The sequence below is a fragment of the Bacillus sp. MMSF_3328 genome (assembly GCF_030733525.1).
Taxonomy (GTDB): Bacteria; Bacillota; Bacilli; order Bacillales; family Cytobacillaceae; genus Bacillus_AB; species Bacillus_AB infantis.
In genome coordinates, this window is the sequence record NZ_JASHIV010000015.1 from 1 (window position 1) to 57,671 (window position 57,671).

The following is a 57,671-nucleotide window of genomic DNA, read 5'->3' on the forward strand; positions in this document are numbered from 1 at the left end:
AAACGATGGTGGAGTGGGAATCTTGACAGTTTCGTTCATATCAGGAGGCTCAACTCCGCCCCGCGGAAAGCGAAGTGCCTGCAGTGCAGATCAGGAGCCTACATTTTAAAGCTAAACTAATTTTAGCAAATTTATACAAATCCATAAAAAAACAAAAGCCTGAACCAAACCGGTCCAGGCTCCCATCACTTCATCAGCTTCCTAATCAGCTTCAGCCCATTCTCAGCAGAAGGATAACGGAACGAAAAATCAAACAGCGTAGTCTGCTTCAGCACACTTTTATCATGCGAAAACGTCCCAAAACTGCTCTTCCCATGATAACTCCCTATCCCGCTCTCCCCGACACCTCCGAAAGGAAGATACGGCGTCGCGATATGCATTAAAGTATCATTAATGCACCCGCCTCCAAAAGAAATCGTACCATTCACCTTATTTTCTATATCCTTGCTTCCCGTAAACAAATACAAAGCAAGCGGCTTCGGGCGTGACTGGATAAAGGAGACGGCTTCATCCAAGGCTGCATACCCGTATACCGGCAGGATCGGGCCAAATATTTCATCCTGCATAACAGGCGAATTAAAAGAAGGGGCATCCATCAGTGTCGGCTCCATTTTTCTAAGCTCACCATTCACCCTTCCCCCGAAAAGAATTGGTCCGTCGCTCAAATACGCTTCAAGCCTGCTGAAATGCCGGTTATTGACGATCTTGGAATAATCCTCATTACCAAGAGGGTTATCACTGTAAAATTCCTTGATGCACTTCTTCATCTCTTCCAGCAGAGTCTGTTTCACTTTTTCATGGACAAACAGATAATCCGGGGCAATGCACGTCTGTCCGGCATTTGTAAATTTGCCGAAAACAATCCTCTTCGCCGCCAGGCCGATATTTGCATCCTCATGGACAATGACCGGGCTTTTTCCGCCAAGCTCCAGGGTGACAGGAATCAGTCTTTTGCTGGCTGCCTCCATCACAATCTTGCCGACAGGGACGCTTCCTGTAAAAAATATATAATCAAAAGGCTGCTCAAGCAGCTGCTGGCTGGTCTCCACACCGCCTTCAACAGTTGAAATATACTCTACCGGATAGACTTCCTTGATCAGCGCTGAGAGCACATGTGATACATTCGGGGTCAGCTCCGATGGCTTGATGACAGCCGTATTCCCGGCAGCAATTGCCCCAATGAGCGGGGACAGGGCGAGCTGGACCGGGTAATTCCATGGGGCAATGATGAGGGCCGCTCCGTATGGCTCAGGGATAATATAGCCCTTGGAGCCGATATGGGTCATGGCCGTCTTCACTTTCTTTGCTTTCATCCACTTTTTCAGATGCTTCAATGTATAGCCGATTTCTTCATATAAAATCCCAATTTCCGTTGAATATGCTTCAAGTTCAGACTTTCCAAGATCTTCTTTTAACGCAGAGATCAGCTGCTGTTCATTATTTTTGATACTATCCTTAAGCTCCTGCAGCCGGGCAAGCCTGAATGCTGCGGGCTTTGTTCCCTGGGTCGCAAAAAAGTTCTTCTGGGCGGCAAGCAGCCTTTTTATTTCTTCTGCTGGCGTCTCAGTTAAGATGTTTTGCTGCAATCCGATCACCTGCTTTCAGCTTGATTCAATGATTAAATTGAGCATACCTTTTCCCTCAGGAATAGGCAATCAGCAGGAACTAAAAAATAATTATTTTCGAATACCGAATTATTTGTTATTCTAATAAAAAGGAATAAAAATTCACCACTAAGGATGGTTATACAATGAAACAGATAATTCAGAACGAAATAGATAAGCTTAAGCAGGAATTTGTCAATATCAGCACGTACATAGGAGAAAATCCTGAGCTCGGGCATGAGGAGTTCAAATCTTCGGCGATTTTGATTGAAACATTGGAAAAGCACGGATTTAATGTAGAGAAGGGAACCTGCGGACTTCCGACTGCTTTTCGTGCTGTTTATGACAGCGGCATTGCGGGAGCAGCCATTGGGCTGATGGCTGAATATGATGCACTTCCTGAGGTAGGTCATGCATGCGGGCACAACCTCATAGGCACAATGGCAATTGCTGCAGGGATCGGCCTGAGCAAGGCTGTTGGAGAAACTGGCGGAAAAGTGATTGTGTACGGAACTCCCGCTGAAGAAACAAAAGGCGGGAAAGTGACAATGGCGGAGAACGGGATCTTCGATGAACTGGATGTTGCGATGATGGTCCATCCTTTGTCCAAGTATTTGAAAAGCGGCAGATCACTTGCCATGGATGCGATCCAGTTTGAATTCTTCGGCAAGAGTGCCCATGCGGCTGCGAGTCCGGAAAAAGGGATCAACGCTCTTGATGCTGTGCTTCAGACTTTTAACAGCATCAATGCCCTCAGACAGCATATCACTTCTGATGCAAGAATCCATGGCATCATCCCTGAAGGAGGAAAAGCGGCCAATGTAGTTCCTGACTATGCGTCTGCCCAGTTCTATGTAAGAGCATCAAGCCGATCTTATGTGAATGAACTGGTTGAAAAAGTGAAAGCATGCGCCCAGGGTGCTGCGCTTCAGACTGGTGCAGAAATGAAAGCTTCTTTTTATGAATTTTCGTATGATGACATGCAAACAAACCAGCAATTATCGGATGCATTCACTAACGAGCTGATCGGGCTGGGAATAGATCCAGGTGAAATCCACGAGGACCGCGATGGATCAGGATCGCTCGATATGGGAAATGTCAGCCAGGCTGTGCCTTCCATTCACCCATATATCAAGATTTGCGACGAAGATTTCGCCTGCCATACCCATGAGTTCCGCGAAGCGGCCATGAGCAGCCAGGCACAGGAGGCAATGATCTTAGGGGCAAAGGCAATGGCCCTGACGGGTTATGAAATCCTCTCAAGCGAAGAACTGCTTCAATCCATCAGGGAAGAATTCAAAAAGAATAAACTCGTTAATGCATAATGATGTACTCAAAAAGCTTATCCAAAACGGATAGGCTTTTTTAGATTCAGCCTCAGCAGGACACAATTAGGAAAAACCCGTTTTTTTGCCTTTTATAAAGGGTACTCTAGATAGTAATCAGCCTAACCAGCTTGGAATCACTCTCTCAAGAGCTCGCCATAGAAGTGGCCAGGGCTGGTGATAGGGGCAACAGACTAACAGAGTTAAAGGGGATTTTGCACATGAAACTGACACCAGAGCAACGGATCGAGCTGCACGGCTTTAATAATCTGACTAAAACGTTAAGCTTTAATATGTATGATATCTGCTATACAAAAACAAAAGAAGAACGGGAAGCTTATATTGATTATATTGATGAACAGTATAGTGCTGAGAGGCTCACCAACATTCTGACTAATGTGTCCGATATCATCGGGGCACACGTGCTGAATGTCGCCCAGCAGGACTATGTACCGCAGGGAGCCAGTGTGACCATGCTCGTATCAGAAGGCCCTGTTGTCGAAGTGCCTGAAGAATCACTGGAGGAATCTCCTGGACCGCTCCCTGACAATGTGGTCCTGCAGCTTGATAAAAGCCATATTACAGTCCACACCTATCCTGAATTCCATCCGACAGAAGGGATCAGCACCTTCAGGGCAGATATTGATGTTTCCACATGCGGGGAAATTTCACCGCTAAAAGCCCTGAATTATTTGATCCACTCCTTTGAGACGGATGTAATGACGATTGATTACCGCGTCAGAGGGTTTACACGGGACATCAACGGTGAAAAGCTATATATCGACCATGATATTAACTCTATACAGAACTATATACCAGATGAAGCAAAAGGCCTGTATGATATGATCGATGTGAATATCTATCAGGAAAAAATTTTCCACACAAAATGCAAACTGAAGGAATTCGACCTGAATAATTATCTGTTTGGCTTTACTAAGGAGAAGCTGGATTCAGAAGAAGCGGAAGAAATCACCGACCGACTTAAAACAGAGATGGACGAAATCTTTTATGGCACCAATATTTCCTCGCAAAATTAATTTCTATACTTTTTATTAAGGTAGCATGAGACTGCAAAGATCCTCTCATTATGGGGCCATTTGCAGTCTTTTTTGTATGCAGATATCCTTCACACTGTGTTTTTGCTAGAGGATTAGCATTATTTGGGTTTCTTCCAGCCTTTTTCTTTCTACTCTCTTTAAATTAAGTTTTACAACTTGCCCTTTCTGCGTATGTTAGATTAACGGAACATTCTGAACCATGCTGCTGGATTGCCCTGGTACGAAACAGCCCGGTTCTGCAAAGGATGATTCTTTTTATTTTAGAGGGGGAGTAAAGATGGCAGACAATGTGAAGATCGGCTTGATACAAGCATCTCATGATGTGGACGGCAGCGAGCCAGTTGCAGTTCATAAGGAGAAGGCAATCGAAAAGCATATAAAGCTTGTTAGGGAAGCGGCAGAAAAGGGCGCCCAGATTGTATGCCTGCAGGAGATCTTTTATGGTCCTTATTTCTGTTCCGAGCAGAATACGAAATGGTATGACGCTGCAGAAGAAATCCCGGACGGCCCGACAACAAAGCTTTTCCAGGAGCTGGCAAGGGAGCTTGGGATTGTTATTGTCCTTCCGATTTATGAACGGGAAGGGATAGCTACCTATTATAATACAGCTGCTGTCCTGGATGCAGACGGAACTTATCTGGGAAAGTACCGGAAGCAGCATATTCCGCATGTTGCGGCAGGAGGAAACGGCTGCGGGTTCTGGGAAAAATATTATTTTAAACCAGGGAACCTGGGCTATCCGGTATTTGATACTGCATATGCCAAAATCGGCGTGTATATCTGCTATGACAGGCATTTCCCGGAAGGGGCAAGGCTGCTGGGGCTTAATGGCGCAGAAATCGTCTTCAATCCATCGGCCACGGTCGCCGGCCTGTCCGAATATTTATGGAAACTCGAACAGCCTGCCCATGCAGTCGCCAACGGATATTATGTTGGCGCCATCAACCGCGTCGGCTATGAGGGTCCATGGAATATGGGAGAATTTTATGGGCAGTCATACCTGGTGGATCCTAAAGGAAGCTTCGTTGCCTCTGCCAGCCGGGATAAGGATGAAGTCATCATAGGTGAAATGAACAAGAAGCTGATCCGGGAGGTCAGGGACACCTGGCAGTTTTACCGCGACCGCAGGCCGGAAACATACAGTGAAATGACATCCCTTCTTCCGTAAGGGGCTTTTATGTGAAAATAAGCTTTTCAATTGCCTGCCTGGCACAGGCAGGATAGGAGGGAACGCTGTGATCGATGCAAAACCAAAGCGAATCTCACACACCGACCTGGAACAGAACTTCAGGGAAGCGGAGCCTGCGCTGTCCAGCAGGGATGCTGCCCATGAAGCCAGCCGCTGCCTGTATTGCTATGATGCCCCTTGTATTAAAGCATGTCCAACTGTAATAGATATCCCTTCATTCATAAAAAAAATCAGCAGCGGAAATATGCTGGGATCCGCCAAAACCATCATGGATGCCAATCCTGTCGGCGCAAGCTGCTCAAGGGTCTGCCCGACAGAAGAGCTCTGTGAAGGGGCGTGTGTATTGAATTCAACAAAAAGCCCTATTCTGATCGGCAAACTGCAGAGGCATGCGACTGACTGGGCCATAAAAAGCGGGAAGGACTTATTTTTCCCAGGCGCGGCCAACGGCAAAAAAGCAGCGGTCATCGGAAGCGGACCTGCGGGATTATCGGCTGCCAGGGAGCTGGCCCGTCTCGGCTATGAGACTGTCATCTATGAAGCCGAGGAGGAAGCCGGAGGGCTGAACACTTACGGTATCGTTTCATTCCGTCTGCCGAAGGAGATTGCCCATTGGGAAGCAGAACAGGTCAGGCGGATGAATGTAGACATCAGGACAAAAACGAAGATCGGCCGGGATGTTACAGCCGGAGAACTGCTGGACGGATATGACTTTGTGATTCTTGCTGCAGGCATGTCAAAAGTGCCGGACCTTGGAATTGAAGGTGAAAATCTGGAAGGTGTCTTTGATGCGATTGAATTTGTGAAGCAGACAAAAACCGGTGAACTGAGGAGAGATGTGGCAGGCAAGAAAGCAATTGTAATCGGCGCCGGCAACACAGCAATTGACGGGGCAACCTGTGCAGCAAGGCTCGGGGCGGGGAATGTGAAAATCCTTTACAGGAGGACACAGGAAGAAATGACTGCCTATGATTTTGAATATGAGTTTGCGAAGCAGGATGGAGTCGAGTTCCGATGGCTGACGGCACCCAAAAGGATTATCAGCAATGACCGCGGGGAAGCAGCAGGACTGGAGTGCATCCAAATGATGCTTGGCGAGCCGGATACGGATGGTCGGAGAAGGCCCGTACCCATTGAAGGATCTGAGCATCTGCTCCCGGCTGACATCATTATTAAAGCCATCGGGCAGCAAAGGCACGAAAGCCTCATCGATCAATTCGGCCTTGCTCACGATGGGGGAGTTGTAGAAATCAATCCTGAGACATGCCAGACCTCAAATCCGAAAGTGTTTGCCTGCGGGGATATTGTCTTCGGCAAAGGAAAAGGGGAAGCCATGGTCGTCACTGCTGCCCAGCAGGGTAAACAAGCAGCCCATGCGATCCACAAGCTGATGATGAAGGAAGAAAGGAGAGAAGCAAATGGCTGATTTAAGCATAGAATTGGCAGGCATAAAGTCCCCCAATCCTTTCTGGCTTGCCTCTGCACCACCTACCAATTCAGGCTATCAGGTTCAGCGTGCTTTCGAGGCCGGATGGGGCGGAGCTGTTTGGAAAACGCTGGGTGAGCCTATTTTAAACGTTTCTTCCCGATTTGCTGCTGTCAGCTTTAATGGACAGCGGGTCGCAGGCTTTAACAATATTGAGCTGATTACAGACAGGCCGCTTGAAGTCAATCTGAAGGAAATCTATGAAACGAAAAAGAAGTTTCCCAACAACACGATCATTGCCTCACTGATGGTTGAGCCGAAACAGGAGAAATGGCATGAAATTGTCAAACGGGTCGAAGAGATTGGGGTAGATGGACTTGAGCTTAACTTCGGCTGCCCGCACGGGATGGCAGAGAGGGGAATGGGATCTGCATCCGGACAGGTGCCAGAGCTGGTGGAAAAACAGACTTATTGGGCGAAGGAAGCGGCCCGGACACCAGTCATCGTGAAGCTTACCCCCAATATAACGGATATTACAGCAACAGCAGAAGCAGCGGTAAAAGGCGGTGCAGATGCTGTCAGTATGATCAATACGATCAACAGCCTTGCCGGGGTGGACCTTGATACGTGGAATACGATTCCGCATGTCGGAGGGAAGGGAGCACATGGAGGCTATTGCGGCCCGGCAGTCAAACCGATTGCACTGAACATGGTCGCTGAGTGCGCCAGGAATCCAGCAATATCTGTACCGATTTCAGGCATGGGCGGGATATCGAACTGGCAGAATGCGGTTGAATTCATGCTGATGGGCGCTTCCGGCGTACAGATTTGTACAGCTGCTATGCACCACGGGTTCCGCATCATTGAAGATTTAATGGATGGTTTGAATAATTATCTGGACGAGAGAGGCATCCGGTCAGTCAGGGACATTATCGGAAAATCTGTACCAAGGTATTCGGACTGGGGCAATCTGGACCTTAACTATAATATTGCCGCGAGGATCGACCCTGATATCTGCATCAACTGCAATAAATGCCATATCGCCTGTGAGGACACCTCGCATCAATGCATTGATATGCTGGTTGATGAAAACGGAAAAGAATATTTGAAAGTCCGCGAAGAAGACTGTGTCGGCTGCAACCTCTGTTCTATTGTCTGCCCGGAGGAAGGGGCCATTTCAATGGTAGAGCTTCCGCACACACAGCCGCCTATGACCTGGAATGAACGGCAGGCCGCGATAGCCGGGGCACAGGCATGCGAATTGGATCTATCTAAACGGTAAAGGGGTGCTGAATATGAAGAAAATAGTAAAGAACGGCACTATAGTGACAGCATCAGATACTTTTCAGGCTGATATTTTAATAGAAGAAGGAAAAATCGCCCTGATTGGCAGGAATCTGCAAGATACCGGGGCGGAAATCATCAATGCTGCAGGGCTTTACGTTTTTCCGGGCGGCATAGACCCGCACACCCACCTGGATATGCCATTCGGCGGGACTGTGACAAAGGACGATTTTGAGTCAGGCACGATTGCCGCAGCCTTTGGGGGCACGACGACCATCATAGACTTTTGCCTGACATCTAAAGGAAGGCCTCTCCAGGAAAGCATTGATGAATGGCACCAAAAATCTAAAGACAAGGCTGCCATCGATTACAGCTTCCACCTCATGATCGGGGAAATCAATGATAAAGTACTGGCGGAGCTGCCGAAAGTGATAGATTCTGAGGGCATTACTTCTTTCAAAGTCTTCATGGCCTATAAAAATGTCTTCCAGGCTGATGATGAAACGCTTTTCAAGACGCTGGTTGCCGCAAGGGACCTCGGGGCTCTTGTCATGGTGCATGCAGAAAACGGGGATGTCATCGATTATCTTACGAAAAAGGCATTGGAAGAAGGACATACAGAACCCATCTACCATGCGCTTACAAGACCTCCTGAGCTGGAAGGGGAAGCAACGGGGCGTGCGGCTGAGCTTACCGGCCTGGCAGGCTCCCAGCTGTATGTGGTACATGTATCCTGCGCTGAAGCAGCAGAAAAAATTGCCGCAGCCCGCTCCAGGGGCATCGATGTCTGGGGGGAAACCTGTCCGCAGTATCTCGTTCTTGACCAGACCAGCCTCGAAAAGCCTGAGTTTGAAGGCGCAAAATATGTGTGGTCCCCGCCGCTCCGCGAAAAATGGAATCAGGACACTTTATGGAATGCCCTCAAAAGCGGACAGCTCCAGACGATCGGCTCTGACCAATGCTCTTTTGATTTTAAGGGGCAAAAGGATCTCGGCAGGGAGGATTTTACCAAAATACCGAACGGAGGCCCGACTATTGAAGACCGGTTCTCGATCCTCTTTTCAGAAGGGGCGGCAAAGGGAAGGATCACCCTCAACCAATTTGTCGACATCACTTCGACCCGTGCTGCGAAGCTATTTGGCCTCTACCCTCAGAAAGGGACGATTGCTGTAGGCTCTGATGCCGATATTGTCCTATTTGACCCTGAAAAGGAACGAACCATTTCTGCAGGCACCCACCATTTAGCTGTTGATTACAGCGCATTTGAAGGATTATCAGTCAAAGGAGAGCCTGTCACTGTGCTCGTAAGGGGAGAGTATGTGATTAAAGACCGCCAGTTCACTGGAAAAGCGGGCAGCGGGCAATATTTAAAAAGAGCAAAATATTTTAAACACAAAACCCATAATAACGTGATTCCTGCTTATTAGATTAAGAGGGTTGACTTGTGGACGGAGATGAATTACCCCGGCTTTGTTTCAGTGAACAGGATGATGGCATGCACTAACCCGGCTTTTCGGTTTCAATCAGCTTCTCGGCCTGACAAAAATTAACCGGACAGGATGTGTACGTATGAAAAGAAGCCATCTGAAATCCCCTGACCTTTATCCGATCAAGCAAAAGGACAGGAATATCACCTCGCTCGGCTATTCATTTATGTGGGTGGGCATGGTGGTGGTACTCGCCACCTTTGCCATCGGAGGCTCCGGGGTTATGAGCCTCCCATTGCCGCTTGTCATTATTGCAACGGTGATCGGCTGCCTCGGAATCGGCTTATTCATCAGTTTGATTGCAGACATCGGGATAGAGCATGGCCTTTCCTTCCCGGTCTATATGCGCGCCCCTTTCGGCACAATCGGGACTCATATCCCCTCAATCACGAGGGGCGTCACCGCCTCTATGTGGTTTGGAATCAATACCTACTTCGGTGCCACTGCCATGAATGGCATCATTGATATTTTATTCGGTTTCAATAACTGGTTTATCTGTTTTCTTATTTTCGCAGCTGCACAGCTCATTAATACCAGCCTTGGGATAAAAGCGATAGAGCGTTTTGCTGACATGGCAGCTCCGGTCATTATCCTGATTTCCGTCTGGATGTACCTATCTTTATCTGATACGGCTGAAGAGGCAGGAAGGAATATTTGGACATGGGCAGAAAATCCGGCAGCGGGAACCGATGCATTTACTGCTTTCCTTGTTGTGATCTTCAGCAATATGGGCTTTTGGGCGACCTTGAGTGCTGATATTCCTTCCATTTCCCGGTTCATCAAGGCGCCCGTGAATGAAAAAAACTGGTTCAAGCGCAATAAAGGGGCGCTGATCGGCAACCTGATCGCCATGCCGCTGACACAGACCTTTATGATTATCATAGGAGGGATCGCTTATATTGCCGTCCTGAATTACGATCCTGTCATCGCCCTTCAGGAAGCGGCAGGAGGACTCGTCCTATGCGTCCTGCTTCTGATGATCATCCTGGCGCAATGGTCCACCAACACGGCGGCCAATGTCGTTCCGGCGGCAACGATATTTTCTAATGTTGGCGGGCCGAAATTTCCTTTCTGGGCTGGCGTTATTACAGCAGGAATTGTCGGGACAGTCGTCCAGCCATGGAATCTCTTTGGCATCATCATCCCTGTCCTCCTGTTTGTAGGCGGCATCCTGTCTGCGATTGTCGGCATCCTTTTTGCTGATTATTATCTGCTGAGAAAAAGGCGCGTCAATGTACCTGAATTATACGAGGACCATGGGCAGTTCAGGTATTGGGGAGGAATCAACCTTGCAGGATTCATCAGCTGGGTCATTGGTGCCGCAGTTGCATACTGGCTTCCCAACTATTCATTCCTTGCCGGATTCCTGGCAGGAGCAGGCTCTTATTACCTTCTTGCCCGGTACTGGTGGTTCCGCAAATATCAGCAGGCCGAAATCAATGATCCGGATGACAGCAAATATCTCGGAATCAGTGTGGGGCGCGACTGGATTTTGGACGATGATCAGGAAAAAGCCGCTGATTCCATGAAATCTTGACTATTTTCAGGAGGTCAGAGTATGTCAGACTACCAGTTCTTTTTGCATGAAAGAGACAAAATCGATTTTTATATCGAAAAAGGATTCAGAATCCTTCAGGTGAAAGAAAGCTTGGATGGAGCGGCCATCTTGTTTGCCAATCCGGCCAGCGGGATCCAGGAAACAATCCATGTTGGGACAGCAGAAGCACGGAAATATTTCAGCGGGCTTCTGCTCAAGCAGAAAGAGCATTCTGCAGAACAAAAATAGCTGTGATAGAGCGAAGGATTGCGCATTTCATTATTTGCCGCTGATCCTTCGCCTTCATGTGCAGCTTTCTATCGAAGTCTTATAAAAATCTGAAGTGGATATTTCATATGAAGGAGATGGAGCATATGGCGATCAGGCATGAAACAGAAGTTTTGAGAAATTTTATTGATGGCAATTGGGTAGAAGCTTCCTCTGCAGATACATTTGAAGTCATCAACCCTGCCAATGATGAAGTGCTCGCGAGGGTGCCTGCCTCCAGTGCAGAAGATGTCAGCCTTGCTGTCCAGGCAGCAGGAAGGGCGTTTATTTCGTGGAGGAAGGTGCCTGTCCCAAAGAGGGCAAGGCTCCTTTTCAAATATCATAATCTGCTGTCACAGTATCATGAACAGCTTGCTGAGCTGATTGTAAAAGAGAACGGAAAATCCTTCAAAGAAGCATTCGGCGAGGTCCAAAGAGGCATCGAGTGTGTGGAATTTGCCGCAGGTGCACCGACCTTAATGATGGGTGAGTCGCTTTCAGGGATCGCTGAGGATATTGATTCTGAGATGTTCCGTTACCCGCTTGGCGTGGTTGGGGGGATCACTCCTTTTAACTTCCCGATGATGGTCCCTTTGTGGATGTTCCCTCTTGCTGTTGCCTGCGGGAATACTTTTGTGCTGAAGCCGTCTGAAAGGACGCCGATCCTGGCAGCGCGCCTTGCTGAACTGTTTGCCGAAGCGGGCGCCCCTCCTGGAGTCCTGAACATTGTACACGGCGCACATGATGTTGTGAATGCACTGCTTGAACATAAAGAGGTTGCCGCCATCTCATTTGTCGGTTCTCAGCGGGTTGCAAAATATGTGTATGAACGGGCCGCTTCTGAAGGAAAGCGGGTACAGGCACTCTCGGGTGCTAAAAATCACCATATCGTCATGCCTGATGCCGATGCTGAGAAGGCGGCCCAGCATATCATCAGTTCCTCATTCGGCAGTGCCGGCCAGAGGTGCATGGCATGCAGTGCCGTTGTCGTGGTGGGAGAAAACGACAGCTTCATTAATGAGCTTAAGAAAAAAGCCGATGAGCTCAAGGTCGGCAGCGGGATGGAAGAAGATACCCTCCTGACGCCCGTCATCCGCAAGGAGCATCTTGAAAAAGTCCTCGGACTCATTGAAAAAGGAGAAGAAGAAGGGGCTGAGCTGATACGGGACGGCCGCACGGAGATGGAGCGGCACCCAGCCGGTAACTTTCTTGGTGCAACGATCTTTGATAGGGTGACATGCGATATGACGATCGCAAAGGAAGAGCTATTTGCACCTGTACTGAGCCTGCTCAGGGCAGGCAGCCTTGATGAAGCGCTGGACTTCATCCGAAGGTCAAGATACGGGAATGGAGCAACCATCTATACAAACGATGCCAGGAGCATCAGGCAATTCCGTGAAGAGGCGGATGCCGGAATGCTCGGCATCAATGTAGGCGTTCCGGCTACAATGGCATTCTTCCCTTTTTCAGGCTGGAAGGATTCCTTCTATGGGGACCTTCATGTCAATGGCAAAGATGGCTTGAATTTTTATACGAAAAAGAAAATGGTCACATCTCGTTTTGAACTTTGAAATCACTTAGCAGCAACGAGGAGGAGATAGGATGGCACCGTCAGTGAACGGAAATAAATCATTGCTTGAACAGGATGATCAATATGTATGGCATTCAATGAAGCCCTACAGCCCGCAGTCGACCATCGTCGCGGTAAAGGCTGAGGGTTCGTGGATAACTGCAAGTGACGGGAAACGCTATTTAGATGCGATGGCTGGCCTGTGGTGCGTGAATGCGGGATATGGCAGGAAGGAGCTTGCCGAGGCTGCATATGTACAGCTGAAGGAGATGCCTTATTTTCCGCTGACCCAAAGCCATGCTCCAGCCATCAGGCTTGCTGAGAAGCTGAATGAACTGCTTGGCGGAGAATATGTTATTTTCTTTTCCAACAGCGGATCGGAAGCAAATGAAACCGCCTTTAAAATCGCCAGGCAATATCATCAGCAGCGCGGGGAAGCAGGGCGCTATAAAATTGTGTCCCGCTACCGGTCCTATCATGGCAATACTATGGGATCGCTCGCCGCGACAGGGCAGGCGCAAAGAAAATACAAATATGAGCCGCTCTCCCCGGGATTCATACATGTACAGCCGCCAGACTCTTACAGAGATGAAGTCCACAGCGGCAGCCCTTCTGATCTGCCCGCAGTCAAAGCGCTTGACCAGGCAATGACTTGGGAACTGAGCGAAACGATTGCTGCCATGATTATGGAACCGATCATCACTGGAGGGGGAATCATCACTCCCCAGGAAGGCTATATGAAGGCTGCCAAAGAGGTGTGCGAAAAGCACGGAGCCCTGCTGATCTCTGACGAGGTGATCTGCGGCTTTGGCCGGACAGGGAAGCCTTTTGGCTTTATGCATGACGGTATAAGGCCCGATATCATCACAATGGCAAAAGGCATCACGAGCGCCTATCTCCCGCTGTCAGCCACTGCTGTGAAGAAAGAGATCTATGAAGCGTTCAAGGGAAGCGGGGAATACGACTATTTCAGGCATATCAATACATTCGGCGGCAATCCGGCTGCCTGCGCACTGGCGCTTAAAAACCTCGAAATTCTTGAAAAGGAAAACCTCTATAAACGTTCGGCCGATCTTGGCGCAAAGTTGAAAGAAAATCTTGCCTCCCGCCTGGCGGATCATCCTTTTGTTGGCGATGTCAGAGGGAAAGGGCTATTAATCGGAATTGAGCTAGTCAGCAGCAAAGAAACGAAAGAGCCTCTCGAGGCAGCCCTTGTCAATAAAGTCATAGCCGCCTGCCGTGAAAAAGGAGTGCTGATCGGGAAAAATGGAGCTACTGTGGCAGGCTACAATAACGTCCTTGCACTGTCGCCGCCCCTCAACATAAAAGAAGAAGATGCCGAACTTGTTATCGGGACCCTTAAGGATGCGCTGGAAAGTATTTTGTGAACGGCTTCATCCCGGTTTTTTCTGGCATAAGGAAAAATGGTTCAGAATAAGATGTGGAATAGAACCTATTTAGAAAAGGGAGTTTGATATATGGCCAGCTGCAGCCACCAGGCAGAAGTAAAAATACCGATAGAATCTTTGTGGGAATTCGTCAGCAATATTGACCGCTGGGCCCCGCTTGTGCCGGGATATATTGACCATACGATCATCAATGATCGGGAATCGACATGGAGCTTTTATACAGATGTGGGCATCATGAAGAAGAAGATACAGCTGAAGGTGGAGATCGTAACCTGGCAGGAGCCTGAAAAAGTCACTTTCAATCTTGAGGGAATCAACGAAAAAATTTCAGGTGAAGGCTATTTTTGGGCAAAAAAAGAGAACCGGACCAATATCATGACCGGCTGCCTGACCATTAGGGCCGAGGGCCTTATGGCAAAGATGGCCAACAGCATATTGAGTTCATCCCTGCCTTCCATCACGGTGGAGCTTACAGAGGCGGTTGCCCGGAAAGCTGAAGAAAATTATAACAGAAAAATCAAGACTCCATTATAAATTGCCTATTTAGTAAAACGGTTTGCATAGCTGGATGCCACAAAGGCCTCCGGCTTTATTTTTGGCTCAAGACCCATAGACTCCAGCCTTGCAACCATTTCATTTACGTACTCCCTTGTTTTGTTCCGCGGGCCGGCGCCAATATCGATATGCCCTTCTATCGCAAAAGTAGCTCCTTTGTAGACATGTGGCAGAACGATATCAATCATCCTGTTCTTTTTCTCATCATCAAAGAGGGCCACAACTTCCTCGGTCAGGGAGGTTTCGAACGAAATCCTTTCATGGAGCTGCTGCATCTTCCTGGGAACAGTCGTTTTCCTGATGCAGGCCCAGGCCCCTTTTCCTTCATTCTGAATAACAATCCCCGTTATAAAACGGGTCGACTCGGGATGAACCTGTGAATCTGTACCGACCATCAGCCTGTAATTGCCTGCAGGCTGCCGGGACATAAAGCGCAGGATGCGTTCAAAAACCTGTTCAAAGGTAAGATCATGCTCCTGCAGGTTCTGAAAGCTGAAAGTAGGAAGCGAATCGGTTTTCACTCTTTATCACCGCTTTTCAGTTGGTTTATGGAAAGAACCCGTGCATCCGGGGCATACTGGGTTCTTTTTAACCGTACACCCAAGTGTCTAAAGGTGCTGCTGTAATACATTATATTAATGTAATCGAAGGATGTTGTTCTTTTTTTAAAAGGCCTATTCTGCACATCTCCATGTTTGCCGGATTGCTGTGAGGATATATAACAGGAGAGAACGTAAGGAGGCTACCGTTATGAAAATCAAGAGTTTATTCCTGAATTGCAGTTTAAAAGCAGGGGCAGAGCCCTCAAATACCCAGCGGCTGATGGATGAGGTAATCGGTCACTTTGATACCCTTGGAGTAGAATCAGAAACCATCAGGCTTGCAGATTTCAACATTTCCTATGGGATTTCCGCCGATGAAGGAGAAGGGGATGAATGGCCGGAAATCTTTGAGAAAGTCAAAGAAGCGGATATCCTGGTCATTGGCACGCCGATCTGGCTCGGGGAAAAGAGCAGCATTGCCACACTGGCAATCGAGAGGCTATACGGCGCAAGCAGCATGACAAATGATAAGGGGCAATATCTTTATTATAATAAAGTAGGCGGAGCTGTTGTCACAGGCAATGAAGACGGAGCAAAGGACGCTTCCAAATCCATCATTTACGGTTTATCACATATCGGCTTTACCATCCCGCCGAATGTGGATGCCTATTGGGTAGGGGAAGCAGGCCCGGGCCCTTCATTCATCGAGGCGGAAGGCTATAAAAACAGCTTTACTAAACAGCACGCTAAAATTCTGGCCTATAACTTATTCCACTTTGCCAGTCTGCTGAAAAACCATCCCATCCCAGCAGAAGGCAATGTGATTGAAGGATAGCTGTACAGAAGAAACAGAGCAGACCTCCCCTCAGGCTGCTCTGTTTCTTTTTGTTTTCTATGCAGGATTTACACTTAATCTCATCAGTAATAAGGATTCAAGAACAGACATTGAGGGAATGCTATATTTTGCAATTTCAAGTTGGCAGCAGGAGTGACATTATGGACAGGTTTGAAATGAAACAGCATGCTATTGCCATCATCGGTGCCGGACTCGCAGGTCTTACCTGTGCTTTCCGGCTGAAGCAGGCAGGAATCGAAGCTGTGGTATTTGAATCACAGGCAGACGCAGGCGGCAGATGCCGGACAGACCGGGCTATTTTTGCGGAAGGGCAGTTTGCTGAATGCGGAGGAGAGTTCATTGATTCCAACCATAAAGAAATACTGGGCTTGATCTCTGAACTCGGTTTGCAGACAGATGACCTTACCAGCTTCGAAAAAAAAGGGGGAAAGCCGCTTTATCTTATTAATGGAAAAAGCATCCCCGGAGAAAAGATCGAGGATCTCTACAGCCGGATAGCTGACACTGTCAGAGAAGAATATAGGCTTTGCGAATTCCCTCCGTTGTATAACAGGCATTCTAAGCGTGCGAAAGAGCTGGACAGCATGTCGATTGTGGACTGGATCAATCAAAATATAGAGGGAGGAACTGGCTCTGAGTTCGGCCAGCTTTTATGCGATGCATACACAATCGAATATGGGGCAGATTGTGCTGAACAGAGCGCCCTTAATCTCATCAGCCTTGTAGGAGGGCTGAATGGATCGCATTTCAATGTATTCGGCACCTCTGATGAAAGATACAGGGTGCGGGGCGGGAACGACCTGATCATTGAGAAATTAAAGCAAAAACTGGACGGGTCTATCCTTTATGACCACCAGCTTACAAGCATCAGATCCCTCGGGCAGGGCGGATATCACCTTGGATTTCAATCGGCTGGGAAAAGGAAGGAAGTCTATGCAGGCAAAGTCGTGATGGCCATTCCCTTTACTGTTTTAAAACAAACCGATTACACAAAGAGCGGCTTCAGCCCTCTAAAAGCAAAAGCAATAGAAGAGCTTGGCATGGGTCATAATTTAAAAGCACATTTTCAATTCAGCAGCAGATTTTGGGAGAAGTTTGACAGCACCGGAACAATCTATACCAATGATATGTTCCAATCTGCCTTTGAAGCTACCCGGGCACAAAAGGGGGATGCCGGAATCCTTGTGCATTATGCAGGCGGAAAGGAAGCCGTTCGGTTAATGAAAGAAGGCAAGGAAAAGCATAAGCGGAGATTCCTGCAGGAGTTGTCACGGCTGTTCACAGGTGCAGCAGACCAATTTAATGGCAGGGATTTGATATCCTACTGGATTGCCGGCAGCTGGACTGGAGGTTCCTATTCCTTCAGGAAGGTCGGCCAGCACACCGGTTTTGCAGGAGTTGAGATGGAGAAGGAAGGAAGCTGCTATTTTGCCGGGGAGCATACATCCATCCTTTATCAGGGCTATATGAATGGAGCAGTAGAGAGCGGGGGCAGGGCTGCACTTGAAGTGCAGATGGACCTTTTGGACGAACATCATAAAGGCACTCTATAAAGCTATATTCCCCGGGGTCTCTGCCCTGCCCCGGATTATAGTGTTATGTGAAGCCAGTAAGGAATGGTATACTGCTTATAAGCCGGTTATAATTCCGGGATGAAATCCGCAAACCGCTAAAAAAGGAGAATACTTATGCTAAAAGAAAATCTTGCTTCATACATAGAAAAAGAACAAAAAGAGAAAGGGACTGCCCTGATTTTTGAAAAAGAAAAAGAATATCTCGGAATGACAGACTCTGATTCAGCTGATGGATTCACAATCGGCAATGAGGGAGACCGCTTCCGGGAGGCTTATTTGGAAAGAGGCGATAAGGAAACAGAAGAAATCCTTGCTGAAGAATCGCCAGATTTTCTGGAAAAGCCCATTTCCTATTTCCGTGAGCATAAACGCGAGTTTGTATACATGGAGTCCAAATGGTTTGATGTCATTGGTGCAGATGCTGTCTCTCTTGAAGTGGATGATGTGTTCGGCAACTACGATATTATGCTTGGATTAAAACTGCAGAAGAAGTATCAGAAATACCTCAAAGACAGCCTGGATAAAGGGCTTGAAGGCAGCGGGGACGCTTATGAACTGATGTTTGATTCAGGTGAAGGCATCTGGAATTTAAATTTTTCCCTCGATGCTCTTCCTGGTTTTCATGGCGGATTGTCAGTCGGGGAAGCATACAGTCTTGTATATGGATTCCTATTTAATCTTGCTGAGGGTGCACAAAGTCAGCAAGGATAAAGTTCTTGACATTTAATTAAAGGATTGCCATAATATTAAGAATATTATTAATGGTTATTTATTGGAAAAGTAAGCAAGGGAGGGTGCAAATGATATGGTGCGATACCGCATTTACATCATTTGCTTCTTTTTCACCCATTCCCTTCAGCACTTCAAAGCATAATAGCAGAAAAGGAGTTTTCAAAAATGACAGATTGCCAGATCAGCGTAACTTTAAGGAACGAAAAAAAGGTCAAGCCGGAAGCAGCGGCACTGGAATTCGGCAGAAATTTCACTGACCATATGTTCGTGATGGACTATAAGGAAGGGTTCGGCTGGCATGATCCCCGCATCATTCCCTACCAGCCGCTCACATTGGATCCGGCAGCCATGATTTTTCATTATGGCCAGAGCGTCTTTGAAGGGCTTAAAGCATACCGGACAAAAGATCAGGAAATCCTTTTATTCAGGCCGGAAAAAAATCTGGAGAGACTGAACAGATCCAACAGCAGGCTTTGCATACCGCACATTGACGAGGACCTGGCGCTTGAAGCCCTCAAAAAACTGCTGATGATCGAAGAAGAGTGGGTTCCTTCTGCTGAAGGCACTTCCCTCTATATAAGGCCTTTTGTCATTTCCACAGAACCATATTTGGGAGTGGCTCCTTCTGCAAGCTATCAGTTCATCATCATCCTTTCCCCTGTCGGTGCCTATTACAAGGAAGGGATCAATCCCGTCAGAATCGCGGTAGAACGGGAATTCGTCAGGGCCGTCCCAGGCGGCACCGGCAATGCCAAGACAGGAGGCAACTATGCCGGAAGCCTGAAAGCCCAGCAGGGTGCCGGCAAAGGCGGATATGCCCAGGTATTATGGCTGGATGGAAAAGAAAAAAAGTATATTGAAGAAGTTGGGAGCATGAATGTCTTTTTCAAAGTGAATGGAGAAATCATCACGCCGGCTTTGAATGGAAGCATTCTTGAAGGGGTTACCAGGAATTCAATCATTGCCCTGCTTGAAGAATGGGGGCACCAAGTTACGGAAAAAAGGATTTCCATCGAGGAGCTGGCACAGGCTTACCGGAATCGGGAGCTCGAAGAAGCTTTTGGCACAGGGACTGCAGCAGTCATTTCCCCGATCGGCGAATTTCTATGGCAGGATGAAAAGCTTGTCATCAATAATGGAGAAACCGGGGAGCTGAGCCGGAAGCTGTATGATACACTGACTGGCATCCAATATGGCAGAGTTGCGGATCCTTTCGGGTGGACGGTGAAGGTGGAGAAGCCGGCAGCAGCGAAAGTGTAAGACTGAATACTGGAAGATGCTTAAATAAGCCCGGCAAATGCCGGGCTATTTATATTGCTGGCATTTCCTGATTACGTCAATCCGCTTCCGCTTTTCTTTATGTCCAGCTCCAGCGGCTAGAGCCTCGAGTCATAAGCCGCCTCCGCTTTTCTTTTACCCAGCTTTTTCTCTCTTAGTTCAGTATAATGGATAGAGACGCTATTCTAGTTTCGGAGTGATTTCTTATGAATATTGTATGGTTCAGGAAAGACTTAAGGATTCATGACCATCGGCCGCTTGCAGAGGCATGTGCTTCAGCGGAGGAGGTTATCCCTTTATATATAGCAGAACCGCTTTCAGGCCGGAAGGAAGTCTCAAGACGCCATATCCAATTTGCCGCAGAGGGGCTTGAGCAGCTGGATGAGGGCCTAAGGGGTCTTGGAGGAAGATTATTTGCCGCTCAAGGCACCATCATCGATATACTCGAAGAGCTACTGAAAAGATACGGTGATTTCTCCCTTTTTTTCCACCTGGAATACGATACGGATACTGACAGACAGGCTGCGGAGTGGATGGTGTCTAAAGGACTGCCTTTCTATCCTTTCCATCCTCCAGGCCAGCTGGAAAAACCAAAGAGCAAGAGCAGGTTCAGAAAGCTTTGGCAGGAGTCAATGCTTGAGGAGCTGACAGATCCTCCGGCTGCGGTCAGAGTTCCGGAAAAGGTGCCGGATTTTCTTAATCTTTCTGTTCAGAAGGCATTAGGCATGAAAGTTAAAGGAGAGGCCATCAGGTTTGGACAAAATGGCGGGGAAAAAAGGGGAATAGAAACACTGGAATTTTTCATAGGGGAACAGCTCGCCAACTATGAAAAAAACTATCAAAAACCGCTCGCTTCTTCTTTCTCTTCCAGCAGGCTTTCCCCGTACCTGGCATACGGTAATATTTCACCAAGGCTCGCCTACCATGAAGCCGCAAAGAAGGCGGAAAACTGTACAGAAACTGAGAAGCAGCAGCTAAGCCTTTTTCAATCAAAGCTGCTTGAGCGGAGTGAGGCATTGCAGTGGCAGGAAAAAGAAACACAAGCAAATGCAGCCGATAGTAATTCCGCCAGAGCGCATGATGCAGAGCTTCTTGAAAAATGGCGGACAGGAAATACCGGAATTCCTTCGGTTGATGCGAGTATGCGCTGCCTGCGCAAAACCGGCTGGCTCAATTACAGCAGCAGAAGGATGCTGGCAGGCTTTGCCTGTAATATACTTCTATTAGATTGGGAGAAGGCTGCACTGGAGCTCGCCCTTTTGTTCCTTGACCACGAGCCTGCTGTTCACATGAAAGAGATGGGCATTCTTGCCGGTAAAAGCGGCTCAAAAACCGTCAAAATCATCGATCCGGTCAAATGGGGAAAAGAGCTTGATACTGATGGAAGCTTTATCCGCCGGTATGTTCCGGAGCTGAAGGATGTGGATGCGGCATATATACACGAACCCTGGCTGTACCCTGGTTTTTTTCAGCTTGGATACCCAGCTCCCATTTGTGATGTACGGAAAGCAATTAAGCAAGCAAAAAGGCAAATAGAGGACCAGAAGAAAGATCAGAAACCTAAAGACATACTTAAAAGTAAAAAAGCAGCTCTTGAAAGTGAAGAACAGCTTACCTGGGATTTCGATTAAAGCTGAAAACCGGAAAAGGCTCAGGGGGAAAATCTGAAAATATGCTTTTAGCCGCGAAATGTTTTATAATAGGTAAAGGGCAGGATGTTCATCCGCTGAAGTCCCTCGGTTGAAGAAGATGTTTTTCCAGCTGATCCTCCCCGTGAGTGATCAGCTTTTCTATATGATAGCAGTAAAGATAAGCTTAGAATGCAACAGCAGGAAAGGCGGAATAAAAATTGTTCCAGGATGTAGGAATTGAGAAACTTTTAGAACTGAAGGATAAACGAAAGCTTGTACTGGTAGATGTAAGGTCTCCTTCTGAGTATAAGGACAGCACGATACCGGGAAGCATCAATATACCTTTGTTCAATGATGAAGAGCGGGCTGAAATCGGCACAATTTACAAACAGGTGAGTGTTGAAGCTGCCAAAGAACGCGGTCTGGAAATCGTTTCGGCCAAGCTTCCGGATTTTATCAGGGAATTTAATGCCGTTGAAGGCGACAAAGCCGTATTCTGCTGGAGAGGCGGGATGAGGAGCAGAACCTCTGCCACCCTCCTTGATCTGATGGGCATACGCACATACCGGCTAGAAGGCGGTGTCAGAGCGCATCGCAGATGGGTTGTCGAAACGCTTGAAGGACTCAAGCTTAAGCCCAAAGCATTCGTCTTGAACGGCTATACAGGTTCAGGGAAAACGGCCATTCTAGAGAAGCTGGCAGAAAAGGACTATAGTGTGATCGATCTCGAGGGACTTGCCAGGCACCGCGGTTCCATCTTTGGCCATATCGGCCTTGAACCGAGCAATCAGAAAATGTTCGATAGCAGGCTGCTGAGAAAGGTGCTCGAGGTGCAGGATTCTCCTTTTGTCTTTTTTGAAGCTGAGAGCAAAAGGGTTGGGAAGGTGGTGCTCCCTGAATCTATCATTGAAAAGAAGGAACAGGGGATCCAGCTGTTCATTGAGATGCCGATGGAAGAAAGAGTCCGCCATATCCTGGAGGATTACAAGCCATGGGATCATCCTGAAGCATGCTTTAATGCGTTCAGCCATATTAAAAACAGGATCCACACACCGATTGCTGCCGAAATAGAACAGAATCTCATTGATGAAGAGTATGGGTCAGCGGTTGCGCTGCTCCTTAAATATTATTATGATCCCCGTTATACGCATACAGCTAAAATGTATCCGGAAGACAGGATCGTGACTATTCAAGCCGCAAATATCGAGGATGCTGCCCAAAAGATAGAAGAGTACGTACTATCACAATCGCCGGTTGCGCAATAATTCTTGTATAAATAGGGCTGCATGCTGTCATGCAGCCCTATTTATTTTTGCTTTTAATGGTAAAATTAACCTAATGAGATGATAAGGTGGGGGTATGATTGGCTTTTTACAAACTTTTGGGCTTATCTGATACAAACATAGACAGGCAAATTAAAATACGGGAAGCGGTCAGGGCAATCATTATACAAGATGATCTGATCCTTCTTCTGCAGACAATTACAGGAGGCTATAAATTTCCCGGAGGAGGGGTAGAGGAAGGAGAAGCCTGCACGGAAGCACTGATCAGGGAAGTTGCAGAGGAAACAGGCTACACAAGCTGCAGGGTTAAAGAAAAGGCTGGGGAAGTCGTTGAAAGGCGTATCGACGAATATGATGACCGCTTCATTTTTCAAATGAATTCACATTTTTATATCTGTGAATTAAATGATTTCGCTTTGGCAGCGCAGCAGCTGGATACATATGAAGCAGAGCTGGGATTCATACCCAAATGGGTGGCCATTGATGAAGCAATAGAAGAAAATAAGAAAGCCATCGGGAAAATAAAAAATCATACTTGGCTAAAAAGGGAAAATTTTGTACTCGAAGAGCTTAAAGTTATGCTAATCAACCACTAAAAGCAAAAAGCACCCGGAGGGTTATGCTCCGGGCGCTTTCCTTTTGTTCTTTCCTGGCTGGAGGGAGGCAAAGCTATATCCTTTGAGTTTGATCTCTTTTAATAACTCAGGCAGGATATCAGCAGTCTGCTTTAGTTCATGCAGGAGGATAATGGCTCCATCTTCCAGATGATCAGTTACATTGCAAATGATTTTTTCCGGGTTTCCTTTAAGCTCCCAATCAAGGGATGCAATTCGCCACATTACAGGGGTCAATTCGAGTTCATTGGCCGCCTTAAGGGTAGCTTCATTATACTGGCCAAAAGGCGGACGGAAGAATACAGGCGCCTTTCCGGTAACCCGGCGGATCTTCTCTTTGCTGGTTTCCAGGTCCTTATATTGATCCTCACAGGAGAGAGCAGCCATATTTTTGTGGCGGGATGAATGGGTTCCAATGATATGCCCTTCATCGAGCACTCTTTCCCATGGCCTTTCAGGATACAGAAGCCGTGTCTGCCAGAAAAAAGCGGCATATGCATTTTCCGCTGCCAGGCTGTCCAAAATGGAATGCAAATGCCTGCCAGGTCCATCATCAAAGGTTAAAACCACTGACGGCTTTTCACCGGGCTGTAATTTTGATAACACTTCATTATCTGCTGAGTCGTACACGACTCTTGTCTCATCAACCACTCAAGGACTTTTTGTCATAAGTATTCTCCTTCCCCGGATCAGACCGGAATAAATTCAGCCCCATAGGTCTGTTTATACAATTCATCTGTGAATTCATCTGGTTTCCCGTCAAAGATGAGGCTGCCATCTTTTAAGGCAAGAATGCGTGTTGCATAGCGCTTTGCGAGGGAAACATCGTGAACATTAATGATGGTCAGAAGGCCATGCTCTCTGTGAAGGGACTGAAGAAGCGAGAAAATCCTCTCTGATGTCCCGGGATCAAGGCTTGCCACAGGTTCATCACCAAGAAACACTTTGGGAGACTGGAGCAGGGCCCTTGCTATTCCGACGCGCTGCTTCTGTCCGCCGCTCAATTGTTCAACTTTCCTTCCGGCAAACTCACTCAGGCCGACATCTTCCATCACACTGCGGGCAAGTCCAATTTCTTTTCTGGAAAAAGCGCCTATCAGATTTTTGAAAGTGTTTCTGTAGCCAAACATTCCTGTCAGGACATTTTGCATGACTGTCAGACGGGGGATGAGATTATAATGCTGAAAGATCATGCCCATTTCCCTCCGTACAAGCCGTTCTTCCTCGGCAGATTTGCCGGATACCGGCTTGCCCTGAAAGTATACTTCCCCAGCAGAAGGCTTCTGGAGCCCATTCATGCAGCGGATCAGTGTAGACTTCCCGGCACCGCTTTTTCCAAGTACACATATGAATTCGCCTTGGTTCAGTTCAAGGTTTATGTTATGCAGGGCAGGGGAGTCAGCCTTCGAATAACGTACGGTAACATTCTCCAGCTTGATCATAAGCCCAGCCTCCTTTTAAATCACTTTATTTCTGACAAAGCTTCCAAACAAATCGACGATTACGACTATGACCATAATAATCAGCACATCGAGAGAAACGGCAGAATAATGGAAGGTCTTGAAATCATTGAACAATCTCTGTCCTATTCCGCCTCCGCCGATAAAACCAAGAATCAGAGAGGTACGGATCGCTACCTCGAACCGGTAGAAAAACTGGGACAGCACATTCGGCCAAATTTGCGGCAGGATGCTGAACAGGGAGGCAAACCAGCTTTTTGCGCCGACTGCCCGCATGGCTTCCTGCGGCCCGCGCTCTGAGGACTCTATCAGTTCTGATATCAGCTTTCCAAGCACACCGGCATTATGGAACAAAATGGCCAGTACAGCAGGAAAAGGCCCAAGGCCCAAGGCCGTAAGAAGGATCAGCCCAAATACGATCTCCGGCACTGAGCGGACGAAACTGAGGCCTAGCCTTGTCACATGATAGACTGCTTTCGATGGGGAAGTGTTCCTTGCAGCCAGGAAACTGAGCGGCAATGCCGCCAGCAGGCCGAGGAAGCTCCCCAGAAATGCCATCGCCAATGTTTCCATGCTGTCCTGGAGCATCCGGGGCAGGAGCGAGAAATCCATTGGAAACCACTGCGATAAAAAGTCGATCATATTCCGGAAATCACGGAATTTAGTCAGATCAAACTCTGTAAGACGGGCACTGGCGTATACAGCCAGTGCCAGCAGAAGAACAGTAAAAATACTACGCTGTTTAAACCACACAATAATCAGCTCTATTCGTTAATGATTCCCTGTTTGACAGCTGCTTCCCTGATGCTTTCATACTGTTCATTGGAAGCCTCGGTAAAACCTGTTGCGCCAAACGCATCAAGCACTTCTTTATCATCGATCGCCAGGAATGTTTCCTGAAGCTTTTCTATTGTTTCTTTATCTGTATCTTGATGAACTGCCCAAGGATATTGGAAAAGTTTCTCGGATTCCCAGATTGTCTTGAACTGCTCTCCATCAATTTTTCCTGAATCTACAAGCTGATTGTAGATGGCGCTGTCAATCGCACCGGCATCCACCTGCTTGTTTTGGACAGCCAGGGCTGTAGCATCATGGGAACCTGTGAATCTGACTGATTTGAACTTATTGTCATCCTCGGATGTATAAACACCCTGATCCTGCAGTTCAATGGAAGGGATAAGGGAGCCGGACGTTGAATTGATATCACCAAAAGCAAAATCAATTTCTCCTGCTGCTGCTACCAGGTCTTCCATGTTATTGTACGGGCTGTCTTTATGTGTGACGATATATGAATGGTAGAAAGGCTCTCCATCTATCAGCTGGGTGATGATTGCTTCAGCACCGCTTTTTTCGTGTGCAACCACATATGTAAGCGGTCCAAAATAGGCCATATCGATTTTATCGTAGTTCATCGCTTCAACTACGCCATTATAATCAGGATAAACCTCAACATCCACTTTCCTGTCCAGCTCTTTTTCAAGGATCGACTGAAGCTTGTCCATGGCCGTTTCCATTGCACCTTCCGTTTGTACCGGTATGACGCCGATTGTGAAAGCTTCTTCATTATTATTGCTGTTTTCTTTTTGTTCTGTGCCTTCCTCTGAACCGCAAGCGGCAAGAATCATGATCAGCGTAAAGGCAGCTGCAGTCATTAGCCATTTTTTCATCAATAAAACACCTCATTAATATAATTGGGGGGATGGGCAGAGAGGCAGCATAAGCTTTAAGCAAATCTGCCTGACATCCCATACCCCTTAAAAAAGGACTCTAATCGAGTCCTTTTACAATACTTTAATCTTCCCGGGAGATTGATCTGTTACTTCGCCGATGATAGCAGAAGTGACATTTCTTTCTTCAAGGGCCTTTTGCAGTGCTTCAGCTTCCGCCTCAGGCACAGAAATCAGCAGCCCGCCTGAAGTGATGGCATCACACAGAATCAGCTGGGTTGTTTCATCAATATCAGGATTGTACTCAATCCGCCCTGACAGCCATTTGTGGTTCTTCCTTGAACCGCCAGGAATGATATTCTGTTCTGCGAGCTCACGTGTCCTTGGAAGGACCGGTACACTACCGCTGTTGATGATAACTCCGGCTCCGCTGCCTTCAGCAAGCTCGATCGCATGGCCGAGGAGGCCAAAGCCAGTCACATCGGTACAGGCATTCACCTGGAAGCTTTCCATTGCTTCTGCGGCATCTTTATTAAGTGCAGCCATTACGTTCATGACAAGATCGATATCTTCCTTCTCGAGCAGGTCCCGCTTGATCGCTGTCGTAAGGATGCCGACACCGATCGGCTTTGTCAAAATCAAACGGTCGCCAGGCTTAGCGCCGGCATTGGCCCTGATTTTATCCGGATGCACAACACCTGTGACTGAGAGTCCGAATTTGGGCTCCTGGTCATCGATCGAGTGTCCTCCGACAAGGGCGGCCCCTGATTCCATGACTTTGTCTGATGCTCCTGCCAGGATGTCAGCAAGGATGCTCTTATCAAGAGTGCTGATAGGGAATCCGACGATATTCATAACTGTGATCGGTTTTCCGCCCATTGCATAGACATCGCTTAATGAGTTTGCAGCCGCAATCTGGCCGAACATATAAGGGTCATCCACAATCGGTGTGAAAAAGTCGAGCGTCTGCACTAAAGCAACATCATCGCTTATTTTATATACTCCTGCATCATCGGAAGTATCAAGCCCGACAAGCAAATTTGGATCAGGTACAGCTTTGGGCAAATGACGCAGAACCTGCGCCAGGTCCTCAGGACCAATTTTGCATCCTCAGCCGCCTTTTGTTGATAGCGAAGTCAATTTGATGATTTCTTCTCTGGACATGAATTCCTCTCCTTTCATTAAACAAGGGCTGTCCCAAACAAGCTGTTCAGGAAGGGGCAAGCACCCTGCTGTATATCCTCAGCATACTTTCGGCCTCAGATACATTAGAGTGGTGTTCTGCTATGTAATTTTCAGCAGCAGCTCCAAGTTTTTTTCTTATCTCGTAATTATTGATCAAGCGCTCGGCATAAGCAAGAAATTCGACTTCATTCTGATAAACAAATCCGGTGGTTCCGTGCTTTACAAGACTTATGTTTCCTTCATTGGCTGAAACTAATACAGGCAATCCGCAATCCATCGCTTCTATGATGGCTGCCGGCTGTCCCTCGGAAATAGAAGTGTTCAGGAGGGCATCTGCACATTCGTAAAGACTTCCCATTTTACTGTGGGGAATCTGGCCGATATAGTCGATCCAATCTTCCTGTTCCGCCAGCTTTTTCACGTATGATCCTTCTTCTTCTTCAATGACAGGACCTGAAATCACTAAACGGATATGGGGATACCTGTCATGCAGTTTTTTTAGGGATGCGATTGCGAACGGGATATTCTTGATTTTCCTGATCCCGGCTGGAAGCAGGAAGACAAATGTATTTTGCTCTTTCTTAAAAACAGGCTCCATCATTTCAAACTGACTTCTTCCTTGTGGAATCACATAGACCTTTGCTTCAGCATCGGGAACTTCGCTAATGAGAAGCTGCTTTGCCTGTTCATTGAAGACTGTAACGGCTTTTGCTTCCTGAAGCGTCCTGATTATATCCTGCCGCCTTTCATGATGAAAAAGATCCTGATTCAGGTCGGTTCCTGTCATTGTGATCACATAGTTATCTATCGGCATACCAAGCTCTTTCTTGTAAAGGAAAAAGCGGTAAGCATGAAAACCATGGACGATATCTCCCTGTGGAAGGGGGGATGCGGGTCTTTCTGTTGAAGAAACAATTTTTGTATCTGCTCCAAGCCTGCGGAGGCCGTCAGATATTCTTTTAACGGTAATTGTATTTCCACGTTCCTGATGGAAATTGGGAGAAGCCAAAATAATCTTCATCATGTCACTCCTTTTATGCCGATTCTCTGCTGCAAAAACTGACAGCCGCCTGCCGCTAAAGCATACACAATCAGTAGTATATACATACCCTCAAAATTATACCGGAATACCTCTTGAAATCAAGAGAAATGCACAGTTATCCAAGGGATAGTTGACAGAGCAAAAGGTTATATGATATTAAAAAATTAGCACTCAGCTTCAAAGAGTGCTAACGTAACTTCAACATATTCAGGGAGGGAGAAATAAAATGGTAAAGCAGCAATTCAAAGCAGAATCAAAAAGACTGCTGGAGATGATGATCCATTCCATCTATTCCAAAAAAGAAGTATTTTTAAGAGAGCTGATCTCAAACAGCAGCGATGCCATTGATAAGCTGTATTACAAAGCACTGACAGATGATTCAATCAGCTTCAACAAAGAAAACTATTACATAAAAATTACCCCTGACAAAGAAAGCCGCACTCTTGTCATTAAAGATACCGGGATCGGGATGACAAAGGAAGAACTTGAGGATAACCTGGGCGTTATCGCCAAGAGCGGCTCATTGAATTTCAAAACCAATACTGAGCTAAAAGACGGCTATGATATCATCGGCCAATTCGGGGTCGGCTTTTATGCAGCCTTCATGGCTGCAGACTCCGTTACTGTCATCAGCAGGGCCCATGGGAGCACAGAAGCATACAAATGGGAGTCAGAGGGAGCAGAAGGCTTCTCAATCGAGCCTGCCGTCAAGGAAGAAACAGGAACAGAGATCATCTTGAAAATTAAAGAAAATACAGAAGAAGAGAATTATGATGAATTTCTTGAAGAGTATTCACTAAAGAGCATCGTCAAAAAGTATTCCGATTTTATCCGCTATCCTATCCTGATGGATGTGCCAGGCAGGCGGCCTAGGGAAGGCTCAGATGGTGAATTTGAGGATTACACGGAAGAACAGACCATCAACAGTATGGTGCCGATCTGGAGAAAAAATAAAAGTGAGCTGACGGAAGAAGACTATGAAAAGTTTTATGCAGAAAAGCATTTTGGTTTTGATAAGCCGCTGAAGTCCATTCATATCAATGTTGACGGTACCATCCGCTATAATGCGGTGCTCTTTATTCCAGAGAAAATTCCGTTCGATTATTATTCCAAAGAATACGAAAAGGGGCTTGAGCTGTATTCAAATGGCGTTCTGATTATGAACAAGTGTGCCGAGCTGCTTCCTGATTATTTCAGCTTTGTGAAAGGAATTGTTGATTCAGAGGATCTGTCCCTGAATATCTCGCGCGAAATCCTCCAGCAGGACCGCCAGCTGAAGCTTATTGCAAAGAATCTCGGGAAAAAGATTAAAAGCGAACTGCAGTCTATGCTGAAGAATGATCGGGAGAAATACGAAGCATTTTACGAGTCTTTCGGCAGGCAGCTGAAATACGGGGTATACAGCGATTTCGGCAGCAACAAGGATATGCTCCAGGATCTGCTGATGTTCCATTCTTCAAAAGAAAACAAGCTAGTCACACTGGATGAATATATTTCTAGAATGCCTGAGGACCAGAAGTATATTTATTATGCTGCCGGGGAATCCATCAGCCGGATTGAAAAGCTCCCGCAGACAGAGCTTGTCGCCGACAAAGGTTATGAAATATTGTACTTTACCGAAGATATCGATGAATTTGCCATCAAGATGCTGTTGAACTACAAAGAGAAGGAATTCAAGTCTGTATCCAGCTCAGATTTGGGGATTGAAGCTGAGGAAAATGATAAAAGCGAAGAAAAAGCCTATCAGGAAATGTTCACAAGCATGAAGGATGTGCTGGCAGGGAAGGTAAAGGAAGTCCGTGCTTCCAGGAGACTGAAAAGCCATCCTGTCTGCCTGGCAGCAGAAGGGGATCTGACCATTGAAATGGAAAAGATTCTGAACAGCATGCCTGACAGCCAAAATGTACAAGCTGAGAAAATTCTGGAAATCAATCCCAATCATGAGGTTTTTGCTTCACTGCAGAATGCGTTTGCAAATGACAAAGAGAAGCTGGCACTATACACCAATCTATTATACAACCAGGCTTTGCTGATTGAAGGATTGCCGATCAGCGATCCTGTGGAGTTTACGAATGATATATGCAAGGTTATGAATTGACCTTTGATCCTGCACAATAACGAGAAAGACGAACTTTCATAGACCATGAGAGTTCGTCTTTTTTGTTATTTTTTCTGAATTCTGCTATTACGCCTATCCACAAAGCAAACCGATTTCATAAGCTGTTACATCAGGCAAGGAGGTGAAAATAATGAAAGAAAATTATTTGCGATGGTCTGAGCATCCTTATGCTGGAGAAAGAAAACCGCCATCAGAAGGTGTTACGCCATATGCCGGTTCCTGGCCGCTGATCTTTTTAAAAAGGGACAGTGACGGCCATTTTCTTGATCCCAATTACAAAAAAATCGTTTTACCAATTAAAGATCCTCACTATATCGATTTTCATCGTGAATTAAAAATCGTTCAGCGGACATTGAACAACCTGACACCTCAGCAAAAGAAGATCGGCATTTATTATGGTACAGGTGTTCCGACAAAGCAATGGACACCAGTCATTGACAAGCTGATCGATACGTATGGTGTCGGTCCAACCCAAGCGGCAAGGATTCTTGCTGTTGTTCAAGGTGCTATAAATGACAGTATGGTGGTTACCTGGCATTTAAAATACCTTTGGGATGCAGCAAGGCCCAATCAGTATGACCAGACACTTGAAACATTGCTGTGCACCCCGAGGTTCCCTGCCTATCCTTCAGGGCATGCAGTCATGTCAGGCTGTGCAGAAGTCATGCTGACCTATTTTTTCCCTAAAGAAGCAGGAAAGATTAAAAGGATCTCAAAAGAAGACGCCATTAGCCGGCTATATGCAGGAGTCCACTTCCCTTCGGATAATGATGAAGGGCTGAGGCTTGGAAGACATATTGGAAAAGTGATTGTCAGCCACCTGAAACGCCAGTCAGACGAGCGGGGGCAAATTCTGGATTTATCTGACAGCAAGTACCGGAACGCAAACATCCTTTCAGAGGATTACCAGCAGGCTATCCCGTTTGACTTTAATGAAAGATGCCTGTCGCTTACAAGGGATGCTGATGTTGGAGTTAAAAAGAATACTGAAGCTGCTAAACCATACTTGAAATTTTAAAAACTAATTACACCCGACCAAAAGCTGGATTTTAGTCCAGCTTTTCATTTTGAAAATCATTTACCGCATTAAAAAGTCAATCCCGGCTTGTGGTTTGCTTCAATTGGAATAAAAGCAGATTGAGAAACACTGAATAATCCGGAGGCAGTTAATTTAATTTCCGGGATAACAGGAAGAGCCAGGAAGGATAATGCCAAAAAAGGGTTAACATCTTTATTTGCACCTAGATGTTTCAGGGCGTTATTGACGTCTGCCAGCATAGACGCTGCTTCTTCATAAGACTGATCGGACATAAGTCCCGAAACAGGCAGCTTCAGCGAGGCAAGCATTTCGCCTTCCTTAATGACAGCAAGGCCGCCCTGCATATCCTCCACAGCCCTTAGAGCAGCTAACATATCTTTATCATTTGTGCCTGCAATGATGAGGTTGTGTGAATCATGGGCTACCGTAGAGGCAATCGCTCCGGATTGAAGGCCGAGCCCTTTAACAATTCCCAATCCGATATGCCCAGCTGCACGGTGGCGCTCAATGACGGCCAGATTCAAAAGATCCCTTGATGTGGAGGCCTGAAAGCTGTTTTGGCTGTCCAGATCAATTTCCTCAATTATATGCCTGGTAACCAGGCTTCCAGGGATAATCTCTATGACGTTGGCTTTATTTCCTGTCATTCTGATTTTTAAATCTTCCTGGCGGGTAATGCTTATTTTTACCGTATTTTTGAGCATGGCTGCAGGAGGCACGCCTCTAAAACAGCCATTTGGCAAAAGTTTACCAGAGGAAACGACTTCAACGCCTTCTTTAAATACCCGCTCAATGATCAGCTCTTCAAGCGATTCAAGGAAAACCATATCAGCTTTATACCCAGGGGCCAGTGCTCCCTGATTCTTCAAACCAAAACACTCTGCTGCATTCAGGGTCGCCATTTGAATGGCAGTTATAGGAGGGAGGCCTGACTTCACTGCCAGCCTGATATGGTGGTCAATGCTTCCTTCCTCAAGCAGGTCATCCAAATGTTTGTCATCTGTGACGAACAGACATCTGCGGCTGTTCTGCTGATTGACTGCAGGCAGCAGTTTCTCAAGATCCTTTGCTGCAGTTCCTTCGCGGATCATCAAATACATCCCTTTACGCAATCTTTCCTTTGCTTCTTCAGCGGTTATTGCTTCATGATCGGTGCGGATGCCCGCAGCACTATACACATTTAACCCGGATGCGCCTAAGCCTGCAGCATGGCCATCGATTTTTTTCCCGGCAGATTCTGCTGCAATGATTTTCTCGATCATGTCAGTTTGTGCATTCAATATAGCAGGGTAGTTCATGACTTCTCCAAGCCCAAGAACTCTGGGATGGCTAAAGAATGGCTTTAGATCAAGAGAATCCAGCCTTGCACCGGCATATTCAAAATCAGCAGCAGGAACTGAGGAAGGCAGCATAAAATAAAAATCAAAAGGCAGTCCTTCAGAAGCATCCAGCATGTACTGCAGACCGGAAATGCCTGATACATTCGCAATTTCATGCGGGTCTGCCACAGCAGCAGTCACACCATGAGTCAGCAGCACCCTGGCAAATTCCCCGGGGGTCAGAAGGGAGGATTCAATATGGACATGGCCGTCAATGAATCCAGGAGAAATATAGCTTCCTTTTGCATCGGCAATCTTATGGCCCTCATACTCGCCAATGCCCGCGATATACCCGTCTGCAATGGCAATATCCCCATAAATGACCTCACCGTTAAAAACATCTATGATCTTTCCATTTTTAATGACCAAGTCAGCTGGCTCTCTGCCGACAGCCACTGCAATCCGGCGTATCAATCGTTCTTTTATCATTTTTATCCTCCTAAAAAGGAAGTACTTTATATCTCAATAATCAATCTTAGAAAAAGACTTCTCCCACAATTTAAACGGCATTAAAGCTTCATCCATTTTAACCTGCCGCATTTCTATGCTGCGCTGTTCAAGCGGGAGGGAGAGCTGCTCATAAATAAACTGATCATCAAATCCTGCAGCGGCTGCATCTTCTTTTGTACAGGCAAAATATACTGCTTTTGGGCGAGCCCAGTAGATAGCGCCAAAGCACATTGGGCATGGCTCACAGCTGGTATAGATTTCACAGCCGCTCAGCTGGAAATCCTGAAGATGCAGGCAGGCAGCACGGATCGCCTGTATTTCTGCATGTGCTGTAGGATCATTAAGCGAAGTGACCCGGTTTGTGCCTGTGCCGATCACCGTACCATCCTTCACAACAACCGCTCCAAAAGGACCTCCCAGATGGGCAGCAGCATTCTCCAAAGCAGCCTCTACTGCATTTTCCATAAAATAAAGGTTCGTCAACAGGATCACTCCAATTTAAGGTATTTTATATATTATTGGAGTGATAGGGATAAAAAAGCATTCGGTTTGGGAGGAAATCTGACAGGAAATTTATATAAAGGGCTTAAAAAATGGAAGAAAGATGACAAAGTGAACAATTTTACTGACATAGAACATATGTTCTTTTCGCTAAAAACAGCACATGCTATAATGATTGATATAGAGTTTCTTATCAGGAAGGTGAATGAATATGTGGAAAAAGGTTGACGGAAAACTGATTCAAAGAACAGATGAATCAAGGGTAAAATTCAGGACTAATATCAGCAAAGCGTTGATTGAAAACCTGAATGAACTGGCTTATGAACATGATACCCATGTGAATTATTTACTCGAAACAGGACTCGAAAAAGTCCTTGAGCAGGATTATATTGATTTCAATAAGAAAAATCGGCCTAAAGACAGAATCCAGTACAAAACTACATATGACAGCAGCCTGATTGAACAGGTAAAAACCTTCGCCAAGAAACATGATGTTTTTATCAATGATGTGATTGAGTACAGCGCAGGATACATTGATATAAAGTCAGCAAAAGACAGCGGTTATAAGCACAGGATAGAGTAGGCAGCTTAAGCTGTCCTGTTTGTTAAAACTACGCCCCGAACATAATATATATTATAGGAAGTCATATAAACGATCGAATATCAGGTCTCAATAGTTAAGTATACTTAAGATAGTGAGACGAAATAGAAATTTTACAGGAAATTGACTCTAAATGTGTTTTTGGTCAAATTGCAGTGATTAATATTTTTTTAAATCTCTTGCTTATTAATTTATGAATTCCAGATTCACTCTGATTTAATCTAATATATTATTCAATCTCAATCTTTCTGCTGCTGGCTTCCAGCATACTTACAATCTCACAGGTCGGCATCTGGATGCTTACAGCAGCTTTTATTGATATGTTATATATTTATTCCTCATTATTGATTTCTCTTGATTTATGAACTTATTTAGCTGGTTCTTTTTAAAGCAACGCCTCTTCTCGGAAAACTCAATTAGTTTACATAATATTTTTATATTCCACTCAATCCCATGCTCTGCCTCCGTATATGCAAAACAAGCCCCGGTCAATGCCTGGAGCTTGTTCCCGTGTCATTTTTCAGATAACCGGCTGCTGTAAACTATTTAAATACTGCCTTGGCGTTCCATAGTAAATGATCTTGCTGAACTGCGGAAATACGGACTCAAACTGCACATAAATTGGTGAATCCAGCAGCCATGGATAGCTTGTGAAAAAGCTCCTGTCTCCGTAAATGATTGCTTTCAGCGCTAAATCCATTTCCCGCTGGAATATCATATACCGCATCTTCGAAGTTTTTTCGTCAAACTCTCCCCCGCTCACATATACTGCTGCCTTAAGAACATATTGCCCCATCTGCGGCAGCCACTCAGCCAGAACTTCATCCCTGAATTTTTTATTTACGCTGCTGTAATCATAAACGCAACCGATGCTAAGAAACAGTTCACCAGTCTCATCTGAATGTGTAAGTGTATATTTCCTAGCATCGACAGGCTTCTGCTCTGTTGCCGGAGCCAGATACCTGACACTTAGTTTCTGAGGATTAAATTGACTCATAGCAAGCTGCTCTCCCTTCGGAAAGAAGTTATTCTTGCTATAACATATGAAGTTAGTCTCACAAGGGTGACAAAAGCCTATCTCTTTTTATGCCCCCTGCCTGTCTCATACAGCTTGGTTTCAAGCAATTTCCAGCTGCCATTTTCATATATCCATGAGGATTCAGCAAATGCTATCGAATCAGCGTGATACGCCCCGCTGATTTGCTGCACACCCTTTAAGCCATGCTTACCATTATCAAGCATGATTGGGATAAGTGTCCCAAAAGGATCGACCATCAGTTCTGCCGGCTCATTCAATTTGCCGTTATGGTAGAGTCCCAGGCGTTCATAGTCGTCTTTTCTCTCTGTTAAATCAAAAGTATAAGATTGGCCTGTCGCAGGAATGGTAATTGAGGCTTTATAGCCATCCTTGAATTCACTCTCGATAGCCAAAGGTTCAGGAACAGTCAAATCCTCGAGCTTGAAGTCTTTTAACGTATACAAATAGTAGTTGGAGAGCCCGCCGCTGCCCCCAGTAGGAACTGTTGCGAACAGATCCTTTACTCCGTCATGGTTCAAATCGCTGAACTTTACAGAAGGTTCATATCCGCCTTCTAAATCAATCCGGTATGTCTGGCCATTTGAAGCCTCAATGATCACATAGACTTCCTTTAAAAAAGCAGCCCCTTCTTCATATGGAATTCCTTTTATATAAATAGTATCTTTTTCTCCATCCCCGGTTATATCTTCCTTCTTCTTCTCGACCGTTTCTGCCTTGTCAGCCTGTTCAACTGCATAAGCACCTGTTATAGCTGAAACTGACATGAAGAAAAACGCAGCGAATGCGAACAATAGTTCCCTTCTCATAAAAACCGCCCTTTCCGAACAATTTTATTCGTATTATGTCCAGATTTGGGAAATCTATGTACCCGTTCAAAGACGATTTTTTTATGCTTTTTAATTGAAGCTGTTGATCTGTACTCCAGACACTTCGCTTCCATATGGCGTCGCTATTTACCCTAACGGATTTGATTCAGCTTTATCAAACGTAGAGGCAAAGATTATTCCTCAATACGGCAAAATCCTTCTCTGCCTATAAAAAAATGGCCTCCCTGCTCAGGGAAGCCATTTTCATTAGTTCAGTTTTTTCTTCTTTAAAGCCTGCTCTTTCGTTTCCCAGTATTCTATGTTCTTTAATCCCGGGATGCTGTCAGAATAGAAGACAGGATCTTTTCCTTCCCTGCGCTGAGTTTTGTAGTCCTTCAGTGCAGCAAATGCTATTTTGCCAAGCATGGTGATGGCAATCAGGTTGATGATGGCCATGATGCCCATGAACAGGTCGGCAAGTCCCCATACAACTTCAAGATCGACTGCTGCACCGAAAATGACCATTCCGATCACTGCCAGGCGGTAGACAAAGAGAGCAGTCTTGCTTTCTTTAATGAATTCAATATTCGTTTCACCATAATAATAGTTGCCGATAACAGAGCTGAATGCGAACAATAGGATCGCGATTGCCACAAAATAGCTTGCCCATGAGCCTATATGCGTTGCCAGGGCTGATTGTGTAAGCTCAATCCCAGTCAGGTTCGTTCCTGTATAATCGCCTGACAAAAGGATGATAAAAGCAGTTGCTGAACAAATCAGGATTGTATCCACGAATACCCCAAGAGTCTGGATAAGACCCTGTTTTGCCGGATGGGTAACAGCGGCTGTGGCAGCAGCATTCGGCGCGCTCCCCATACCCGCTTCATTGGAGAAGAGCCCCCGCTTGATGCCCATCATGACGGCAGCACCCATGGCACCCCCGGCTGCTTCCCTGAAGCCGAATGCACTTTCAATGATCAAACCGAACATAGCCGGTATTTCAGTAACATTCATCATCAGGATCACAATCGCAAGAATCAGGTAGAGTACAGCCATGACCGGTACAAGCACTTGTGATACATGGGCAATCCGTTTGACCCCTCCAAAGATGATGACAGCCGTAAAGACTGCCAGCACGATGCCGATCCACAATCTGCTGATCCCGAAGGACTGATTAAATGCAAGCGAGATGGTATTGGACTGAACAGAGTTGAATACCAGTCCAAAACAGAAGGTGATGATAACCGCAAACAATATACCCATCCAGCGCTTGTTTAAGCCTTTTTCCATATAGTAGGCCGGACCTCCGCGGAATCCGTCTTTATCTTTTACTTTATAAATCTGGGCAAGCGTGCTCTCTACAAAGCTGGAAGCCGCTCCAAGAAAGGCGATAAGCCACATCCAGAATACCGCACCCGGGCCTCCCCCTGCAATGGCTGTAGCGACGCCGGCCATATTGCCCGTGCCAATGCGTGAAGCAGCACTTATGCTGAAAGCCTGGAATGAAGAGATTCCCCTCTTGCCTTCTGCAGAAACCATCGACTTATCGCCGAGAATCCTAAACATTTCCTTGAAGTATCTCAGCTGCACAAATTTAGTCTTGAAGCTGAAATACAATCCCAGCAGAATTAAACCTGCTATCAAAATATATGTCCATACAAAATCATTTACCAGGCCAACATATTCCTGGAACTCGTTCACAAAAGTCTCCATTCGTTTCCCCCTTGGCTGTCTGTCAGAAAATTGTTATCTTAAAATAGTAACTCCCTTAAATCTATCAGAAGTTTTGCTGGCGGACAAGATGAAAATGCTTTCATGTCCTTGCTGACAGAATAATTTATGTAAACGTAATATCTATACCCTTATAGTAAAATAACAAAACAGGTCTTCTTACCTGCTTTTATCTTTTTTCTAAGCAAAAAGCCCCTGTCTGTTTAACAGGGGCTTTTTATCAATCATCCGTTAGTATCAGCTGCTTCTTGCCACATCTTTTTCGCTTTTCCGCTGTCAGATTCGTCAAGAATGAATGATCCGTTCGAATAGCGGTCATTAAAGCGGAGGTCAGAGGCTGACACTTGCTCGATAACGCCTTTTTCTGATTCAATAAAAATCTTGTCATGATTTTTTGCCAGCACCATTCCGACAACTCTGTGAGGGTTTGCTTTTAGTTCCCGCAGCATCACTAGACCTCGTTTGGCACGGGAAGTTCTTTCAAACTCAGCAAGCTTCATCTTTTTGATGGCACCGCGCTGGGTTGCAATGACAACAGCTTCCTCTTTGACATTGCTGACAAGCTTTCCGCTTACCACATAATCGCCTTCCTTCAGATTGATTCCCTTCACACCGGCGGCACGCGCCCCAACGACGCTGACTTCCTCTTCAGGGAACCAAAGTGCATATCCCATAGAAGTTGCTAGCATTAGATCCTGCTTGCCGTCAGTAAGGAAAACATCAGTCACGACATCATCATTTTTAAGATTAACGGCTACAAGCGGCTTTGAATATCGCTGTGCTTTATAATTTTTCAGCTCCGATTTCTTCACCATGCCATTCTTCGTGATAAACATCAAATAGGCTTCGGCCTCAAAATCTTTAACCGGAATAGCCCCGATGATGGATTCAGTCCGGTCAATCGGCACCAGATTGGCAACATGCTGCCCAAGATCTTTCCAGCGTATATCCGGAAGTTCATGGACAGGCAGATACATATAGCTTCCTTTGTCCGTAAAGACAAGAAGGACATCTGTAGTGTTCATATCAAGTTTTGACATAAGCCTGTCAGAATCCTTCATGCCGAAATCCTGTCCGTTTGATGCGGCAAAGGATCGCTGGCTTGTCCTTTTGACATAGCCTTCGTTTGTAACGGTAACGATGACATCTTCACTTGCGATAAGCACTTCGAGATTGATTTTAATCTCTTCGATTTCAGCTTCGATTACAGAACGCCGCGCGTCCGCAAATCTTTTCTTCACATCTTTGAGATCCTTTTTAATCACGCTCAGAAGCTTTTTCTCGCTCTGAAGGATGCTAAGCAGCTCTGCTACCTTTTGGGCAAGCTCTTCCGCTTCCGCCCGCAGTGCAGTAATGTCTGTATTCGTCAACCGGTACAGCTGAAGGGATACAATCGCTTCAGCCTGAGGCTCTGTGAAACCGAACTGGCTGATCAGGTTATCCTTTGCATCGCGTTTATCCTTTGAAGCACGGATAGCGGCGATGACTTCATCAAGAATCGACAGTGCCTTCATAAGGCCTTCCACGATATGCTGGCGGTCCTGTGCCTTTTTCAGCTCGTACTGGGACCTCCGCGTAACCACTTCTTTCTGATGCCCGATATAAGCATCAAGCATTTCCCGCAGCCCGAGCAGCTTTGGATGGCGGTTTGAAATCGCGACCATATTGAAGTTGTATGGAATTTGAAGATCCGTATTTTTATAAAGATAGTTTAAGACACCTGCAGCGTCTGCATCCTTCTTAAGCTCAATAACGATCCTCAAGCCTGTCCGGTCGGTTTCATCCCTGACTTCGCTGATGCCTTCCACTTTCCTGTCCATTTTAAGCTCATCAATCTTCTTGACCAGATTTGCTTTGTTAACTTCGAACGGAATTTCTGTGATGACTATCTGCTGCCTGCCGCCGCGGATGTCTTCAACCTCTGATTTGCCGCGGATGATGATTTTGCCTTTCCCGGTCTCATAGGCCTTCTTGATGCCTTCAGCACCCTGGATGGTTCCCCCGGTCGGGAAATCAGGCCCTTTGATAACCTCCATAAGCTCATCAACTGTACAATCCGGTTTGTCCATGCGCATGATGACGCCGTCAATAATTTCCCCTAGATGATGCGGGGGGATTTCCGTTGCATAACCAGCTGAAATTCCGGTCGATCCATTGACCAGCAGGTTCGGGAACATGGCTGGAAGTACAGTCGGTTCACTGGAAGTATCATCAAAGTTGGGGATGAAGTCGACTGTATGCTTTTCAATATCCCGCAGAAGCTCTGATGAAATTGCCGACAGCCTTGCTTCTGTATAACGCATGGCTGCTGGAGGGTCTCCGTCGATGCTTCCGTTATTCCCATGCATTTCAACAAGGAAATTTCTTACCTTCCAGTCCTGGCTCATCCGCACCATAGCATCGTATACTGAAGAATCTCCGTGCGGATGGTAGTTGCCGATCACATTCCCTACCGTTTTGGCAGATTTCCGGAACCCTTTTTCATTTGTATTGCCTTCTACATGCATCGCATACAGGATGCGCCGCTGTACCGGCTTCAGCCCGTCCCTGACATCCGGGAGGGCCCTGTCCTGGATAATATATTTACTATAACGCCCAAATCGGTCGCCGAGAACATCCTCGAGGGGTAGATCCCGGAATTTTTCCGCTGAACTCATAGATCAGCCGCCTCCTCTGCAACCGAGATATTTTCATTTTCAAGAATGCTGCCGTCTTCTTCAAGGCCAAAGGCAACATTTGTTTCAATCCATTTTCTTCTCGGCTCGACCTTATCTCCCATCAAGGTCGTAACCCTTCTTTCCGCTCTTGCAGCATCATCGATCCTGACCCTGATCAGCGTCCTTGATTCCGGATCCATGGTCGTTTCCCACAGCTGGTCGGCATTCATTTCGCCAAGACCTTTGTAGCGCTGGATCATATAGCCTTTGCCGATCTTTTTCATGGCACCCTGCAGCTCATCGTCGCTCCAGGCATACTCGATCTTTTCTTTTTTTCCGATCCCTTTGCTCACTTTGTACAGCGGAGGCAGGGCAATGAACACCTTGCCTGCTTCGATGAGAGGCTTCATATACCGATAGAAGAATGTAAGCAGCAGCACTTGAATATGCGCGCCGTCTGTATCGGCATCAGTCATGATTACAACTTTCTCATAGTTGACATCTTCCACATTGAAATCCGCCCCCACCCCTGCACCGATGGCATGGATGATCGTGTTGATTTCCTCGTTCTTAAAAATGTCCTGAAGCTTAGCTTTTTCAGTATTGATGACTTTACCCCTGAGCGGCAGGACCGCCTGGAAGCGTCTGTCCCGGCCTTGCTTTGCTGAACCGCCGGCAGAGTCTCCCTCTACAAGGTACAATTCATTCTTCTGGGGATTGCGGGATTGCGCCGGCGTCAGCTTTCCGGAAAGGACCGCTTCCGAGCGCTTCCTTTTCTTGCCGCCGCGCGCTTCTTCTCTTGCCTTGCGCGCCGCTTCTCTTGCCTGATAGGCTTTGATGGCTTTTTTTATGAGCAGAGAGCTGATATTAGGGTTCTCTTCAAGGAAATAGGACAGATGCTCACTCACGACAGCATCAACGGCAGAACGGGCTTCACTGGTGCCCAGCTTCCCTTTTGTCTGTCCTTCAAACTGAAGGAGCTCTTCCGGAACCCTTACAGAAATGATTGCAGAAAAGCCTTCCCTGATATCAGAGCCGTCAAGATTTTTATCTTTTTCCTTCAGCAGTCCAACTTTGCGTGCGTACTCATTGAAGACCCTGGTCATTGCTGTTTTGCTTCCGGCTTCGTGTGTTCCGCCGTCTTTTGTACGGACATTATTGACAAAGGAAAGGACATTCTCAGAATATCCGTCATTAAATTGGAAAGCAAAATCGACTTCGATCTGATTATGCTCTCCTTCAAAGCTGACAACAGGATGCAGAACGTCTTTTTCCTCGTTCAGATATTCAACAAAAGCTTCGATGCCTGTTTCGAAATGGAACAGGTCACGGGCATCGTGCCTTTCATCAATCAGTTCAATTTTCATGCCTTTCATCAGGAATGCGGACTCCCGGAGGCGTTCACAAAGAGTCTCGTAGTTATAGACAGTTGTCGAAAAAATCGCTGGATCAGGCTTAAAATGGATCACTGTTCCCGACTGATTCGTTTTTCCGACCTTCTCGAGCGTAGTCGCGGGCTTGCCGCCATTTTCGAACCGCTGCTCATATACGAACCCATTCCTGCGGATTTTGACGACGAGCCATTCTGAGAGCGCGTTCACGACTGAGGCGCCGACGCCGTGGAGCCCGCCGCTCGTCTTATATCCTCCCTGGCCGAACTTGCCTCCTGCATGGAGCACAGTCAAAATGATTTCAGGTGTAGGTTTGCCGAGCTTATGCATACCTGTTGGCATGCCCCGGCCTTTATCCTGCACGCTGATGGAGTTATCTTTATGTATTTTGACGATAATGTGGTCTCCATAGCCTGCAAGTGCTTCATCCACTGAGTTATCTACTATTTCATATACGAGATGGTGCAAACCTCTCGCATCGGTGCTTCCAATGTACATCCCAGGGCGTTTTCTAACTGCTTCCAGCCCTTCTAGTACCTGTATGGCATCATCATTATAATCAAATGCCTGCTGATTTGTTGCCACAAACATACCCCTTTCATTGCTGCACACAACCGTCTTGCCTTTGTATCTATGTTGTCGAACATCACTATAAGTATTCGCCTTTTCACATGATAATCCTTGTCCCCGGCACAGAAATACCGATATAGGAACAAGTGTTCTATGTTTAAGTTTACCATATTTTCAAAAGACGTCTATGCTTAATTGTATCTATTTATTTGGTTTTGGCAAATGAGTTCTGGATTTTTTTAGATTAAGAATTGATGACACAGATGCTGCCAAAGAGCAGACGAATCCTTTCGAGCCTACTTTCCCCGCAAATGAAAGCACACTAATAGCAGATGTATTAGTGTGCTTTAGGTTCCAATTTTCGTCATTTTGTCATAGCATGCTCTACTTTGATACAGCGATCCATAATGACTGTGTAGCCTTTGTCCTTCAAAAAGTCATAGGCTTCCTGATTAGCAACACCCAGCTGGGCCCAAAAAACATCCGCATCTATTTCATCAAATTCCCTTGCAAGATCAGGCAGATATTCTGAACGCCTGAAAATATTTACGATATCAATATGCCCCTCTATTTCATTCAGTGAACCGACAGCCTTTTCACCAAGGATTTCTTCTTCGCCCGGATTGACCGGAATGATGGTATACCCTGCATCCTGCATTGCTTTCGACACCATATAAGAAGTCCTGTCCGGATTCCCGCTCAGGCCGACAACAGCCACCTTCTTCGCTTTTTTAAGTATTTTGCCGATTTCTTCCCGGCTCGGATTTTCAATTGCCATTCTTTTCACCACTCCTTATTATTTCATATTCCTTTTATGTTCGCCAGTATTCCTATAACCTGAAGGGATGAGTCCGAAACCTGTCAGGTCTTTACGAAGTGAAAATGCATGATATGCTTCCGGCTTTGTTTCATCAAGGATTTGTTGCTTTTTATACTATGTGTTGAGCAAGAGTTACTCAGTAATGAGCTGAATCAACACTGCCTTTTATAAAACAGAAGGGTGTTTGTTTCTTTAAAGCCCATTTTCTTATAGAGTGAAATTGCCTTTTCGTTGGCGCTGTCGACGCACAATTTTATCCTTTCAATCCCGCTTTCCCTCAGCTTCTTTGCTGCCATAAGAATAAGCCTTGCTCCCGTGCCTTTTCTTCTCTCAACAAGGGAAACGCCCATAAATTCAATGCTCGCAGCCTTTTCTTCTGAGTCCAGTTCCGCGTATAGATAGCCTGACAATCCGCTGTTCTTAGCTAGGGCAAAAATAAGATGTTCATCATCGATTTTTTCAAGCACCTCGCTGCCGGAATAATAGGTGGCTGGAAACAGTGAATCATGAAGAAGGGTAAAATCGGCAAAGAACTCCTTCGGCAAAAAAGATGCCGGTTCTCCGTCCACTGCATCTTCGAGAGTAAGCTCCATGAACATCTGAGATGAAGCAAGTTTGAAGCCTTTCTTCTCAGCAAACAATCTGCATCGTTCATTTTCCCGGCCAATAAAGAGATGCCATTGGTTCAGCCTGTTCCCAAAATATTCTTCCGCTAATGACATCAGATATGCAGCAGAGTCCTCCCAGCTGTGAGGCTCTGCAAATGGCCCCCATAATTCTCCGACACCTCTTTCCAAATCGGCATCCACCCCGAGGAAACCAGTGATTTCTGAGGAATCCTCTCTATGGATAAAGCAGGCGGAATCTGCATCCTTAAAAATGTCTGACAGATCTTCTGCAATATCCTGCGCCTCTGTACCCAGATAGCCAATAAATGAATCCTGGCGGCTGTTTTTTGCTGCCGCATAGTCAGCAAGTTCAAGTATGTCTTCTTTCGTTAGCATCGTTTTCTGCATTGTATCAATTCCTTATGTATATTTGCTATAATTTTAACATTATTCAAAAAATAAAGTCCATGATATTAAATTAATGGCAGGTGCCCAAGAGCACCTGCCACCGGGCTTTTAGCGGCTTTCCCCAGACTGCCCGCCGTAAACCCTTTTTGTAAGCTGATCGGCTGCTATGGCTATAACAGAACCGAATATTAATCCATTATTCAAGAATGAAGTAATAAGCGGGGAAACCCCTTTAAAAGCCTCAGGCGGCACAAACATAGCACCCACACCTGCAAGGAGCGCAATGCCCGCCACAAGCCGGACCCGGCCGGTTTCCGTTTCTTTGTCCAGCTCTCCGAATGCAATGCCTGCCATATTGGCAAACACTACAAAAGTGACTGAATAGCCTACAGGAGCCGGGAGTGATGCAAAGAAAGACATCAGGGCAGGAAAAAAGCTTGCTGCCGTGATGATTGCCGCCCCAATCATGAATGGGAGGAGCTTAGTAATTTTTGTCGTAGCAATGAACCCGGCTGAGCCTGAGATCGGCACAGGTCCGATTGCTGAGAAAACACCGCCAAGCAGCTGGTTGACCCCTGACACAAAGCCTGAAGCCTTGAACCGAGGAGAAGGGGTTATTGCTCCTTCTTTCTTCAGCACCTCGTCAGCGACGCGGATGCTTGCAATCATATTGGTAAGCAAAAGAAGTGTCACAAAGACGGCAGTCACGGTCATTCCCGCATCAAACTTCGGCGGGCCGAAAGCGAACAGTTCCGGCATGGAGACCACACTGCCTCCCGATAACGACACTTCCTTTGACAGTCCGAATAGAGAAAACAGCAGCCAGCCGCCAACAAGGCTGATCAGAATGGAATATTGACTGACCACCCTGATTCTGTGTTTGGACAAGTAAAACGCAGCGATGACGAGCGCCAGACAGAAAAAGAATACAGGCAGGTCGACGCCTTCCCTGCGATACCCGATTCCGAGCATGCCATTAAAAAAGGACCCGCTGAGCTGCAGGATCAGCAGCAGCAGATAGACTCCTGATACAACCGGTGTAAACAGCAGTGCAAGCCGGTCGATGAGTTTAAAGATGCTAAGGAGGATGAAGACAGCGCCTGAGACAAGCATCGCTCCCTCCAATGCCTGCAGAGTTTCACCTGCTGAAGAAAACAATGAGGAGCTTAGCCCTGCGTATATGGCAAACACTCCCCACCAGAGTCCTGCTGGTCCTTCGTTTATAGGCAGCCTGTGCCCGAAGAACCCCTGAAGGAGGCTTGATATCCCCAGTACAAAAATAGTGCGCTGGATGAGGCCCGCTGCCTCGGCCGGATTCAATCCGAATAGATCGGCAATGGCTATAGGTGCGACGATCGTCCCGGCAACCATGAATAGCATCCACTGCAGCGCTGAAAAACCAACTTTCATGAAAAAGACTCCAATCGTAAATAAAATTAAAAAGGAAATGGCCCTGTTTCGGCCATTTCCTATTATAAAGTATATAATGCTGTTTTTGGAGACTTCTTACTTTTTTGCAGCCTGGCCCGTACCAGGTGAAAGGGCCAGCCATGCTGACTGATCCGCAAAATACCTGGACCAGCTGCCGACTCCGGCCAGTCCATGGCGATCTGCTATCTCAGCTCTTTTCCTCAAGGACATTTCATCCTCAAGCCAGATTTTATAGGTTGCCTTATCTTTGACGGAATAATATTCTGCATAGTTTTGCCCTGATGCTTCATCATATACCGGTACGGCTCCCGTTTCAGTAAGCCACTCTTTCACTTGCTCCATAGACAGTGCCTCCGAGGAGATGCCCCCTTCATCTTTTTCCTCCCACAGCCTGGCATAGAGAGGAACGCCCAGTATAAGCTTTTCTTTCGGCACCACTTCAAGCAATGCCTGAAGATTGCTTTCCACCCAAGGAAGGCTTGCAACACTTCCGGCAACCGGAGAAGTAGCCCAGTGCTCATCGTACGCCATTACCGCCAAATAATCGACTATCCCTGCCAGCTTATCTCTTTCGTAGAAGGCTGACCAGTTTCCGCTTGAAGAGATGAAGGTGATATCCATTGAAACCGTCAGTCCTGCCTGATGAAAATAAGGCGTCGCTTCCCGGACAAACTGGGTCACCAGCGGTCCATCTTCCTGGTTTACATTTTCAATATCAAGATTGATGCCGTCCAGCTTATAAATTTGGCTGTAGTGCAGAAGCGAGCGGATGATTTTTTGCCTTGTTTCAAAATCCTTGAATGTCTGATGGGTCAATTCCGCGTCAAAAGCATTGGAAAACAGGCCCCAGACCTGATAGCCGCGGCCATGAGCCCATTTCACATAATCTCCTGAGCCCAGATTTTTTACAGATCCATCCTCACCTGCCAGCTCGAACCACGTGGGGGAAACAACATTGACGCCTGGCATAGAGGGAAGGGCAGCATGATCGGGATTTTTCGAATAAACCGCTTCCCATGTCAGATGGATCGGGCCGTCGATTTTCTTCAATTCAGGTTTGTATTCCTCTACTTTTACAGACACTTCTGTTTGTTCACCTTTTATAACATACTCTTTTTTTATATATCCTGCTCTTCCGTCACTTTTTCTTGCAAAATAGTATTCTCCTTTTGTCTCTTCAATATACAGCTCCTCATTCGCCTCGGCATCAGCTGTATACGGTGATTGAAGATCAGGTTCTGTCCTTAACCGCAGCCTTTCCTTGCTGATGTCCTGATCACGGATGATTGCCTTCTGCACCGTCTCGCCGTCCTTTTGTATCCAAATTGCACCTGTGTCCTCGAGCACTGTATAAGCAAGAGGGTAATAACGCCTGATTTCTTCGATTGAAATATACAGGCCGCCTGACTTATTCATTGCTGCAGGCAGCTGCAGTTCGACCGGCTTGCTGTTTACATAATAAGACAAGGCATCCGTCGGCATTTGGACGACTTTATTTTTGGTAGTCAGGATAATAGATTGAGAGCGCTCATCAAATACGATGGAATCATCCAGCTTTTCCTGGAGTAATGACAGCGGCAGATAGACATTTCCGTTATCAGTCCAGGCATTTCCTTCCTGTTTTCCTTCGAAGATGATCGGGTTCTCCCCTGAGAAATAATCTTCTTTAACTGGTGATGCAAAGGGGTAAAGCCAAAATATGATGCCGGAAATAACAGCCAGCAGCACGAGAACAACTCCTGCAGCGAGGCCCCTTTTCTTTGCCGGCTTTCTATTAAGTTGAATATTGGCCATAAAATAAATTCCTCCCGGATACTATCGTAACGAATCTATGCAGCAAAGGGAAGGACGAATCTGCTAAAATATCCTGCCTGTTTTTTCTTGCAGCACTCTTTAATATTAACGATTGGAAAAGGCAAAAAGTTTCAAAGCATTTTGCTAATGGCACAGTAAAAAACCTTCCAGGCTAAGCGTGCCGGAAGGTTTTTTGAGGGAACTGGCTATTTTTCTAATAAGTGGTAAAACCAAGCATCTTTTGAAGGCTGTAAACGATATATCTGAACACAGGAAGCTCTTCCTGGGTAGCATAGTCGAGCGTATAGATGCCATCTTCATTCTCCCATATCCTTTTGAAATAGGCATCAGCATCCTTCATGACCGGCGTGTCATTGGGGGCTGCTATCTTCATATCTGTTTCGAGATTCAAATCATCCAGATTCCTTTTTGTAAAATTGGCTGAACCGCCAATCAACACACTGTCAGTTTTCTTTTGGATGAACATCAGCTTCGGATGGTACTGCTCCTCATCTGTATTGTACCAGCGGATGGAGATATTTTCTTTACCGAGTTTTTCAAGCTCAGAAGCAACCGGAATATTCGGAAGACCTGTCTTTTCCGAGCCAAATGCATTCTGATTCGGGTCGAATACGAGATTGATCTGCACTCCGCGGTCTGCCGCTTCCTCCAGGCCTCCAATAACATCCCGGTCGGCAAGATAGAACATGCCAAGCCATATGATATCTCCTTTCCGGCTTTCATCTATTTCTTGAAGGATATGTTTGAGAATCTTCCCTTCTGTCAAGACCTGAAGGCTGACAGGTCCGTCTTCCTTTGCATCCTGCTGCTGGTACTTTGGCAGCTGAATATCATAGCCGGAATAATCAATGACAGCCTGTTCTGTTTGAAGTAAGTCCCCTATGAAGCTGCCGCTTCCTTCAAAAGCAATATTTGAATGATAGCCGCTTGCATCATGGGGATTTCCCGAGGAAACGATGGCAGTCTTCTCGGACACGAAGACTTTGCGGTGATTAGCCTTGATGTTCAGCAGATCAAGATATGACCGCGCTGTTACATCAGGTGCAGTATTGGCAAGCGGATTGGGCAGCCAGCCTTTGCCGTCCTGTCCAAACCACTGCAAAAACATCCGCCAGAAACCTGAATAGAGCGGGTTGGAATCGCGCAGCGGCTCTAACTTCGTCATAACCACCTCTATGCCGTTCTTTTTCAGCTCCTCCAGCTCAGGTGCTCTATGGGACCCATATGTAGTATTGATTTTATCTGTAATGACGATTATTGGCATTTCGGGATTTTGCTTCTTCTTCATGATCAGTCTGTCGGTTATATTCTGGCTCAGCGGAGGAAACTTTTCCTCTTTGTCGTAATAGCCGCTGTACAGGAACATATCCATAACGATATATTCCTCCGCTTCTTCAATAGCCTCCTGCATCCTTTCAAAAATCTCCTGTTCATGCTGCCTCTTTCCTTTCTTGTCTTCGTATGATAAATCCGTCAGCAGCTGCAAATCATCAACCTGATGGACTTTCCCTTCATAAGACAACCCTTCAGGCAGTTTTTTATTTGTATGGTAAATGACTGTAACGCTGTATATGATCAAAAGCAGCACCACAGCCGGAACCCATATTTTTTTCTCTTTTAGCGGCCCCATATCCGTTCCTCCCATTTTATCTGCCAAGCGGCTGAATGCCTATATAATAACCGTTTTTCCATAAATAGAAACCAAGCGGCCATCCATAAAAAAAGAGCAAAGCATGGATTGCTTTGCTCCTGTTTATTTTATAATTAGCCTACCAGCTTAACCAGCAGATGGGAAAGGGCATGCTGCTCTTCTTCGTTGCCGGACTTCCACAGCTCCTGAAGCAGCTTTTCCTCCCTGTTGCGAGGCTCTTCCTTCTTCGCCAGGTAGTCGCCTACCTTTTGCGCAGCATTTGCCAGCTGCTCTTCATTCAGCCCCATTTTCTTGCCGAGTGAGACCTTGCCGCCTAAATAATCCTTGAAGCCTTCAAAGCTTGATAGAATTTCGTCTTTTTTCTCAGAACCCATGTTTTCCAGTTTGTTTTCTACTTTGCTGTTTGTTTCTGCTGAACCGTTAGTATGTTCCATTAATCATCTCTCCTTTAAATTATAGTAATTGTTGCTTCTGTTCTATAGATACCCGATTTGGTCTATGCGAAACACAGAAAAGCATATTGAAAGATTCTTGAAATATATTGTGATAGAAGCGTATATTTATTGATAGAAGACCGGCGGTACAAAAAACTCTTAAGGCTGCTGCCCGAAAAAGAAAATAGGAGGCGGGATATGGAACATCTCATTTTCAAACATATGGAGACGGTGAAGCTAATTACAGAAAGTTCGCTCAAGCGCATACCGGAAAATGCAGCTGATTTTATTCCAGAAGGCTTCAATAACAGCATCCGCTGGAACTTCGGCCATATCGTCTATATTCAGGAAAAAATTGCATTCTTACTGCTTAACGAAAAATCAGGACTGCCGGCTTCTTATGAAGAGCTTTTTAGCGCGGGAACCAGCCCCCGTTCTTGGGACCAGGAGCCTCCGAGCCTGAAGGAGATTGCCGATGTCTTAGCAGACCAAAAGGAAAGGATTCTTCAATTTATGCCTGGCCGTCTGGAAGAAATACTGCCAGAACCTTTTACTAATAAGGCCGGCATCACGTTCCATACAGCAGGGGAAGCCTTTCTCTTCAGCTTTTACCATGAAGCTCTCCATATGGAAGCAATTAAAAAGATTTACCAGATCTATAGGAAAGAACAAGTCTGAGAACTCTCTGTCATAAAAAATGCCCGCCAGGCTGGGAAGCCTGCGGGCCGCTTTTTATTTTTCTTTGTTTTCCATATTATATTTTTTCATAAAACGGTCTACACGGCCGCCTTTATCGGCAAATTTCTGTTTGCCGGTATAAAACGGATGAGTGTCAGAGCTAACCTCCACCTTCAACAGCGGATAAGTGTTGCCGTCTTCCCATTCTATCGTTTCATTCGTCTTCTTCGTAGAGCCGCTTAAAAATTTATAGCCGCTGTTCACGTCCATAAATACTACCTGCCTGTATTCCGGATGAATATCCTGTCTCATTGAAGTCACCTCTTTTATAGGATAATTTAATTGTAATCGAAACGATTACGATTATCAACTTTATTGCTCAACTCTTACCTATTTATCATTTTCCCGGGTACTATATCTATAAACATTGATTAGTACCTGGTGCTAAGTTAGCCTAACATGGTACAATATAAAGACCTGGCTAATCCTCTTTGATTTGATACCAGAACAAGCAATCGATTCCCGCCAAATAACGGCGGAAATCGCGGATTTTGAATAAAGGAGAGAAGTTATGACAGCAGGCATTATCATTGTACTGGCTTATTTGCTCGGATCGATTCCTTCCGGGCTCTGGATCGGAAAGGCATTTTACGGGACAGATATCCGCCAGCATGGCAGCGGCAATCTTGGCGGAACAAATACATTCAGGACGCTTGGCGTCAAGGCAGGCATCATTGTTACCACTGCGGATATTTTAAAAGGGACCCTGGCAGCTCTCCTTCCCTATTTCCTGGGCTCGGATTTTAATTGGCTTGTAGCAGGCATATTTGCTGTAATAGGCCATATGTATCCTATTTTTGCCGGATTTAGAGGCGGAAAGGCAGTGGCAACATCCGGAGGAGTGCTGCTTGCATGTGCACCGCTTATGTTTGCAGTAATCGTGGCCATCTTTTTCCTCAGCTTATACATAACCAAGTATGTATCCCTTTCATCTATGCTGGCTGCCCTGGCAGCTGTGGTTTATTCCCTTTTCGTAGGTGAATGGGATCCGCTGCTCACTGTAGTTGTATCCATCCTTGCCTTCTTTGTCATCTACAGGCACAGGGCCAATATTAAACGAATAAAAGATAAAACAGAGCCAAAGATCTCCTGGCTTTAGACCAAAAAATAAACGGCTGGAAGGCCGTTTATTTTTTTCCTCCCAAGCCCCTCTGCCAATGCTGATCAAGCAACCAAAAAACACCTTAAAACAACTGTTCTGCAAAAGAAAAATATCGTGCGTTATTGTAGTGGACATACCAGTTTTGTATAATAGTATAAAAGTCATAATTATCCATCATTTCGACTAAAAACTTTCTTTTTTTTCAAATTCCGCACATAATACTGAAAAAGATTCATATATTACGCTATGGCCCCTGACTGCTGAGCGGCTTAAAAAGATGGATTACGCATACATTACTCGTTTTAAGGAGGGTATATTGTGATACCCGTAAACTCTTTATCTCAAGAATCGTTTCCTTTTCCCTATTTTATTTTATCCCGGGATTTATACATCATCTCGGCCTCAGGTAACCAGCAGCAACATTGCCAAAAGCATATTTCCGAACTTCTTGCCGACGGCCAGAATGCGCAGGAGCTTCAGGCATTCCTTCTTGGAAGAAATGCAGAATATGTTGATTTTCATTTTATAGAAGGCTGGTTCCGCATTTACCGGGCTGTTGGAGCTGACAACGAAACCATCCATATATTCTGCTTCCCGATTGAACCATTGGCTGCGGAAATTGAGCAAGTACTGGCAGAATTCGAGGAAAAAGCGGCTGTTTTTTCCAAAGCATTGAAGAAAAAAAAGGAAAAGCTTGTACAGACTGCAGAACAGGTACAGGAAATGGCAGTCGCTTATGAATTTCAGGCTAATCTTGGAAAGCTGGCGGCTGGCATCGCTCACGAAATCCGGAATCCGCTCACGACGGTCAAAGGCTTCCTTCAGCTGCTCAAGCCGCAGCTCAGGGAAATCGGAAAAGAGGAATATGCCAGTATTGCTTTAGGGGAGATCAGCCGGGCAAACGAAATTATCGGCAGTTTTCTGAATGCCAATAAACCTTCCGAGAACAAAATGAAAAAAGTGCATATCAATCAGATTGTCAAAGAGATTGTCATGCTTTACGAAAGCGAAGCCGTTTTAAGGGGAAGCCTGCTTTTATTCGAACCTTCACCCAATGATCCAACAATGGCAGCTGTTCCCGGTGAGCTCAAGCAGGTGCTCTCCAACCTGTTCAAAAATGCAATGGAAGCAATGACCATACAAAGCATGGCCGGCTCTGTACAGGCAAAGGTAGAATGCTGCAGCAAGCATGCTGTCATTACCATACAGGATAATGGCTGCGGCATGTCTGAAGAAACACTGCAAAGAATTTATGAGCCGTTTTATACGACTAAAGAAACCGGCACAGGCATTGGCATGTCAGTCTGCAAGAAAATAGTCGAGGAATTGGGCGGGAGCATTGATATATCAAGCAGGCCGGGAGAAGGAACGGCTGTGAAGGTTATTCTCCCCATTGAAGCTGAGGAGGCAGAGAAACTGGCAGAGCCGGAAATAATCCCTGAGAGAAGGAATTAAAAAAAGGCTGTTCCTGAAAATAATACTCTCAAATACAGTGGAAAGCACCGAACAACAAGCCGGATGAATTGCCCGCCTCGATGATGGTTGAGACGAAAAAAGCGGATGCCCGCGTGAGACATCCGCTTACCTGCCTATTAGAAGCTATAACTTAATCAATTGGAACTTGGCATTTCCAAATACATCTTTTATATAATCAAGTTTTGTATGGTCAAAATAGACAAAATCCTTCTCATGAATCAACACAGACAGATCGCCGAATTCAAAAGTTTTATCATCGGTAATGGGCTGCTCTTCCAGAGACAGCTTAAGCTGAGGGCCGCCTCAGCCGATTCCCATTGAAAGGCGTACATACAGCTTCTCCTCCGCTGTCTTTCTTTCCTTTTCAACAGAATCCAGCAGCTTATCGGCTGCAGCACCAGTCATTTTAAACATCGTCCCACCCCCTTTTACTGTAACTGCATGCAGGCAGTTTTCTTCTAATGATGAGCTCCGAAGAAGAATCCCTGCAGAAAAATCATGCTGACCGCCAAGACTGCCAGCACCCCGATAACTGGTATAAAAATGCTCCGGTTTTTCTCGCAAATTGCAGCAAGAACAAAATAAATGACAGCCATGACAGCGGCAAAAGCGCCTGCTTCAATGGCCTTTTCTGCTTTATCTGTCTGCAGTACGACAAGAAGCGCTATTCCTCCGAAAATAAAAATGCCGATCATATTCATTAATCGATATTGAGACAAACTGACACATCCTTCATTTTATTTTTTCTTTACCCTGACCGTCCATCCTGTCAAACGGCCTTGGTGCGATCAAAGTGCTTGTGCGAATTACCCTGATAAGGGTTATTTTTTGCAATAAAAACATAAAGTATAAATAGGCCTGTTTCACTTGGGCAGCCTGATTCAATTATTCGCTTTACACTACATACTCCTTTATAATGATTATGGAAAACAGATTGCGGGAAAGGAGACTTCACATGAACATACATATAAATGACGATGCCGCACAATGGTACAAAGATGAACTTTCACTGGAAAAAGGTGACCACCTCCGTTTCTTTGCCCGCTATGGCGGATGCAGCACCGTTCAGCAGGGTTTCTCTCTCGGAGTTGCCAATGAAGAGCCTGTTAATACAGGTGCAGTAACGGAAAAAGGCGGCATTACATTTTTTATTGAAGAAAAAGATCTTTGGTTTTTTAATGATCAAGATCTGTATGTAGAAATGAATCACAAGGCAAATGAGCCTGTATTCAAATATGAAGAGTAAGCAGCTGCCTTTCTAAGCAGCTGCTTTCTTCTTTTTCAGTTCAGTCCAGAGGATTGCGGATTCCTTCTTTGGCAAGAATCTGTTTTTGCCTGTCACCCAGCAAATCAAAATGTGAATAGCCGTCCTTTCTAATATCAATCCATTCCGGCTTAAGGCCATGGGAATGCCCCCACCTTTTCAGCTTATCCAGATCGCTGCAGCCTACCTTTGTCACTGTTTTGCAGCCGGGGAAGCGGTCATCCAGCCAGTAATGAGTCAGAAAGGCAATTTCCCCTTTATCAATTTTTTCTTTCCATTCTCTCAATTCTTTCTTTCCAATTCCAAATGCCACTGGATCACCTACTCAGCAGCTTCAGGTGCTTTTTTTGCTTTTTCATAAGCATCGTGCCAGTCAGGATATTTCCGTTTGATTGAAATGGGGCGGAAGTTTTCTTTTTTCACACAAACATGCTTGGAAATGCCTTCTACAGACAATTCACCGCCCTCTGTCAATATTTCATATCCGTATGTGACACGGAATCCATCATACTCTTCGATCCAAGTCCTGATGACTGCTTTTTCACCATATCTGACAGGCTTTTTATAGGAAGCGGCAATATCAATAACAGGAGAAATGATTCCGTCTTTTTCAAGCTCTGCATAATTGAAACCCAGCTCCTCAATCAGCCTGGTGCGTCCAAGCTCCATCCAGACCAGATAATTGGCATGGTACACCACGCCCATTTGATCGGTTTCCGCATATCGGACTTCAATTTCTTTCGTTGATATCAGCATCTTTATTCCCCTTTGTGATTTTCTTTACCGCCTTTTCAAAATCCGCTTTCTCAAGAAGGGACGCATTCTCCTTCAATTGGCTTTCGTCACCCTCCATGAGCCTGAAGGCCTGGAACTGAATGGATTCATTAGCCAGATTGGCTGCCAGGCGCCCGTTGCCTCCAGCTTTTATGCCAGGCAATGCTTCATCCAGATAAGCGATAGCTCCATCCGTCAAATCATACTTGTATTGAGCAGCGTAGTTCTTGATGATCTGGATAAGTTCTTCTGTATTATAGTCTTTAAAATGAAAGAACTTCTTAAAGCGGGATTTCAGCCCCGGGTTGCTCTGCAGCAGCCTTTCCATTTCATTGGAATAGCCGGCAAGTACGACAACCAGGTTTTCATTATGCTTTGTCATTTCATCAACCAGAGTGTCGATTGCTTCTTTCCCAAAGTCACCAGGCGATTCGCTTAAGAGGGCATACGCTTCGTCTATAAAAAGTACGCCGCCCAATGCTTCCCTGATGATCTTCTTTGTCTTGATCGCTGTTTGTCCTACATAGCCTGCAACAAGGTCGGAACGGCCGGCAACGATGAGATGCCCTCTTTTCAGCATCCCGCATTTATGAAGCAGCTCTGCATAAATCTTCGCCACTGTCGTTTTACCTGTTCCGGGATTGCCGGTGAAGACGGAATGAAGCTGTACAGGCACTGACGGGAGATTTTGTCCCCGGCGGTACTGCTGCATTTTTACAAACGATATCAGCGATTCTACTTCTTCTTTAATATTTTCTAGGCCGACAAGCATTTCCAGCTGCTTCTCAGGATTACTTCTTGTGCCATCATCCTGGTGAAGTATGAAGTCATCCTTTTCAAGCAGTGTATAAGGAAGCAGATGGTCAGTAGCTTCGGATTGCGCCCCTTTTTCAAAAATGGCGTCGAGGACGATATTTTTGGCTGTCCGTGCATTTCCGAAAGTGTCATCCACCTTTTCCTTCTCAAGTCTGCCTTTAAGCTCTGATTTTGCTTCATCAGTAAGGATATAATCATTATCCTTTGCTATTCTGTCAGCGATTTCCACCAGCTCTTCTTCTGTATAATCCGGAAGATGAAGCTGGTTGGATTGAGGGAAGCGGCTTCTGAGCCCGGGATTGGCATCAAGGAACTGCCGCATTTCTTCCGGATACCCTGCCAGGATCACTGCAAACTTGCCGCCATACTCTGACCCGGTCATCATCGAGACCAAAGTATCAATCGCTGTCTGGCCATAATCATTCCCTGTCTGGCCTTCCCGTTTCAGGCTGTATGCTTCGTCGATGAAAAGCACGCCGCCGAGAGACCTCTCAACAGCAGAGCGGACATTTTCCTCTGTCTGCCCGACATATGCGCCTACAAGCTGGGAGCGGTCTGCTTCTACCACTTCTTCCCGCGGCAGGACGCCAAGTTCATGATAAATTTTTGCAAGCAGCCTTGCGAGTGTCGTTTTTCCTGTTCCAGGGTTGCCCGTCAGGATCATATGGAGGCTCATTTCATCTTTGATTTGGAAGCCCAGCTGCTTTCTTTTCTTCTGGTACTTCAGGAATTTATAGAAATCATTCACCCGGCTTTTTACTTTTTCCATGCCGATCATACTATTAAGGCTTTCAAGTGCACTGATTTCTTCAGTCACTTCTTCTTCAGTCTGGAATAATGCATGCCACTCTTCTTTCAGACCGGCAATTCTGTCTATATGCTTTTTCATGTCGTTAACATGGGTTGCTGTATGGAAAACCCCCGAAATCGATTCTTCATACTCTTCAGCAGCCTTGAGCAGCAAAGCTGTTTCATCAGCAGCCAATTCGAGCAGGCTGATCAGGCTGGCGTATATATCTTGGAACTTCTGGTCTGTCAGTTCCTCTGACACTTCCCTTTTGCCTGATAATCTTTCCTTCTCTTCTTCAGATGCATCGAGAAAGCTGCGGCAGATACTGATATACTGCTCAGCAATTTTCCGCTTTGCTGTCCGGTTGTCGGTTTCCCTGATAGAGGGAAATACGAGCATGTCAAGAAGCTCACGATGCTTCTTCCAATCCCTCTGGGCCATAAATCTCCGGGCCTGTCCATTTTGCGGATCCAGCTCTAAAGCTTTGTCCATCCAGGCAGCGGCAAGGCTGTCATCTTTATTCCTGCCAAGCCTTGAAAGAGCGGCAAGTGTAAGGATTGCAGAAACAGATCCAGAATCTTCATCAGTGTCTATTTCCTTCAGCAGGCTTAACAATCTGCCTTCATTGGATATATATCCGTTCTCGCTGTACTCTTTTTCCCATTCCGCAATACGGGCGGAGATTG

The 57,671-nt window shown here is 46.0% G+C and carries 51 protein-coding genes (1 of these 51 running past the window's edge); 25 read left to right on the forward strand and 26 right to left on the reverse strand.

What is annotated here, in order from left to right:
- Positions 1–185: 185 nt before the first annotated feature.
- Positions 186–1,595 carry an aldehyde dehydrogenase gene (locus RBB45_RS19325; protein ID WP_129612227.1) on the reverse strand — a complete coding sequence of 470 codons (1,410 nt, stop codon included), beginning with the start codon at positions 1,593–1,595 and terminating at the stop codon, positions 186–188.
- Between the two features lie 155 nt (positions 1,596–1,750).
- On the opposite strand from RBB45_RS19325, the gene RBB45_RS19330 reads away from it, so the two are divergent.
- The 11 genes from RBB45_RS19330 to RBB45_RS19380 all read left to right on the forward strand — a co-directional run bounded on the left by RBB45_RS19330 (position 1,751) and on the right by RBB45_RS19380 (position 14,690).
- Positions 1,751–2,929, forward strand: coding sequence for a M20 family metallopeptidase (locus RBB45_RS19330; RefSeq protein WP_009793873.1), 1,179 nt, complete (start codon positions 1,751–1,753; stop codon positions 2,927–2,929).
- A 221-nt stretch (positions 2,930–3,150) separates the two neighbouring features.
- Complete coding sequence (gene speD, locus RBB45_RS19335) at positions 3,151–3,966, forward strand: adenosylmethionine decarboxylase (protein ID WP_009793874.1); 816 nt, start codon at positions 3,151–3,153, stop codon at positions 3,964–3,966.
- Between the two features lie 298 nt (positions 3,967–4,264).
- On the forward strand, positions 4,265–5,155 hold the full coding sequence (locus RBB45_RS19340) for a nitrilase-related carbon-nitrogen hydrolase (RefSeq protein ID WP_101547737.1): 891 nt from the start codon (positions 4,265–4,267) through the stop codon (positions 5,153–5,155).
- 67 nt (positions 5,156–5,222) lie between these two features.
- Positions 5,223–6,602: an NAD(P)-dependent oxidoreductase gene (locus tag RBB45_RS19345; RefSeq protein ID WP_306010209.1), complete on the forward strand. Its 1,380-nt coding sequence runs from the start codon at positions 5,223–5,225 to the stop codon at positions 6,600–6,602.
- Positions 6,595–7,884: an NAD-dependent dihydropyrimidine dehydrogenase subunit PreA gene (preA, locus tag RBB45_RS19350; RefSeq protein ID WP_094769266.1), complete on the forward strand. Its 1,290-nt coding sequence runs from the start codon at positions 6,595–6,597 to the stop codon at positions 7,882–7,884. Before RBB45_RS19345 ends, preA begins: the two co-directional genes overlap by 8 nt.
- Positions 7,885–7,897: 13 nt before the next feature.
- On the forward strand, positions 7,898–9,313 hold the full coding sequence (gene hydA, locus RBB45_RS19355; protein WP_306010210.1) for a dihydropyrimidinase: 1,416 nt from the start codon (positions 7,898–7,900) through the stop codon (positions 9,311–9,313).
- Between the two features lie 142 nt (positions 9,314–9,455).
- The gene (locus RBB45_RS19360) at positions 9,456–10,910 is read left to right on the forward strand and encodes an NCS1 family transporter (protein WP_306010211.1); all 1,455 of its coding nucleotides are present in this window, start codon (positions 9,456–9,458) and stop codon (positions 10,908–10,910) included.
- Between the two features lie 21 nt (positions 10,911–10,931).
- Positions 10,932–11,159: a hypothetical protein gene (locus RBB45_RS19365; RefSeq protein WP_009793880.1), complete on the forward strand. Its 228-nt coding sequence runs from the start codon at positions 10,932–10,934 to the stop codon at positions 11,157–11,159.
- Positions 11,160–11,275: 116 nt separating this feature from the next.
- Complete coding sequence (locus RBB45_RS19370) at positions 11,276–12,748, forward strand: CoA-acylating methylmalonate-semialdehyde dehydrogenase (RefSeq protein ID WP_371931631.1); 1,473 nt, start codon at positions 11,276–11,278, stop codon at positions 12,746–12,748.
- A gap of 31 nt (positions 12,749–12,779) precedes the next feature.
- Positions 12,780–14,135 carry an aspartate aminotransferase family protein gene (locus RBB45_RS19375; RefSeq protein WP_306010212.1) on the forward strand — a complete coding sequence of 452 codons (1,356 nt, stop codon included), beginning with the start codon at positions 12,780–12,782 and terminating at the stop codon, positions 14,133–14,135.
- 90 nt (positions 14,136–14,225) lie between these two features.
- Positions 14,226–14,690 carry an SRPBCC family protein gene (locus RBB45_RS19380; RefSeq protein WP_009793883.1) on the forward strand — a complete coding sequence of 155 codons (465 nt, stop codon included), beginning with the start codon at positions 14,226–14,228 and terminating at the stop codon, positions 14,688–14,690.
- 5 nt (positions 14,691–14,695) lie between these two features.
- Here the strand turns inward: RBB45_RS19380 and RBB45_RS19385 are convergent, their stop codons facing one another.
- Positions 14,696–15,232 carry a ribonuclease H-like YkuK family protein gene (locus tag RBB45_RS19385; protein WP_009793884.1) on the reverse strand — a complete coding sequence of 179 codons (537 nt, stop codon included), beginning with the start codon at positions 15,230–15,232 and terminating at the stop codon, positions 14,696–14,698.
- Positions 15,233–15,461: 229 nt separating this feature from the next.
- On the opposite strand from RBB45_RS19385, the gene RBB45_RS19390 reads away from it, so the two are divergent.
- The 7 genes from RBB45_RS19390 (at position 15,462) to RBB45_RS19420 (ending at position 23,203) form a co-directional block, all read left to right on the forward strand.
- A complete protein-coding gene (locus RBB45_RS19390) occupies positions 15,462–16,088 on the forward strand; it encodes a flavodoxin family protein (protein WP_094769261.1) in 627 nt (208 codons plus the stop codon).
- 161 nt (positions 16,089–16,249) lie between these two features.
- Positions 16,250–17,662, forward strand: coding sequence for a flavin monoamine oxidase family protein (locus tag RBB45_RS19395; RefSeq protein ID WP_306010213.1), 1,413 nt, complete (start codon positions 16,250–16,252; stop codon positions 17,660–17,662).
- 135 nt (positions 17,663–17,797) lie between these two features.
- A complete protein-coding gene (locus RBB45_RS19400; protein ID WP_306010214.1) occupies positions 17,798–18,394 on the forward strand; it encodes a branched-chain amino acid aminotransferase in 597 nt (198 codons plus the stop codon).
- A gap of 186 nt (positions 18,395–18,580) precedes the next feature.
- Entirely contained in the window at positions 18,581–19,675 is a 1,095-nt protein-coding gene (locus RBB45_RS19405) for a branched-chain amino acid aminotransferase (protein WP_022543841.1), read from the forward strand.
- Between the two features lie 224 nt (positions 19,676–19,899).
- On the forward strand, positions 19,900–21,324 hold the full coding sequence (locus tag RBB45_RS19410; RefSeq protein ID WP_306010215.1) for an FAD-binding domain-containing protein: 1,425 nt from the start codon (positions 19,900–19,902) through the stop codon (positions 21,322–21,324).
- A gap of 218 nt (positions 21,325–21,542) precedes the next feature.
- Positions 21,543–22,589 carry a tRNA 2-selenouridine(34) synthase MnmH gene (mnmH, locus tag RBB45_RS19415; protein WP_009793891.1) on the forward strand — a complete coding sequence of 349 codons (1,047 nt, stop codon included), beginning with the start codon at positions 21,543–21,545 and terminating at the stop codon, positions 22,587–22,589.
- A 98-nt stretch (positions 22,590–22,687) separates the two neighbouring features.
- Positions 22,688–23,203, forward strand: coding sequence for an NUDIX domain-containing protein (locus RBB45_RS19420; protein WP_094769255.1), 516 nt, complete (start codon positions 22,688–22,690; stop codon positions 23,201–23,203).
- 21 nt (positions 23,204–23,224) lie between these two features.
- Here the strand turns inward: RBB45_RS19420 and RBB45_RS19425 are convergent, their stop codons facing one another.
- The 6 genes from RBB45_RS19425 to RBB45_RS19450 form a co-directional block, all read right to left on the reverse strand.
- Positions 23,225–23,827 carry a polysaccharide deacetylase family protein gene (locus RBB45_RS19425; protein WP_050767302.1) on the reverse strand — a complete coding sequence of 201 codons (603 nt, stop codon included), beginning with the start codon at positions 23,825–23,827 and terminating at the stop codon, positions 23,225–23,227.
- An 83-nt stretch (positions 23,828–23,910) separates the two neighbouring features.
- Entirely contained in the window at positions 23,911–24,663 is a 753-nt protein-coding gene (gene phnC / locus RBB45_RS19430; RefSeq protein ID WP_306010216.1) for a phosphonate ABC transporter ATP-binding protein, read from the reverse strand.
- 15 nt (positions 24,664–24,678) lie between these two features.
- Positions 24,679–25,434, reverse strand: coding sequence for a phosphonate ABC transporter, permease protein PhnE (gene phnE / locus RBB45_RS19435; RefSeq protein WP_101547728.1), 756 nt, complete (start codon positions 25,432–25,434; stop codon positions 24,679–24,681).
- Positions 25,435–25,445: 11 nt separating this feature from the next.
- Entirely contained in the window at positions 25,446–26,348 is a 903-nt protein-coding gene (phnD, locus tag RBB45_RS19440; protein ID WP_148949488.1) for a phosphate/phosphite/phosphonate ABC transporter substrate-binding protein, read from the reverse strand.
- Between the two features lie 114 nt (positions 26,349–26,462).
- Positions 26,463–27,512 carry a selenide, water dikinase SelD gene (gene selD, locus RBB45_RS19445; RefSeq protein ID WP_083783106.1) on the reverse strand — a complete coding sequence of 350 codons (1,050 nt, stop codon included), beginning with the start codon at positions 27,510–27,512 and terminating at the stop codon, positions 26,463–26,465.
- Between the two features lie 46 nt (positions 27,513–27,558).
- Positions 27,559–28,557, reverse strand: a complete 999-nt coding sequence (locus RBB45_RS19450; RefSeq protein WP_248138298.1) for a glycosyltransferase — start codon at positions 28,555–28,557, stop codon at positions 27,559–27,561.
- Positions 28,558–28,801: 244 nt separating this feature from the next.
- Here RBB45_RS19450 and htpG point away from each other — a divergent pair, with 244 nt between their 5' ends.
- Positions 28,802–30,673: a molecular chaperone HtpG gene (gene htpG / locus RBB45_RS19455; RefSeq protein WP_306010217.1), complete on the forward strand. Its 1,872-nt coding sequence runs from the start codon at positions 28,802–28,804 to the stop codon at positions 30,671–30,673.
- Between the two features lie 151 nt (positions 30,674–30,824).
- Positions 30,825–31,712 carry a vanadium-dependent haloperoxidase gene (locus tag RBB45_RS19460; RefSeq protein ID WP_101547724.1) on the forward strand — a complete coding sequence of 296 codons (888 nt, stop codon included), beginning with the start codon at positions 30,825–30,827 and terminating at the stop codon, positions 31,710–31,712.
- Between the two features lie 68 nt (positions 31,713–31,780).
- On the opposite strand, the gene ade is transcribed toward RBB45_RS19460, so the two are convergent.
- Positions 31,781–33,541 (reverse strand): adenine deaminase, encoded by a 1,761-nt coding sequence (gene ade / locus RBB45_RS19465; RefSeq protein WP_306010218.1) that lies wholly within the window; start codon positions 33,539–33,541, stop codon positions 31,781–31,783.
- 33 nt (positions 33,542–33,574) lie between these two features.
- Positions 33,575–34,027 (reverse strand): nucleoside deaminase, encoded by a 453-nt coding sequence (locus RBB45_RS19470; RefSeq protein ID WP_035402596.1) that lies wholly within the window; start codon positions 34,025–34,027, stop codon positions 33,575–33,577.
- A 241-nt stretch (positions 34,028–34,268) separates the two neighbouring features.
- On the opposite strand from RBB45_RS19470, the gene RBB45_RS19475 reads away from it, so the two are divergent.
- Complete coding sequence (locus RBB45_RS19475) at positions 34,269–34,646, forward strand: rRNA methyltransferase (protein ID WP_306010219.1); 378 nt, start codon at positions 34,269–34,271, stop codon at positions 34,644–34,646.
- Positions 34,647–35,184: 538 nt separating this feature from the next.
- On the opposite strand, the gene RBB45_RS19480 is transcribed toward RBB45_RS19475, so the two are convergent.
- From RBB45_RS19480 to RBB45_RS19530, 11 genes are all read right to left on the reverse strand, one after another.
- The gene (locus RBB45_RS19480; protein ID WP_009793908.1) at positions 35,185–35,661 is read right to left on the reverse strand and encodes a staygreen family protein; all 477 of its coding nucleotides are present in this window, start codon (positions 35,659–35,661) and stop codon (positions 35,185–35,187) included.
- Between the two features lie 77 nt (positions 35,662–35,738).
- Positions 35,739–36,509, reverse strand: coding sequence for a hypothetical protein (locus tag RBB45_RS19485; protein ID WP_009793909.1), 771 nt, complete (start codon positions 36,507–36,509; stop codon positions 35,739–35,741).
- Between the two features lie 267 nt (positions 36,510–36,776).
- Entirely contained in the window at positions 36,777–38,222 is a 1,446-nt protein-coding gene (locus tag RBB45_RS19490) for an alanine/glycine:cation symporter family protein (protein WP_009793910.1), read from the reverse strand.
- A gap of 242 nt (positions 38,223–38,464) precedes the next feature.
- Positions 38,465–40,897: a DNA topoisomerase IV subunit A gene (gene parC, locus RBB45_RS19495; protein WP_306010220.1), complete on the reverse strand. Its 2,433-nt coding sequence runs from the start codon at positions 40,895–40,897 to the stop codon at positions 38,465–38,467.
- On the reverse strand, positions 40,894–42,873 hold the full coding sequence (gene parE / locus RBB45_RS19500) for a DNA topoisomerase IV subunit B (protein WP_022543834.1): 1,980 nt from the start codon (positions 42,871–42,873) through the stop codon (positions 40,894–40,896). Before parE ends, parC begins: the two co-directional genes overlap by 4 nt.
- 349 nt (positions 42,874–43,222) lie before the next feature.
- The gene (locus RBB45_RS19505) at positions 43,223–43,636 is read right to left on the reverse strand and encodes a CoA-binding protein (RefSeq protein WP_009796317.1); all 414 of its coding nucleotides are present in this window, start codon (positions 43,634–43,636) and stop codon (positions 43,223–43,225) included.
- Positions 43,637–43,830: 194 nt separating this feature from the next.
- Positions 43,831–44,694 carry a GNAT family N-acetyltransferase gene (locus tag RBB45_RS19510; protein WP_306010221.1) on the reverse strand — a complete coding sequence of 288 codons (864 nt, stop codon included), beginning with the start codon at positions 44,692–44,694 and terminating at the stop codon, positions 43,831–43,833.
- A gap of 108 nt (positions 44,695–44,802) precedes the next feature.
- Positions 44,803–46,104, reverse strand: a complete 1,302-nt coding sequence (locus tag RBB45_RS19515) for a purine/pyrimidine permease (protein ID WP_306010222.1) — start codon at positions 46,102–46,104, stop codon at positions 44,803–44,805.
- Between the two features lie 96 nt (positions 46,105–46,200).
- Entirely contained in the window at positions 46,201–47,919 is a 1,719-nt protein-coding gene (locus RBB45_RS19520; protein ID WP_306010223.1) for a glycosyl hydrolase family 18 protein, read from the reverse strand.
- 214 nt (positions 47,920–48,133) lie between these two features.
- Positions 48,134–49,570, reverse strand: coding sequence for a phospholipase D family protein (locus RBB45_RS19525; protein ID WP_022543832.1), 1,437 nt, complete (start codon positions 49,568–49,570; stop codon positions 48,134–48,136).
- 134 nt (positions 49,571–49,704) lie between these two features.
- Entirely contained in the window at positions 49,705–50,025 is a 321-nt protein-coding gene (locus tag RBB45_RS19530; protein ID WP_009790936.1) for a DUF3243 domain-containing protein, read from the reverse strand.
- Between the two features lie 198 nt (positions 50,026–50,223).
- Here RBB45_RS19530 and RBB45_RS19535 point away from each other — a divergent pair, with 198 nt between their 5' ends.
- A complete protein-coding gene (locus tag RBB45_RS19535; RefSeq protein WP_306010224.1) occupies positions 50,224–50,703 on the forward strand; it encodes a DinB family protein in 480 nt (159 codons plus the stop codon).
- Between the two features lie 54 nt (positions 50,704–50,757).
- On the opposite strand, the gene RBB45_RS19540 is transcribed toward RBB45_RS19535, so the two are convergent.
- Positions 50,758–51,015, reverse strand: a complete 258-nt coding sequence (locus RBB45_RS19540; RefSeq protein ID WP_129612244.1) for a type B 50S ribosomal protein L31 — start codon at positions 51,013–51,015, stop codon at positions 50,758–50,760.
- 259 nt (positions 51,016–51,274) lie between these two features.
- Here RBB45_RS19540 and plsY point away from each other — a divergent pair, with 259 nt between their 5' ends.
- Together plsY and RBB45_RS19550 are read left to right on the forward strand one after the other, a co-directional pair.
- Entirely contained in the window at positions 51,275–51,862 is a 588-nt protein-coding gene (gene plsY, locus RBB45_RS19545; protein WP_306010225.1) for a glycerol-3-phosphate 1-O-acyltransferase PlsY, read from the forward strand.
- A gap of 321 nt (positions 51,863–52,183) precedes the next feature.
- Complete coding sequence (locus RBB45_RS19550; protein WP_306010226.1) at positions 52,184–53,320, forward strand: two-component system sensor histidine kinase NtrB; 1,137 nt, start codon at positions 52,184–52,186, stop codon at positions 53,318–53,320.
- Between the two features lie 479 nt (positions 53,321–53,799).
- Here RBB45_RS19550 and RBB45_RS19555 read toward each other — a convergent pair whose 3' ends face one another.
- Positions 53,800–54,060, reverse strand: coding sequence for a hypothetical protein (locus tag RBB45_RS19555; RefSeq protein ID WP_306010227.1), 261 nt, complete (start codon positions 54,058–54,060; stop codon positions 53,800–53,802).
- A 236-nt stretch (positions 54,061–54,296) separates the two neighbouring features.
- Between RBB45_RS19555 and RBB45_RS19560 the strand changes: the two genes are divergently transcribed.
- On the forward strand, positions 54,297–54,587 hold the full coding sequence (locus RBB45_RS19560) for a HesB/YadR/YfhF family protein (RefSeq protein ID WP_022543829.1): 291 nt from the start codon (positions 54,297–54,299) through the stop codon (positions 54,585–54,587).
- A 40-nt stretch (positions 54,588–54,627) separates the two neighbouring features.
- On the opposite strand, the gene RBB45_RS19565 is transcribed toward RBB45_RS19560, so the two are convergent.
- The 3 genes in view from RBB45_RS19565 to RBB45_RS19575 are tightly spaced (at most 8 nt apart) and all read right to left on the reverse strand, a layout consistent with a single transcriptional unit that may run on beyond the window.
- Positions 54,628–54,918 (reverse strand): hypothetical protein, encoded by a 291-nt coding sequence (locus tag RBB45_RS19565; protein WP_009790925.1) that lies wholly within the window; start codon positions 54,916–54,918, stop codon positions 54,628–54,630.
- 8 nt (positions 54,919–54,926) lie between these two features.
- Complete coding sequence (locus tag RBB45_RS19570; RefSeq protein WP_306010228.1) at positions 54,927–55,361, reverse strand: acyl-CoA thioesterase; 435 nt, start codon at positions 55,359–55,361, stop codon at positions 54,927–54,929.
- Positions 55,336–57,671: the 3' portion of an AAA family ATPase gene (locus RBB45_RS19575; protein WP_306010229.1), read on the reverse strand. The gene runs 28 nt beyond the window's last position; 2,336 of the gene's 2,364 nt are visible here — the last part of the coding sequence; its start codon lies off the right edge, out of view — the gene reads right to left on this strand; its stop codon occupies positions 55,336–55,338. The genes RBB45_RS19570 and RBB45_RS19575 overlap by 26 nt, the downstream gene beginning before the upstream one ends.

Coding starts and splice junctions, on each gene's coding strand:
- speD (WP_009793874.1), top strand. CDS start 3,151: ATGAAACTGACACCAGAGCAACGGATCGAGCTGCACGGCTTTAATAAT.
- preA (WP_094769266.1), top strand. CDS start 6,595: ATGGCTGATTTAAGCATAGAATTGGCAGGCATAAAGTCCCCCAATCCT.
- RBB45_RS19515 (WP_306010222.1), bottom strand. CDS start 46,104: ATGAAAGTTGGTTTTTCAGCGCTGCAGTGGATGCTATTCATGGTTGCC.
- RBB45_RS19540 (WP_129612244.1), bottom strand. CDS start 51,015: ATGAGACAGGATATTCATCCGGAATACAGGCAGGTAGTATTTATGGAC.
- RBB45_RS19340 (WP_101547737.1), top strand. CDS start 4,265: ATGGCAGACAATGTGAAGATCGGCTTGATACAAGCATCTCATGATGTG.
- RBB45_RS19490 (WP_009793910.1), bottom strand. CDS start 38,222: ATGGAGACTTTTGTGAACGAGTTCCAGGAATATGTTGGCCTGGTAAAT.
- plsY (WP_306010225.1), top strand. CDS start 51,275: ATGACAGCAGGCATTATCATTGTACTGGCTTATTTGCTCGGATCGATT.
- phnD (WP_148949488.1), bottom strand. CDS start 26,348: ATGAAAAAATGGCTAATGACTGCAGCTGCCTTTACGCTGATCATGATT.
- RBB45_RS19360 (WP_306010211.1), top strand. CDS start 9,456: ATGAAAAGAAGCCATCTGAAATCCCCTGACCTTTATCCGATCAAGCAA.
- RBB45_RS19480 (WP_009793908.1), bottom strand. CDS start 35,661: ATGAGTCAATTTAATCCTCAGAAACTAAGTGTCAGGTATCTGGCTCCG.
- RBB45_RS19570 (WP_306010228.1), bottom strand. CDS start 55,361: ATGCTGATATCAACGAAAGAAATTGAAGTCCGATATGCGGAAACCGAT.
- RBB45_RS19530 (WP_009790936.1), bottom strand. CDS start 50,025: ATGGAACATACTAACGGTTCAGCAGAAACAAACAGCAAAGTAGAAAAC.
- RBB45_RS19460 (WP_101547724.1), top strand. CDS start 30,825: ATGAAAGAAAATTATTTGCGATGGTCTGAGCATCCTTATGCTGGAGAA.
- RBB45_RS19370 (WP_371931631.1), top strand. CDS start 11,276: ATGGAGCATATGGCGATCAGGCATGAAACAGAAGTTTTGAGAAATTTT.
- RBB45_RS19475 (WP_306010219.1), top strand. CDS start 34,269: ATGAATATGTGGAAAAAGGTTGACGGAAAACTGATTCAAAGAACAGAT.
- RBB45_RS19520 (WP_306010223.1), bottom strand. CDS start 47,919: ATGGCCAATATTCAACTTAATAGAAAGCCGGCAAAGAAAAGGGGCCTC.
- phnC (WP_306010216.1), bottom strand. CDS start 24,663: ATGATCAAGCTGGAGAATGTTACCGTACGTTATTCGAAGGCTGACTCC.
- RBB45_RS19410 (WP_306010215.1), top strand. CDS start 19,900: ATGAATATTGTATGGTTCAGGAAAGACTTAAGGATTCATGACCATCGG.
- RBB45_RS19395 (WP_306010213.1), top strand. CDS start 16,250: ATGGACAGGTTTGAAATGAAACAGCATGCTATTGCCATCATCGGTGCC.
- htpG (WP_306010217.1), top strand. CDS start 28,802: ATGGTAAAGCAGCAATTCAAAGCAGAATCAAAAAGACTGCTGGAGATG.
- RBB45_RS19375 (WP_306010212.1), top strand. CDS start 12,780: ATGGCACCGTCAGTGAACGGAAATAAATCATTGCTTGAACAGGATGAT.
- RBB45_RS19365 (WP_009793880.1), top strand. CDS start 10,932: ATGTCAGACTACCAGTTCTTTTTGCATGAAAGAGACAAAATCGATTTT.
- RBB45_RS19470 (WP_035402596.1), bottom strand. CDS start 34,027: ATGGAAAATGCAGTAGAGGCTGCTTTGGAGAATGCTGCTGCCCATCTG.
- RBB45_RS19560 (WP_022543829.1), top strand. CDS start 54,297: ATGAACATACATATAAATGACGATGCCGCACAATGGTACAAAGATGAA.
- RBB45_RS19525 (WP_022543832.1), bottom strand. CDS start 49,570: ATGGGGCCGCTAAAAGAGAAAAAAATATGGGTTCCGGCTGTGGTGCTG.
- RBB45_RS19330 (WP_009793873.1), top strand. CDS start 1,751: ATGAAACAGATAATTCAGAACGAAATAGATAAGCTTAAGCAGGAATTT.
- RBB45_RS19450 (WP_248138298.1), bottom strand. CDS start 28,557: ATGATGAAGATTATTTTGGCTTCTCCCAATTTCCATCAGGAACGTGGA.
- RBB45_RS19390 (WP_094769261.1), top strand. CDS start 15,462: ATGAAAATCAAGAGTTTATTCCTGAATTGCAGTTTAAAAGCAGGGGCA.
- hydA (WP_306010210.1), top strand. CDS start 7,898: ATGAAGAAAATAGTAAAGAACGGCACTATAGTGACAGCATCAGATACT.
- RBB45_RS19400 (WP_306010214.1), top strand. CDS start 17,798: ATGCTAAAAGAAAATCTTGCTTCATACATAGAAAAAGAACAAAAAGAG.
- RBB45_RS19405 (WP_022543841.1), top strand. CDS start 18,581: ATGACAGATTGCCAGATCAGCGTAACTTTAAGGAACGAAAAAAAGGTC.
- RBB45_RS19380 (WP_009793883.1), top strand. CDS start 14,226: ATGGCCAGCTGCAGCCACCAGGCAGAAGTAAAAATACCGATAGAATCT.
- ade (WP_306010218.1), bottom strand. CDS start 33,541: ATGATAAAAGAACGATTGATACGCCGGATTGCAGTGGCTGTCGGCAGA.
- RBB45_RS19505 (WP_009796317.1), bottom strand. CDS start 43,636: ATGGCAATTGAAAATCCGAGCCGGGAAGAAATCGGCAAAATACTTAAA.
- parC (WP_306010220.1), bottom strand. CDS start 40,897: ATGAGTTCAGCGGAAAAATTCCGGGATCTACCCCTCGAGGATGTTCTC.
- RBB45_RS19535 (WP_306010224.1), top strand. CDS start 50,224: ATGGAACATCTCATTTTCAAACATATGGAGACGGTGAAGCTAATTACA.
- RBB45_RS19510 (WP_306010221.1), bottom strand. CDS start 44,694: ATGCAGAAAACGATGCTAACGAAAGAAGACATACTTGAACTTGCTGAC.
- RBB45_RS19485 (WP_009793909.1), bottom strand. CDS start 36,509: ATGAGAAGGGAACTATTGTTCGCATTCGCTGCGTTTTTCTTCATGTCA.